The 43363-nt window shown below is 38.6% G+C and carries 40 protein-coding genes and 1 pseudogene; 16 read left to right on the top strand and 25 right to left on the bottom strand.

Features of this window, described 5'->3' with window-relative positions:
• Positions 1–296: 296 nt before the first annotated feature.
• Positions 297–699 (bottom strand): annotated as a pseudogene (locus tag H5084_RS19805) (IS4 family transposase); the annotation flags it as partial.
• 283 nt (positions 700–982) lie between these two features.
• Positions 983–3244 (bottom strand): nitric-oxide reductase large subunit, encoded by a 2262-nt coding sequence (locus H5084_RS15295; RefSeq protein WP_182691283.1) that lies wholly within the window; start codon positions 3242–3244, stop codon positions 983–985.
• Positions 3245–3505: 261 nt separating this feature from the next.
• Between H5084_RS15295 and H5084_RS15290 the strand changes: the two genes are divergently transcribed.
• The gene (locus tag H5084_RS15290; protein ID WP_025564194.1) at positions 3506–3955 is read left to right on the top strand and encodes an Rrf2 family transcriptional regulator; all 450 of its coding nucleotides are present in this window, start codon (positions 3506–3508) and stop codon (positions 3953–3955) included.
• A gap of 154 nt (positions 3956–4109) precedes the next feature.
• Here the strand turns inward: H5084_RS15290 and hemE are convergent, their stop codons facing one another.
• Together hemE and nudC are read right to left on the bottom strand one after the other, a co-directional pair.
• Positions 4110–5174, bottom strand: a complete 1065-nt coding sequence (gene hemE, locus H5084_RS15285; protein WP_166368154.1) for a uroporphyrinogen decarboxylase — start codon at positions 5172–5174, stop codon at positions 4110–4112.
• Positions 5175–5333: 159 nt separating this feature from the next.
• Entirely contained in the window at positions 5334–6140 is an 807-nt protein-coding gene (gene nudC / locus H5084_RS15280; RefSeq protein ID WP_182691281.1) for an NAD(+) diphosphatase, read from the bottom strand.
• A 462-nt stretch (positions 6141–6602) separates the two neighbouring features.
• Between nudC and H5084_RS15275 the strand changes: the two genes are divergently transcribed.
• On the top strand, positions 6603–7076 hold the full coding sequence (locus tag H5084_RS15275) for an Rsd/AlgQ family anti-sigma factor (protein ID WP_028868288.1): 474 nt from the start codon (positions 6603–6605) through the stop codon (positions 7074–7076).
• 204 nt (positions 7077–7280) lie between these two features.
• On the opposite strand, the gene H5084_RS15270 is transcribed toward H5084_RS15275, so the two are convergent.
• Together H5084_RS15270 and H5084_RS15265 are read right to left on the bottom strand one after the other, a co-directional pair.
• Positions 7281–7622 carry a DUF3802 family protein gene (locus H5084_RS15270; RefSeq protein WP_182691279.1) on the bottom strand — a complete coding sequence of 114 codons (342 nt, stop codon included), beginning with the start codon at positions 7620–7622 and terminating at the stop codon, positions 7281–7283.
• Positions 7623–7732: 110 nt separating this feature from the next.
• Positions 7733–9022 (bottom strand): peptidoglycan DD-metalloendopeptidase family protein, encoded by a 1290-nt coding sequence (locus H5084_RS15265; protein ID WP_310735764.1) that lies wholly within the window; start codon positions 9020–9022, stop codon positions 7733–7735.
• A 285-nt stretch (positions 9023–9307) separates the two neighbouring features.
• On the opposite strand from H5084_RS15265, the gene metK reads away from it, so the two are divergent.
• Together metK and H5084_RS15255 are read left to right on the top strand one after the other, a co-directional pair.
• Positions 9308–10456 (top strand): methionine adenosyltransferase, encoded by a 1149-nt coding sequence (metK, locus tag H5084_RS15260; protein ID WP_028868291.1) that lies wholly within the window; start codon positions 9308–9310, stop codon positions 10454–10456.
• 35 nt (positions 10457–10491) lie between these two features.
• Positions 10492–10986: a SprT family zinc-dependent metalloprotease gene (locus H5084_RS15255; protein WP_182691276.1), complete on the top strand. Its 495-nt coding sequence runs from the start codon at positions 10492–10494 to the stop codon at positions 10984–10986.
• 921 nt (positions 10987–11907) lie between these two features.
• On the opposite strand, the gene H5084_RS15250 is transcribed toward H5084_RS15255, so the two are convergent.
• The 3 genes from H5084_RS15250 to H5084_RS15240 form a co-directional block, all read right to left on the bottom strand.
• Entirely contained in the window at positions 11908–12651 is a 744-nt protein-coding gene (locus H5084_RS15250) for an RNA methyltransferase (RefSeq protein WP_182691274.1), read from the bottom strand.
• Positions 12652–12729: 78 nt separating this feature from the next.
• Positions 12730–13194: a ribosomal protein S18-alanine N-acetyltransferase gene (gene rimI / locus H5084_RS15245; protein WP_310735762.1), complete on the bottom strand. Its 465-nt coding sequence runs from the start codon at positions 13192–13194 to the stop codon at positions 12730–12732.
• Complete coding sequence (locus H5084_RS15240; RefSeq protein WP_182691272.1) at positions 13181–13573, bottom strand: DNA polymerase III subunit psi; 393 nt, start codon at positions 13571–13573, stop codon at positions 13181–13183. The genes rimI and H5084_RS15240 overlap by 14 nt, the downstream gene beginning before the upstream one ends.
• A gap of 410 nt (positions 13574–13983) precedes the next feature.
• Between H5084_RS15240 and H5084_RS15235 the strand changes: the two genes are divergently transcribed.
• The 4 genes from H5084_RS15235 to H5084_RS15220 all read left to right on the top strand — a co-directional run bounded on the left by H5084_RS15235 (position 13984) and on the right by H5084_RS15220 (position 19404).
• Positions 13984–15690, top strand: a complete 1707-nt coding sequence (locus H5084_RS15235) for an ABC transporter ATP-binding protein (protein WP_182691271.1) — start codon at positions 13984–13986, stop codon at positions 15688–15690.
• A gap of 60 nt (positions 15691–15750) precedes the next feature.
• The gene (locus H5084_RS15230) at positions 15751–17301 is read left to right on the top strand and encodes an ABC transporter substrate-binding protein (protein ID WP_028868297.1); all 1551 of its coding nucleotides are present in this window, start codon (positions 15751–15753) and stop codon (positions 17299–17301) included.
• 176 nt (positions 17302–17477) lie between these two features.
• Positions 17478–18455: an ABC transporter permease gene (locus H5084_RS15225; protein WP_028868298.1), complete on the top strand. Its 978-nt coding sequence runs from the start codon at positions 17478–17480 to the stop codon at positions 18453–18455.
• A 1-nt stretch (position 18456) separates the two neighbouring features.
• The gene (locus tag H5084_RS15220) at positions 18457–19404 is read left to right on the top strand and encodes an ABC transporter permease (RefSeq protein WP_182691269.1); all 948 of its coding nucleotides are present in this window, start codon (positions 18457–18459) and stop codon (positions 19402–19404) included.
• A gap of 100 nt (positions 19405–19504) precedes the next feature.
• On the opposite strand, the gene H5084_RS15215 is transcribed toward H5084_RS15220, so the two are convergent.
• On the bottom strand, positions 19505–19798 hold the full coding sequence (locus tag H5084_RS15215) for a Fis family transcriptional regulator (protein ID WP_182691267.1): 294 nt from the start codon (positions 19796–19798) through the stop codon (positions 19505–19507).
• Between the two features lie 206 nt (positions 19799–20004).
• Between H5084_RS15215 and H5084_RS15210 the strand changes: the two genes are divergently transcribed.
• Positions 20005–20163, top strand: coding sequence for a hypothetical protein (locus H5084_RS15210; RefSeq protein ID WP_156916092.1), 159 nt, complete (start codon positions 20005–20007; stop codon positions 20161–20163).
• A gap of 541 nt (positions 20164–20704) precedes the next feature.
• On the opposite strand, the gene H5084_RS15205 is transcribed toward H5084_RS15210, so the two are convergent.
• Positions 20705–21649, bottom strand: coding sequence for a YeiH family protein (locus H5084_RS15205; protein ID WP_182691266.1), 945 nt, complete (start codon positions 21647–21649; stop codon positions 20705–20707).
• Between the two features lie 234 nt (positions 21650–21883).
• Between H5084_RS15205 and H5084_RS15200 the strand changes: the two genes are divergently transcribed.
• Together H5084_RS15200 and H5084_RS15195 are read left to right on the top strand one after the other, a co-directional pair.
• Positions 21884–22324 carry a dCMP deaminase family protein gene (locus tag H5084_RS15200; protein ID WP_028868301.1) on the top strand — a complete coding sequence of 147 codons (441 nt, stop codon included), beginning with the start codon at positions 21884–21886 and terminating at the stop codon, positions 22322–22324.
• A 320-nt stretch (positions 22325–22644) separates the two neighbouring features.
• Positions 22645–23436 carry an ABC transporter permease gene (locus tag H5084_RS15195; protein ID WP_182691264.1) on the top strand — a complete coding sequence of 264 codons (792 nt, stop codon included), beginning with the start codon at positions 22645–22647 and terminating at the stop codon, positions 23434–23436.
• A gap of 1157 nt (positions 23437–24593) precedes the next feature.
• Here H5084_RS15195 and H5084_RS15190 read toward each other — a convergent pair.
• Positions 24594–24800: a cold-shock protein gene (locus H5084_RS15190; RefSeq protein ID WP_025566132.1), complete on the bottom strand. Its 207-nt coding sequence runs from the start codon at positions 24798–24800 to the stop codon at positions 24594–24596.
• A gap of 323 nt (positions 24801–25123) precedes the next feature.
• Between H5084_RS15190 and H5084_RS15185 the strand changes: the two genes are divergently transcribed.
• On the top strand, positions 25124–25492 hold the full coding sequence (locus tag H5084_RS15185; protein WP_028868303.1) for a PH domain-containing protein: 369 nt from the start codon (positions 25124–25126) through the stop codon (positions 25490–25492).
• An 80-nt stretch (positions 25493–25572) separates the two neighbouring features.
• Positions 25573–25974 carry a DUF2007 domain-containing protein gene (locus tag H5084_RS15180; RefSeq protein ID WP_182691262.1) on the top strand — a complete coding sequence of 134 codons (402 nt, stop codon included), beginning with the start codon at positions 25573–25575 and terminating at the stop codon, positions 25972–25974.
• A 129-nt stretch (positions 25975–26103) separates the two neighbouring features.
• Here H5084_RS15180 and H5084_RS15175 read toward each other — a convergent pair whose 3' ends face one another.
• From H5084_RS15175 to urtA, 13 genes are all read right to left on the bottom strand, one after another.
• Positions 26104–26298 (bottom strand): hypothetical protein, encoded by a 195-nt coding sequence (locus tag H5084_RS15175; RefSeq protein WP_182691260.1) that lies wholly within the window; start codon positions 26296–26298, stop codon positions 26104–26106.
• Positions 26299–26335: 37 nt separating this feature from the next.
• Positions 26336–26947 (bottom strand): urease accessory protein UreG, encoded by a 612-nt coding sequence (gene ureG, locus H5084_RS15170; protein WP_182691257.1) that lies wholly within the window; start codon positions 26945–26947, stop codon positions 26336–26338.
• Between the two features lie 56 nt (positions 26948–27003).
• Positions 27004–27732: an urease accessory protein UreF gene (locus tag H5084_RS15165; protein ID WP_259396840.1), complete on the bottom strand. Its 729-nt coding sequence runs from the start codon at positions 27730–27732 to the stop codon at positions 27004–27006.
• Positions 27689–28183 carry an urease accessory protein UreE gene (gene ureE, locus H5084_RS15160; protein WP_182691255.1) on the bottom strand — a complete coding sequence of 165 codons (495 nt, stop codon included), beginning with the start codon at positions 28181–28183 and terminating at the stop codon, positions 27689–27691. Before ureE ends, H5084_RS15165 begins: the two co-directional genes overlap by 44 nt.
• A gap of 14 nt (positions 28184–28197) precedes the next feature.
• On the bottom strand, positions 28198–29901 hold the full coding sequence (gene ureC, locus H5084_RS15155; RefSeq protein ID WP_182691252.1) for an urease subunit alpha: 1704 nt from the start codon (positions 29899–29901) through the stop codon (positions 28198–28200).
• Positions 29902–29903: 2 nt separating this feature from the next.
• On the bottom strand, positions 29904–30245 hold the full coding sequence (locus H5084_RS15150) for an urease subunit beta (protein ID WP_182691250.1): 342 nt from the start codon (positions 30243–30245) through the stop codon (positions 29904–29906).
• 11 nt (positions 30246–30256) lie between these two features.
• Positions 30257–30559 carry an urease subunit gamma gene (gene ureA / locus H5084_RS15145; RefSeq protein WP_025566126.1) on the bottom strand — a complete coding sequence of 101 codons (303 nt, stop codon included), beginning with the start codon at positions 30557–30559 and terminating at the stop codon, positions 30257–30259.
• 63 nt (positions 30560–30622) lie between these two features.
• On the bottom strand, positions 30623–31555 hold the full coding sequence (locus H5084_RS15140) for an urease accessory protein UreD (RefSeq protein ID WP_182691249.1): 933 nt from the start codon (positions 31553–31555) through the stop codon (positions 30623–30625).
• A 50-nt stretch (positions 31556–31605) separates the two neighbouring features.
• Positions 31606–32301, bottom strand: coding sequence for an urea ABC transporter ATP-binding subunit UrtE (urtE, locus tag H5084_RS15135; RefSeq protein ID WP_182691247.1), 696 nt, complete (start codon positions 32299–32301; stop codon positions 31606–31608).
• 2 nt (positions 32302–32303) lie between these two features.
• Positions 32304–33113, bottom strand: coding sequence for an urea ABC transporter ATP-binding protein UrtD (gene urtD, locus H5084_RS15130; RefSeq protein WP_182691244.1), 810 nt, complete (start codon positions 33111–33113; stop codon positions 32304–32306).
• Positions 33113–34291 carry an urea ABC transporter permease subunit UrtC gene (gene urtC / locus H5084_RS15125; protein ID WP_409077641.1) on the bottom strand — a complete coding sequence of 393 codons (1179 nt, stop codon included), beginning with the start codon at positions 34289–34291 and terminating at the stop codon, positions 33113–33115. Before urtC ends, urtD begins: the two co-directional genes overlap by 1 nt.
• An 11-nt stretch (positions 34292–34302) precedes the next feature.
• Entirely contained in the window at positions 34303–35934 is a 1632-nt protein-coding gene (urtB, locus tag H5084_RS15120) for an urea ABC transporter permease subunit UrtB (protein WP_182691239.1), read from the bottom strand.
• A gap of 125 nt (positions 35935–36059) precedes the next feature.
• On the bottom strand, positions 36060–37343 hold the full coding sequence (gene urtA / locus H5084_RS15115) for an urea ABC transporter substrate-binding protein (protein ID WP_182691237.1): 1284 nt from the start codon (positions 37341–37343) through the stop codon (positions 36060–36062).
• A gap of 259 nt (positions 37344–37602) precedes the next feature.
• On the opposite strand from urtA, the gene H5084_RS15110 reads away from it, so the two are divergent.
• The 3 genes from H5084_RS15110 (at position 37603) to H5084_RS15100 (ending at position 43206) form a co-directional block, all read left to right on the top strand.
• Complete coding sequence (locus tag H5084_RS15110; protein ID WP_182691235.1) at positions 37603–40968, top strand: ATP-binding protein; 3366 nt, start codon at positions 37603–37605, stop codon at positions 40966–40968.
• A complete protein-coding gene (locus H5084_RS15105; protein ID WP_182691233.1) occupies positions 40958–41845 on the top strand; it encodes a response regulator transcription factor in 888 nt (295 codons plus the stop codon). Before H5084_RS15110 ends, H5084_RS15105 begins: the two co-directional genes overlap by 11 nt.
• Positions 41846–42681: 836 nt before the next feature.
• Positions 42682–43206 (top strand): hypothetical protein, encoded by a 525-nt coding sequence (locus H5084_RS15100; RefSeq protein WP_182691231.1) that lies wholly within the window; start codon positions 42682–42684, stop codon positions 43204–43206.
• Positions 43207–43363 lie beyond the last annotated feature (157 nt).

Raw genomic sequence — 43363 nt, 5'->3', positions numbered from 1 at the left:
TAAATGCTCAGGGCTAAGCTATTTATGCTTAGTTCAAGGCGAAAAAGCGCAGTTTAGTGGTTTAAATGAGCATTTTTCAACGAAGAAATAGGCTTAAATAGCGACGGCCTGAGTAGTTACAAATATTTAATCTTATATGGTATTAGTTAGTTACAAGCGAATTAGAGGGGAGTCGAGGTAAAACATCAAAGGTGATAGGTAAAGGTTGAATTGAATCTATTTCAGCAAAGAAGCATAAATACAATATTTATTGATTTTATACTTGGCAAAATAAAAAAACATGCTGCAGCATAATGTCATTCACTTAAGGTGAAAGGCATATTTACTTTTAGCACCGGATATCGATTCTTAGAAGGCTTTAAACACCTAGGATAACTTCGTTTTCGCTTTGCCTTCCAGCTTAAACTGGGCGGCATTTATTGCTATATCTATCACTATCTTTGGGACTTTTTCTAGTGTATATATGGGCATCATGGTCGGAGTATGAATAATACGAGAAGACTCATCTCTGAAGCCCAATTGATTAGTAAAAGCACCTTTAAGTGATTTCGCCATCAGTATCATTTTGTAACGAATTACATTATAACCCCATCACTCTTGATCAATTAATTCAGGTAGATTACTACGTAATGTAAAACGTCTTTCAAGCATGTGCTGCTTCATTTCGCGATAACTTAATTCAACTCCCCAACTATGCGCTTAGGCAAGATTCGATAATGTCTTGCTCTAAGATATCTGACAAAGAAGAAAATTCGGTAAGATGATTAATCGAAGTGCGAGCGAGTGCTTCTGAAAACGCCATAAAAAATCCCATGACCTTTTGAGTCATAGGATTTTGATCTTCTTCAGCTAAAAATAAACTAACTTTTCTTAACTGTTCGGCATTACGCTAACAAGCATCATTTTTATTCATTATAACGTTAATTGGAATCATGACTTATAAGCAATACAAACGTCCCAACACCAATCAAAGAGGCTTAAGTTAACATTTCGATTTCACTATTTTTTCTGGCGAAAAAAAGACACCTTTAGTCACTTGCCAAGTGACTGCTAATGCACCAATCATAAACACGATGTCACCGATGGTACGTGCCCAACGCAATGTAACTAATGTATCACTTTGCATAACGGCTTCACTACGTGCATACCAAAGCCCCTCCGATGCACTCGCAATAAATTGAATAATGCCAATGGGTAATAAACTAGTAAATAACATCAGTGCTAAGCCTATATTCATCCACCAAAAAGAAACCTTCATTAAACGCTCATCAAATTTCAAATGAGGGCGAATGTATCTTAATACCAATAAGGTAAAACCGAGCGCTAAGAAACCGTACACACCAAATAATGCAGCATGCGCATGAGTTGCCGTCGTATTAAGACCTTGAATGTAATATAAAGAGATTGGCGGATTGATCATAAACCCTAATACGCCAGCGCCTAACATATTCCAAAAAGCAACAGCAACAAAGTACATAATAGGCCATTTCACACTGTCCATCCAAGGCGCACGATTTTGCAACTTGTAGTGCTCCCAAGCTTCATATCCAAGCACAATTAGTGGCACAACTTCGAGTGCACTAAAGGTCGCACCGACTGCCATAACAGGTGTTGTCGTACCAGAAAAATACAAATGATGGAAAGTACCCGGAATACCCCCTAACATGAATAAAGAGGCTGATGCTAATGAAGCCACTGTCGCCATACGTTGAGAAACTAATCCCATATTAAAGAAAATAAATGCCAACGCAGTAGTAGCAAAAACTTCAAAGAAACCTTCAACCCATAGATGTACAATCCACCAACGCCAATATTCCATCACAGAGAGATGTGTTCTTTCACCGTAGAAGAAACCCGCCCCATAAAATAAACCAATCGCGATACATGAGAACATAAATAAAACTAATAAGTTTTTATCACCTTTCTGTTTCAACGTCGGCGCAATACAACGCATCATCAACGTTAACCACAATACAAGCCCAATAAATTTACCAATTTGCCATAATCGCCCTAAATCAACATATTCATAACCTTGATGGCCTAACCAAAAATTTAAATTTGCTGGCATTATTTGCGCAATCGCTAAGTAATTACCTATAAATGAGCCAACAACGACTAGAACCAGTGCCCAAAAAAGCACATCAACACCAAGTTTTTGGAATCTAGGATCTTTACCTCCATTGATGACTGGTGCTAAAAATAATCCTGCCGCTAAAAAGCCACTGGCGATCCAAAATAAAGCAGATTGAATATGCCAAGTACGCACTAAACTATAAGGAAACCATTCTGAAGTTTGAATACCGTAAAAGCCTTGACCTTCAACGGTATAATGCGCGGTGAGAGCCCCCATAAAAATTTGAAAAGTAAACAAAGCCACGACCAGAAATAAATATTTACCTAATGCTTTTTGCGAAGCTGTTAACGCGAAAGATAAGATAGGATCATTGAGTGGCGCAACAGGTTCACTTTCATCTTCTTTCCGTAAAAATGCCCAAGCCCATACTAAAGTACCAATACCGGCAATCAATAATACAATACTCACAACAGACCATAAAATATTTTCAGTGGTGGGTTTATTATCGATTAATGGTTCATGCGGCCAATTATTTGTATAAGTTGCACTACCGTCGCTACGTTCAGTTGAGGCAGCCCAAGCGGTCCAAAAAAAGAATTCAGTTAAACGTTCCCTTCTCTCTGCACTTGGTAATGTCAGCTCTTTCATGGCGTAGTTTTCACGCGTTTTTTGTAATTCAGGTGCACCGCCAAAGAGCGCATTATAATACTCACCCGTTTGCTCAATCGCTTGCAGACGCCTTACAGATAACGTGACAGTATTTTTATCATGATCATAGGTATTTGTTCTGTAATCATTTTTAAGTTTATATTGTAATGTGTTTTGCTGCTCTCCGGTTAATCGCTCAAAAGGTTTAGCAAACTCGTCCATTGCCGCTAAATCCAACCAATTAACAAGTTCTCGATGTAACCAATCCGCTGTCCAATCGGGCGCTTGATAAGCACCATGACCCCATATTGATCCCAGTTGCATCCCACCGACTGATTGCCAAGCCGTTTGACCGTCTAATATTTTTTCTTCCGTTGTAAAAATATCACCACGTTCAGAAACGAATGATGCTGGTATCGGTGGTGCTGTACGATAAATTTCTGTTCCGTAGTAACCTAATAATGAAAAGGTAATGGCAAGCACCCCTAAGAGGGTCCACCACAATTTTTTATACTCTCCCATAACATGCTCCTTTTGATGAGTATTTAGCCTTTAATTAACAACCTTAAACTCAAAAACCTCTAAAATAAAAACCCTTTATTTAACTTACAAATAAAAGATGCATTTAAAATGAATCTTATTTGAGGCGATTTTACATACAAAATTAAAGATGTAAACTATATGTATCTTTTAAATCGAAGTATTTAAAATAATTCTTTAAGATATTAAGGCGATAAAGACAAAATAATGCCATTATTAAATATCATCACATAGGTGCTTTATATGAACATTTCTCGTTTTACCGATTACTCATTACGAGTATTAATTTACCTTGCGGCTGCAAAAGAAACTTCCCACATTATCACTATTAAAGAAGTCGCTGAGCGATATCAAATATCAAAAAATCATTTGATGAAAGTAGTGCAGGAACTGAGTGCCAACAATCATATCAATGCAACTCGGGGGAAAAATGGAGGAATAAAGCTTAATACAGCGCCTGAAAATATAAATATAGGCCAGTTGGTTCGCTCTATAGAACAAGGTTCAACATTGGTTGAATGCTTTGGCAAAGATAACCAATGTGTGATCACATCAAGTTGCCAGCTAAAAAGAATGTTTGCACAAGCAATGGAATCTTTCTTTGATTGTTTAGATCAATACACGTTAGCTGATTTAATCAAAGGAGAGAATAAAGCTGCACTCAGACAGGTACTTAAGATTCCAATAGAATAAACGGCTCTTTTCAAAAGAAAAAACTTAACCGACAATCAATTTTAAGATGCCAAGCATAACGATATGATGAATAAGCAGTGATGAATAAGCAGTGGCTAGAAACGAAAAAACATACCGAAGTATGTTTTTTTAGTGAATAAAATATTAACAGTTTTTATTTGTGGTAAGGCACACTCAATTCATGCACAGCATCAACAAACACTTTCGCATTTTCAGGTGGTACATCTAAATGAATACCATGCCCTAAATTAAACACATGACCATTGCCTGTACCAAAACCTTCTAAGATAGTCGCCACTTCTTGGCGAATACGTTCTGGTGACGCGTATAACATCGATGGATCCATATTACCTTGCAGTGCAACACGCGAACCAACACGCGCTTTCGCTTCTTTGATATCAATTGTCCAATCTAGACCAATTGCATCACAACCAGTATCAGCGATTTGTTCGATCCATTGACCGCCATTCTTTGTGAATAAAGTCACCGGAATTTTTTGACCATCGTAGTTACGGGTTAAACCATCCACTATTTTATGCATATATTGCAATGAAAAGTCTTTATAATCGCGTGGCGATAAAATCCCACCCCACGTATCAAATACCATCACAGATTGAGCACCTGCAGCAATTTGTGCATTTAAATAAGCAATCACAGAGTCTGCCAATTTATCCAATAACAGATGCAATGTTTGTGGCTCTGCAAATGCCATTTTTTTAATTTTAGTGAAGAATTTTGAGCCGCTGCCTTCAACCATATAAGTCGCTAACGTCCACGGGCTACCAGAGAAACCAATTAATGGTACTTCGCCTTTTAAATCACGACGAATGGTACGGACCGCATTCATTACATACTGAAGTTCACCTTCAGGATCTGGCATGATCAGGTTATCAACATCTTTTTTACAGCTAATAGGACGCTCAAATCGAGGGCCTTCGCCTTCTGAGAAATATAACCCTAAACCCATCGCATCAGGAATAGTTAAGATATCAGAAAAAAGAATCGCCGCATCTAGGTCAAATCGGCGTAACGGCTGTAATGTTACTTCACAAGCTAAATCTGCATTACGGCAAAGCGACATAAAGTCACCCGCTTGTGCTCGAGTCGCTTTATATTCAGGTAGGTAGCGGCCTGCTTGACGCATCATCCAGACAGGTGTTTTATCTACTTCTTGCTTTAACAAAGCACGAATATAACGATCGTTTTTTAATTCAGTCATTGGTAACCTTTTCTTTTCTGTCTATTGATGGCGCGCCGAGTTTATTTAGATGTCAGCTCAATTATTGGCGCACATACTAACATTTAAAATAAATGAACGCGCCCTAATCCTGTTTTGTAGCTCAAAATTGTTTAACTAGTCATATTGCTAGCGTTACAATTAGCGACATCTTTTAAGTGTCTTTTCAATTAATTTACGTGCAATTGTGCCATGCCTTGGTATCACAGGTAAATCATTTGCATGATACCAATTTGCTTCAATTAACTCATGCGGGTCAACTTTTATCTCACCTGAATCATAATCAGCAATAAAGCCCATCATTAATGAATGAGGGAAGGGCCAAGGCTGGCTACTTACATAGCGGATATTTTTAACTTTAATTCCCACCTCTTCAAAAACTTCACGTGCAACACAAGCCTCCAATGTTTCACCCGCTTCGGTAAAACCTGCTAACGTTGTATAAACAGGATAGTTTTCTTTTTGGTGACGGTTGTGCAACGCCAGTAATATCTGTTTATTTTTACGGATCGCAACAATAATACAAGGGGAGACACGCGGATATGTTCGATGTTGGCAATGATAGCACTTCATCGCCACTTCCCAATTAATGGGCTGCATTTTTTGTCCGCACTGACCACAAAATTGGTGAGTTTTATAAAACAATGCAATTTGAAATGCACGGCCAGCCATATCAAACAAAAGATCATCAATTCGCCCCAATAACGAACGTAATGTTACATACCCCCCCAAACCAACATCCAAACTACCTTCAACTTCTACTAGGTAACAGGGTTGATCTTTATATTGTCCTAGTAATCGTTTATTAGCGGTGGCCCCTTCAGGAAAAGGTAACTCATTAACATTTCCAAAGGGAATGAAGTCACCTTTATCCAACGCAACTAACTTGCCTTCTGATAAAATAAACCACCATGCGTTTTCATCTAACGCAGTTTGTAACTCTGCCATCTTAAATACTCGTTTTGGGGAGGAAGAAATAATGTATACCCGTTATCATTCAAAATACAAAAATCAGCTAGCCGTGAGGTAAACAAGCTATAGGCATAAAGGTGAAGATCTAACGGGGTATATCAAAACTTTTTCCCGTTTTATAACAGGAACGAAGATGATTACCTCACGACTTGCCCTATGGGTAGTTAGCTACTGAATAATGCATTTTGATTGGTAACGGGTATAGTGCAATATCAAACCACTATTGAACAAGTGTTAATTTTTCTTCTCGCTTTAGTTATCTATAAGAATGGTAACGATTAATATAAAATATTTGTATTTGAAGCGGTTACATTGAGTATAAGCTCACAGTAATTATGGTGATTGCTATATAAACTAAATTTATATTGACGAGCGCCTTAATTTCACTTAATTTTTAACCCGTTAGTTTTGTAGCTATTTCATTTAAAAGAGGTTTTTATGCTTAAAAAAATAAAACAAGCAAAAGAAGAATGGGGTGGTGAACTATCTGTTTTAGATAATTGGTTAGATGCACGTCAAAAACTCGTTGTCTTATACTGTGAATTAGCGGGTCTGCCACCTTACCAACAAGAAAAACGCTGCTTACCTAAACAAGAGGTGATCACAGAGTTTTGCCAACAGTTATTGGATTATGCTTCGACAGGGCATTTTGAAGTATATGAGCAAATCATTGAACAATCGAGACTTGATGGGGTAGAGAATTTAAAAATTGCACAGGAATTATATTCTCGCATTACCACCACTACCGATGTTGCATTGAATTTTAATGATACTTATGCAGAAAATGCATCGGATAAAACGTTATTAAATTTTGACCATGATATTTCTGAATTAGGTCAAGTGATGGAAAGTCGCTTTGAACGTGAAGATCAATTATTAGAAGTCGTGCACCTTCACCATACTATTCGTTAATCTGCTAATATTGGTCATGTACTCTGATGACCTGCATCATAATATTATCGGTGTATTTAACTATATAACGTATTGATGTATAAAATTTTGATGTCTTAATTCCGCATATAAAAAGTCTGAATATAAAAAACCAATCTAACGATTGGTTTTTTAGTTTTACCTTGCTAATAGCCGATAGCATGTCTAGCTACAGGCTAAGCAAAACTACAATTGAGGAACTTGTGAATCCAAGCTATTTTTTAATAATAAAAAATATTCTTCTATAAACATTTGCTGTTCATTGGTTGCTTTTTGCTCCCATATCTTGCCTAGTATCTGCTCAATATCTTCAACTAATTGATCGCCTTCAGCAACAACAATTAAGCGCGTCTCATTACTTAATTGAGGCTGTTGCGAACAAAAGTTAATCAACATATCCGACACTTGATCAAGAACGATATCAGAAATAGGTTGCCCTGTGCGTGAACCAGACTTTTCTTCAAATATTTCTAAATTATCAGCAAAATAATTTATGCATTGTTCATATGCATCACTTTTTAATAACATCCAACATCCTTTCTTCTTTACTGTATCGGCTTAACAATTAACAGCCAATGCATTAATAACCATTTTAATATCAATTTTAATAATAAAGATTAATCGCTATCAATCTTATACTATAATTCGCCCATTTCACGTAATGAAAGGTCGCGACGTTCATTGAAGGCTTTTTTATCTTTCTGTGGTACTTCTTGTGATAATGGCAAATCGACCTTCATCGCATCAACAGGTTTATTATAAACATGGAATTCGTAATGAAGATGAGGTCCTGTTGAGCGGCCAGTATTACCAGACTTACCGATCAGCTTACCCATCTCAATGCGTTGTCCTTTACGCACCAATATTTTACTTAAATGTAAGAACCGTGTGGTATATTTTCGACCATGCTTGATAACAATATAGTTACCTGCTGCGGGGTGATAACCAGCTCGTAGTACAACACCGTCACCTACAGCGTAAACATTGGTCCCCACTCCTACCGCGAAATCAGTCCCATTATGTGGACGAACGCGCTTAGTAACAGGGTGTAATCGACGGGGATTGAAGCGCGAGCTAATACGAGGGCGTCCGTTGACGGGGTAGCGACGATAAGCTTTACTTAGCCCTTTACCATTCTTGTCATAATAACGACCATCTTCATTTAGAAAAGCGGTGTAATTACGCGATCGCGTTTTAAGGATGACCGCTAAAACTTCACTATCAAAGCTGTAGGCACCTTCTATGTATTGTTTCGCAACTAACACATGGAAGGTATCTCCAACTCTTAACTGACGATTAAAATCAAACTGTTCCTGTAAAGCACCTGAAATCTGTTGAATTTGACTCGCCGATAATCCTGTTTTTTTTGCACTGACATAAAAACTGCCGGTCACACTACCTTGATAATAGCTATTACGCCATTCCCCCTCTTTCACTTCTAATTCTGAGACATAAATATCATCTTTTAAAACAAAACTTAATGTATTTGCGCGGTCAATAATCACTTTTAAGGATAATAATTGATTACTAGGACTCACCAAAAGTTGCACTTCTTGTCCAGGTAATAAATTAGCAAGGCGCAAATGTTCTCTATCAGCCTCCAATAACTCTTGCAAAACCGCAGCAGATAATGCTTGTTCAGAAAATATCTCACTTAACGTATCACCGGCTGAAATGGTGATATCTATTTCTCGATTAGCCGAAAAATCAGGAAGTAGTTTATCGTTTGCATCACGATTTACTGTTGATGGTTCGGCAACCGCATAGTCACCTTTTAATGACTCACTAGTAGGAAGAGTTAATTCACGTTTAATTGTTTTTCCATTAGGGTTAGAAGCAGGAATAAGGCTAATAATCAGTAAAAAAACAAATAAAGAGATGACCAACCAAAAGTGCAAGCGAGGTAAGTGATTTACCAAAGTAAGCACTTTTTTAAACATAATTTTAATTTGATGTAACAAAGGCATAGAGAGTCTCGATTAGACAGAAGAAACATAACCGTAAAATAAAATGCCTGCGAGTATAACCTATAGCACAGCATGTTTAAGAAAATTTACAGTAATTTTAACCACCTTTGACCAATAAAGTAAGCAAACAGTTCTATCTTATTTATAAATAATAGGGTGTTATCCATTACAAAAAAATGTATTATGGACGTCTAGATGTAAAAACATCCAAAATAATTTAACTAAATAGCCCGAATAGGAGTTTACATGTCACGTGACTTATTTACTTCAGAATCAGTTTCTGAAGGTCATCCAGATAAAATTGCAGATCAAATTTCTGATGCTGTACTTGATGCCATTTTAAAACAAGATACTAAAGCACGCGTTGCTTGTGAAACTTACGTAAAAACGGGCATGGTCATGGTAGGCGGTGAAATTACCACTGATGCCTGGGTTGATATTGAACAAATCACACGTGATACCGTGCGCGAAATTGGTTACACAAGTTCAGAAATGGGTTTTGATGCAGACTCTTGTGCCGTACTCAACGTAGTAGGTAAGCAGTCTCCTGATATTAACCAAGGTGTAGACCGTTCTGATCCACGCGAACAAGGTGCCGGTGACCAAGGTTTAATGTTTGGTTACGCGACCAATGAAACAGAAGTATTCATGCCTGCACCAATCACATACGCTCACCGCCTTGTTAAAAAACAAGCTGAGGTACGTAAAAGTGGCCAACTAGATTGGTTACGCCCAGATGCTAAAAGCCAAGTTACTTTTGCTTATGAGCAAGGCAAAATCGTAGGTATTGATGCAGTTGTACTTTCAACGCAACATCGTGAAGATATTAAACAATCAGATTTAGTTGAAGCGGTAATGGAAGAGATCATTAAGCCGGTTTTACCTGCTGAGTGGTTAACTGAACGCACTAAATTTCACATCAACCCAACAGGTCGCTTCGTGATCGGCGGGCCAGTAGGCGACTGTGGTTTAACAGGGCGTAAAATAATTGTAGATACTTACGGTGGCACAGCACGTCACGGTGGTGGTGCATTTTCAGGTAAAGATCCTTCAAAAGTAGACCGTAGTGCAGCTTATGCAGCACGTTATGTAGCAAAAAATATTGTTGCTGCAGGTTTAGCTGACCGCTGTGAAATCCAAGTATCATATGCAATTGGCGTTGCAGAGCCAACATCAATCAGCGTTGAGACATTTGGTACTGAAAAAGTAGCAAAAGATTTAATCGTTAGCTTAGTCAGTGAACATTTTGATTTGCGCCCTTACGGTTTAATCGAAATGTTAGATCTAATCAAACCTATTTATCAAGAGACAGCAGCTTATGGACACTTTGGTCGTGAGCAATTCCCTTGGGAAGCATTAGATAAAGTAGAAGCGCTTAAAGCAGCTGCATTTTAATTAAGCGTTTTATAAAAACGATTTAATATTGAATTATGCTAACGTTTGAAGATAAAAAAGCACTCGCAGTGAAAGGTGAAGATTGTTTCATTTTAGCCGAGTGCTTTTTTGATCGTGCTTTTCCTCGCCCCACTTACTTTTTTAATCAACGTGGTCGAAGCGCTGGTAGTGCACATCTACAAAAAAACCTGATTAAGTTTAATCCAATCTTATATCTACAAAATAAAGCTATTTTTATTGAACACGTAGTTGCCCATGAAATTGCACATTTAATTACTTATCAGCTGTACGGCAAAGTAAAGCCACATGGTAAAGAATGGCAACAGATCATGACCCAGGTTTTTCATCTACCTGCTAATACAACTCATCAATTAGATATTACAGATGTCCAAGGTAAATTATTTACTTACCGTTGCTCTTGCTCGCAGCATCAATTAACTATTCGTCGACATAATAATATTAAAAAAGGCACTCGTTATTTATGCCGAAAGTGTAAATCGACTTTAGTCTTTTCTGAACAAGAAAACTAAGCGTTAACAATCAATAGAAATGAAAAAATTAAGACAACGGGCTTGTTGAGAACTAAAAGTTGAGAATTAAAAGTTGAGAGCTGAGATTATTTATAGGGAAATCAATACTTATGACACTTCGAGGTGTAAAAGTAGCTAAGCTGAGAAATCAACTTGTATAGTGGGATTAATATTGCAGGCTACTCCAACCCCCCGCCTTTGTAGCTGCAATATTAATTTTACCGATTACCATTTAACTCATCACTATCTATCAACAGCTGGCATATCCTGCGAAAAATAGCATCAATCTAAATCGAACGCCTGTGTGCGCAAACCTTCAATCAAAATTTCATAATAAATAAATGTTATCTACTATCATGAGTCATGGTTTTTGGTGTTACCTAGCATGGAGACTCTCAGTAACAACCATCGACAAAATACTGAACTAACAACAATCAACATTAACTTCATGGCTTAAATGTTCAATGCTTAATTGCTGTTAGCTATAACGACAGTATTCTTGCCAACGCAAAAGATGATAATAGATATCATTACCATCTGTCAACCTTTTAACTACACTATTTTCAAAAATACGAGTGAGGTATTTTTTAAGGTATAAAATTAAACTGTCGTTAATGCTGTCGTTATTACTTCAATCAGGATAAAAATAAACGCTTATTAAGTTGTTTCGATACGGCTGAAAGTGATCCATTAACGTGGTTTAATGGGGCCTAACCTGAACTATCAACTTAAGATCTTAGTTTAAGGTATCGCTTTGATGTATGAGTTTAAGATGTGTGTTTTGAGGTGTCAGCTTCCAGTTTAAACAATGCCATAGGGCGATTAAAACTAAGCATATACGAAAAAATAAGGTGAATAATAGTGCGAGATTCGCTCACATGATCCGGTCTATCAGACCGGATTCGATCGAGGAATAAAAAATTAACGTTTAAAATTATCTAAAATAATTCCCGTGGCCATTGCGACATTCAATGACTCTGCTAAGCCAAAGTTAGGAATCGTTATTTTATCGCTAATATACTGACTAACTTCAGTAGAAATACCATGCGATTCACTGCCCATCACAATAAATGCAGAATTAGCGAGTTTACTACGATGAATATTCTTACCTTCTAAAAAAGCACCGTAAATCGGCTTAGTCTGTGCGGATAAATACTCACTCAGGTCAGTATGGCTGACTTGCACACGCGCAAAAGATCCCATTGTTGCTGCAATTACTTTAGGGTTATAAAAATCTGCACAGTCAGGGCTACAAATAATATGTTCAATACCATACCAATCTGCAACACGAATAATAGTACCTAAATTGCCCGGGTCTCCCACTTGATCCAACACTAAAATCAGTTCGTTTTCACCTATTTCAGGAACAGAATACTGTTTGCATTTAACCACTGCTATCACGCTATTATTGGTTTTTAAGGTCCCTGCTTTTTGTAATTCTTGTTGCGTACTCTCAATAGTCAAGGCGACTAACTTATTAGCACTTAATATATCTGCTTGGTGATTAATATACTCACTGGTCGCAAATAAATTAACTATCTCAAAAGTTGAGTTAAATAACTCACTGACATTTTTTTCACCCTGTACTAAAAACAATCCTAATTTCTTACGTTGCTTTTTCTGTTCTAAGGAGAGGATAAGTTTTAACTGGTTTTTAGAGATCATAAATTTCCAATGGTTTATAACAGTAAAGAGCTATTTTATGGCTTTTTATCGTTTTTTTGTAAGCAGATGCCAATAAGATTATAAGTAACAACACATGATAATAGCATCTTCACGGCCATTATCTGCGGGGTAATAAGCAGGTCGAATATCCACTTCTACAAAGTCTAATGCTTGATACAGTTTAATTGCAGGAATGTTAGAAGCTCTAACTTCTAGCCAAATTTCTTGTTGCGACAGCGAAAGTGAAAAGGTTTTTAAATAACTTAATAATGCCCGCCCTAAACCTGCGCCTTGATAAGCAGGAGAAATAGCAATATTCATTAGCGTCACTTCGCCTGCAACATAACTAGCAACAAAATAACCAACGACCTGATCATCAAGCATGATCACATGATTAATATAACGCTTACCGAAATTGCTCAGAAAGATTTTTTCAGACCAAGGGTGACTATGAGCCAGTGTCTCAATGGCTAATACTTCAGAGAGATCGGTAATCGCCATAGCAATAATAGATGCTACAGACTGTTTATTATTGATAGGCACAGAACTGCTTCCAAAGTACTTTTTTAGCCGCTGCGTTTGTCGCGAGCTCAGCTAGAGAAGGTGAATGTAATAATTGATGAGACGGTGAAGAAGCAATCTCTCCAAGTGTTGACCAAATTAATGTGGGTAAATTCCCCTGTTGGTTCTCAAATTGCGCTAAGGAGCAATAAACCACCTGATCAGATTTTATTTGAAAAGCATTAATAATAGCGTCCATCAACTCATGCTTTGCATCCTCTTCTGTACAGACGACTAACAGTTTGCATGCAGACAGATTTAACTGCTTAAGAGTTTGTTCCGTTTTAAATAGCGCCGGTTTTCTTACTTGCCAGTGAGTAATACCCATTTCTTGTAAAAAAACAGCCTGTTGATGTTTCATAACGAGCCTAAAATAAAAATATTGATGATTTCAATGTGCAAATATAACACTGATTAGTATTCAATCGAAACTTTACAGCGGTTATAAGATGAAACCGCTAAAAAGTACAACAATCAGGTAAATGTTTACCTAAAAACGGTATTTATGAAGCGATTAATACGATTAAAAACAATCAACTTAACCGTCTTAGGGTACTTAACATACAAATTTAATGCTGTTAATTTGAACTCATAGCCAAAATTAGTATGAAAGAATTGTCGATATCGACTCTCTAAATTAATGTGACCGATTGAAAATTTATTAGATTTAGTAATAAAAAGGATGCTATAAATGTGTTTTCAATCACAAAAACATATATATACAAGGTTTTATCAAACTAAAATTCTTAAAGCCTGCAGGGAATAATTAAAATGGCGTTATTAGAAGTTAAAAATCTTCGTATCGAATACCCGTCTCGTTTTGGTGTACATGCAGCAGTTAAATCACTTTCATTTTCCATTAATCGTGGTGAAATAGTTGGTGTTGTTGGAGAGTCAGGTGCAGGTAAATCTACCGTTGGTAATGCAATTATCGATTTATTAAGCCCTCCTGGTGTTATTGCTGCTGGTGAAGTTTTTTTAGATGGTGAAAAAATATCAGGTTTAACACTTGAACAGATGCGTAAAGTGCGCGGTAATAAAATTGGTTTTATTTTTCAAGATCCAATGACGTCGCTTAATCCTCTTTTCACTGTTGAGCAACAGTTGCTGGAAACCATTCATGCCAATTTAAATGTAACCCAGGATGAAGCCTTAAAACGTGCTATCAACTTAATGCAACAAGTGGGTATTCCAGAATCTGAAGTTAGAATTAAACAATACCCGCATCAATTTTCTGGCGGCATGCGACAACGAGTTGTTATTGCGATCGCATTATCTGGTGAACCTGATTTAATTATTGCCGATGAACCAACCACAGCACTTGATGTGTCTATCCAAGATCAAATCCTGACACTGATCCGTAATTTATGTATTGAAAAAAACGTCGGCTGCATGCTAGTAACGCACGATATGGGTGTAGTGTCTAACGTAACCGATAAAATAGCGGTAATGTATCGTGGCGATTTAGTTGAGTTTGGTGAAACAGCTAAAGTACTGGGCGATCCGGATCATGAATATACGCGCAGCTTAATTTCGGCCGTACCACGTTCCGATAGAAAACTAGACCGATTCCCACTGGTAAGCTACATCGAAGAAGCACATGAACTTCAAGCCTTGGATATTAAAAATCACTGGTTAGGACAAAGTGAAGAGCAGCGTGATTATGATGGCCCACTATTAAATGTTGAAAATGTCAGTTTACGTTTTGTCACTAAAGATTCATTCTTTGAAAGCAAACGCGAATACGTTCAAGCCAACAAAAATGTCAGCTTTAGTATTAATGAGGGTGAAACCTTTGGTTTAGTGGGAGAGTCCGGTTCAGGAAAATCAACGATTGCACGTGTTATTACCGGCTTATTCCCGCCTAACGAGGGCAAAATAACTTTTGAAGGTATTGACTTAACGGCGATTAAATCCGAACGAGAACGTCGCCCTTTCCGTCGTCAAATGCAGATGGTATTTCAAAACCCATATACGTCGATGAATCCGCGTATGAAAATTTACGATATTATCGCCGAGCCTATTCGCTTTCATAAACTAGCCGCTAATGAATCACAAATACAACAAATCGTATTCGATTTATTAGACCATGTGGGGCTAGGGAGAATGGCAGGTGTCAAATACCCTCATGAATTTTCCGGTGGCCAACGTCAACGTATCTCTATTGCGCGCGCTTTAGCAACAAGACCACGTTTATTAATTTGTGACGAACCAACCTCAGCATTAGATGTATCAGTACAAGCGCAAATTCTGAACCTACTTAAAGATTTACAAGATGAGCTAAATCTAACCATGTTATTTATTAGCCATGATTTACCCGTTATACGTCAAGTATGCGACCGCATCGGTGTGATGCAACAAGGAAAATTATTAGAAGTAAACGAGAGTGAGCAATTATTTACCCATCCTCAACACCCTTATAGTCAGCATTTAATTTCATTGATGCCAGAGTTTAAAGGATTACGGAGCAGTATCTAAACAAAATTTCACCATTATAAAGTTAATAATTAAACGTTTTTTTCATAAAAGGAGTTGTAAATGAAGTTTTTAAAAACAAAATTAGCCATCGCATTACTTGCTACGGGGTTAAATTTTTCAGCCACTGCTGCTGATATCACCATTGCCTATGATTCGGACCCAGTAACACTTGATCCACATGAGCAACTTTCTGGTGGTGTGTTACAAATGTCACACATGCTATTTGATCCACTAGTGCGCTTTACTAAAGAATTTGATTTTGAACCTCGTTTAGCTGAGAAGTGGGAACGTGTAGATGATAACACTTTCCGTTTTACACTTCGTAAAGGTGTAAAATTCCATTCAGGTAATACCATGACGGCTGATGACGTTGTTTGGACATTTAATCGTTTAAAAACGTCTCAAGACTTTAAAAACGTATTTTCACCATACGAAAAGCTAGTAAAAATAGATGATTACACTGTTGAGCTCGTTTCATTTGAACCGTACCCATTAGTGCTACAAACGGCCACTTACCTTTTCCCAATGGACAGCAAGTTCTATTCTGGTGAGATGGACGGTGTAGATAAATCAATTATCATTAAACATGGTGGTTCATTTGCATCAACACACGTATCGGGTACAGGTCCATTTACTATTGAATCTCGTGAGCAAGGCGTAAAAGTAGTATTTGACCGTTTTGACAATTACTGGGATACAAACTCACCAGGTAATGTTGATAAGCTAACCTTGGTACCAATTAAAGAGAATGCAACCCGTGTTGCTGCCTTATTGTCTGGAGATGTCGACTTAATTCACCCGGTTGCGCCTAACGACCAAAAACGTGTTATCGACACTAAAAACATCGAGCTAACTACGGTTGCTGGTACTCGTATCATTACACTACAAATGAACCAAAGTTCAAATGAAGCATTAAAAGATGTACGCGTGCGCCAAGCAATTGTGTATGCAATTAACAATGAAGCTATCGTGAAAAAAATCATGAAAGGTTTTGCAACAACAGCTGGACAACAAGGCCCTGCCGGTTATGCCGGTTACGATGCAAGTTTAACGCCTCGTTATGACTTGAAAAAAGCAAAACAATTGATGAAAGAAGCGGGTTATGAAAAAGGCTTTAAATTATCAATGATTGCACCTAATAACCGTTACGTAAACGATGCGCAAATTGCACAAGCAGCCTCATCAATGCTAGCAAAAATTGGTATTACTGTAGATTTAAAAACCATGCCTAAAGCACAATACTGGCCTGAGTTTGATAAATGTGCAGCAGATATGCTGATGATCGGTTGGCATTCAGATACTGAAGACTCTGCAAACTTTTCTGAATTCTTAACCATGACTCGAGATACAGAAACAGGCAGAGGAGCTTACAACTGTGGCCATTACTCAAACCCTAAAGTGGATAATTTAGTCAATACTGCTAATGCAGAAACTGATCCAGCAAAACGTGCTGCAATGTTACAAGAAGTTGAACAGATTCTATATAACGATGCTGCATTTGTTCCGCTACATTGGCAGAACCTTGCTTGGGGTGCAAAATCTACTCTAAATGTTTCACCTATTGTTAATGCGTTAAACTTTCCATACTTAGGCGATTTAGTTGTTAAATAAAGATAGCAATCAGGCTGAGATAATTTAAAGCCTGCTTAATTACAGGCTCTTGTTGTATGAAAAGAGCCTATTTTAGTTTGCTACCCAATAGGTACAAATAAACAACTTTAATTTTTTAACACCACAACAAAACGACCCAGCCTTTGGGTCGTTAATCATTTTATAGGAAACAACTGATGTTTACCTTTTTGGTCCAGCGACTTTTCCAAGCATTAATCGTAATGTTTGTGATCAGCCTAGTCGCATTTGCAATCCAAGATAACCTAGGCGATCCACTTCGAGAAATGGTAGGCCAATCCGTATCAGAAGCAGAACGACAAGTTTTACGTGATGAACTTGGATTAAATGACTCTTATGTTGTCAAGTACACTCGTTTTATTACTAGCGCAGTGCAAGGAGACTTAGGTAACTCTTATTTCTTTAAGCGCCCTGCCGTAGACGTTATTTTAGATAAATTACAAGCGACAATGGAGTTAGTATTGGGTGCAACGCTGATCATAATAGCGGTCTCCATTCCCCTTGGCGTTTATTCCGCGATTCATCCTAAAAGCTTATGGACAAAGATAATCATGGCCTTTAGTAGTATCGGGATCTCGATACCGGTATTTTTAACCGCTATCATCTTAATGTACATTTTTGCTATTGAACTGCAGTGGTTACCCTCCTATGGCCGTGGCGAAACCATCTCGGTACTCGGTTGGGAAACAGGCTATTTAACCAAAGATGGGTTATTGCATTTGGTCTTACCTTGTATCTCTCTCGCCTCTATTATGCTGCCTTTGTTTATTCGCTTGGTACGTTCAGAGATGCTGGAAGCATTAAGCTCTGAATATGTAAAATTTGCGACGGCTAAAGGCTTAGCAATGAATAAAATTTATTATCAACATGCCCTGAAAAACACCATGCTACCAGTACTTACCGTCGGCGGTGTTCAAATCGGGACGATGGTTGCTTATACCATTTTAACGGAAACTGTTTTCCAATGGCCTGGTACTGGCTTCTTATTTCTAGAAGCGATCAATCGTGTTGATACACCACTCATAACGGCCTATGTAATCTTTGTAGGGCTTATTTTTGTGGTCACTAATACTATCGTTGATTTGTTATACGGCGTAGTCAATCCAACCGTTAATATCACTGGAAAAGGAGCATAAAATGAATAGTGTTACTCAACAAAATACTGCTCCATCACGCTGGCAGAAACTAAAGGATTCTGACTTTCTTTACCACTTTAAACGCGATAAAGTGGCCATGTTTAGTTTTGTTTTATTCTTAACCTTTTTTCTTGCTGCACTATTTGCACCGGTTATTTCACCCACTAATCCCTATGACTTAATGTCCATCGACTTAATGGATTCTGAGCTTCCCCCTTCATGGTTAGAAGGCGGCGAGTCTCGCTTCTTGCTTGGGACAGATGACCAAGGGCGCGATATTTTATCCACCATTTTATATGGTTCAAGGTTGTCATTAACGATTGGCTTTTTGGCCGTCGCAGTGCAATTAGTATTGGGCATAGTGATAGGTTTGTCGGCGGGATATTTTGGTGGCCGTATAGACAGCTTTTTAATGCGTTTTGCCGATGTACAATTATCATTTTCAACGATGATGGTTGCGATCATTATCACTGCGATTTTTAAAGCTAGTTTTGGTGCAGAGTTTTTTGCTGATTATGCAGTGATTATGTTAGTGGTGATTATTGGCGTTGCAGAATGGCCTCAATACGCACGTACTATTCGCGCCTCTGTATTAGCAGAAAAGAAAAAAGAGTATGTAGAAGCCGCACAAGTGATGGGTTTTAGATCGATGCGGATCATGTTCCGTCATATTCTACCAAACTGTTTATCGCCGATCTTAGTGATTTCAACAGTACAAGTTGCCAATGCAATTATGTCAGAAGCAGCTTTATCATTTTTAGGCCTTGGTTTACCCGTTGACCAACCTTCATTAGGCGCCCTGATCAGTATTGGTTTTAAATACATATTCTCTGGAGCATGGTGGATAACTATCTTCCCTGGCATTGTATTAATCAGTTTGGTCTTAGTGATTAACTTATTAGGGGACTGGTTACGTGATGTATTTAATCCCAAAATATACAAAGGTTAATTGATTAACTCAGCACTGAATTACATTAACTCAGCGTGGAAAAATACGCTGAGTTAATGCTTTGCTTTAACAAACCTTCCAACAGCCAACTCCCCCATCATCAAGCAACCACAAACTTTACCTGTTTATTAACGTCCTTTAAATTTATCCCCACTACCATTAAATGTTTCACAATCAATTTCTTCAGCAAAATATCTTGCTGAGCAAGCTGTAACTGCTCAATAGCTTGTACCGAGACAAAACCACAACTTATTTGTAAAGAAGCCGGAAATGCGTCGTATTTCACGCTATGTGTTATCCATTGATAGCCTTGCACTGTATCCAATGCTATTTCACAGACTTCTGTTAATGCTGCTCGTAAGTTCTTATCAATTTTTTTATCTGTCTTTCTCATACAGCTTCTCTTTTAACATTTATAAATTTTTCATCCTCTACAGAATACTCGTCAGGATGGCTGACTAAACCGGAATGATATTAGTTAGAACAATTTTGTATTATCGCTTTTGTTTAAGCCTGTTGATAATAGGCCCTATTCAGCAGTATACGATAGCAACAGCATACGATAGCAACATTAAACAACAACTACTAATAGAAGGGCTTATGCTTAAAACACAATTCTTGATCACTCTCGTGTTCATAGCGATCATCATTGCTATTCTAAGCCATGGCATTATTGCTGCGGCGTTTTCATTACTAGCTTTTTCACTATTATTCTATTTTGTGAGTACGCAAAAAAACGATAAACCACCTCATCAATAAATGAGCTGAAACAGTGTTTACTGGTGAATAAATTACTGACTTTATTTTTACCGCAGTGGCACAATGTGAACGCCTCTAAAAGCTTCCACAAGGTAATAAAAAAATAAATCAAACCTATTCTATGCGTTGAAAAAGCGATTTTAGCAATACATCAAATAATAACGCTAATTAAAAAGGCAAGTCGATAATGATATTCAAGTAGGGTAAAACTTGCGAGGTGGAGACTGGTATTTGATAGCGATTGCTTAATGTCATTAATGACAAACATTAATGACAAACATTAATGACAAAAACACGAAGAGAATAACAAACAGATCTAATTTATTATTATTAACAACGTCCTTAGCATATTTCCTACTTTCTACTATCTACTATCTACTCCTATTTATGCCCCATCAATCGCATTAAAAAGAGTGCAGCGCTTGCTGCATTACGTTTATCTGTTAATTCCCTGGTTACACCGATTAATAATATTTCACGGTGTCAGTGATAGTTGGCGCAAGCATAAAGGTAACGAGGAGAGTGATAACTAACCCTAGACCTAAGCTATTTCAATATAAGCCAGTACTACTGTCGCAATGGTTACCCATAATAAAACGCCCAATAACATAGGTTTATAACCTGCATTTTTAATGGTGCGTAGTGTAATGCCACAGCCAATTAAAAATAAACACAACACTAATAAACGCTTACTAACAAAAAACACATGCTGATATAACGCATCAAACTGCGGTAAAAAATGTGCAACTGCAATCGCAATACAGTAATAAATAATAAACATCGGGACAGTGATTTTTTTACTATCACCTTTGAAGATAAAGGCACTGATAAAAGCGACAGGAATGATCCACAACGCCCGCGCTAATTTAACCGTGGTTGCAATTTGTAATGCTTCATCACCATAGGCAGAAGCAGCACCTACAACTGATGATGTATCGTGAATGGCAATCGCACTCCATAAACCAAAATTATATTGGCTCATCCCTAAAGCATGCCCGACTAGCGGGAAAACAAATAACGCAATACTATTTAAAATAAATACAGTAGCTAAGGCATGAGAGGTTTGTTCATTATTCGCTTGAATAGCTGGAGCAACTGCGGCAATAGCACTACCACCGCAAATAGCTGTACCAGAAGCCACTAAATGACCTGTTTTAGGATCAATCTTAAATACTTTAGTTAGCAGCATACCAATCAATAATGTACTAAAAATGGAACCTACAATTAAGCCTAGATTACCAGCACTCGCCTGAATCGCTTGATCAACATTAATACCAAATCCCAGCCCTATGATGGAAAGAGCTAATAATTTTTTAGTCAGCTTAGCAATATCAATTTGGGTAGGTACTAGGCCTAGCGTAGCCAGTGTAAAGCCGAGTACTAAAGCAATCGGAGAAGAGATAACAGGCGACAAACACAGCACACCTAATACAAGAAATAAAATCAGGTGCTTATTAGATTGTATTTTAGAAAGAGTGATTGTCATTGCTTATCCTCGAATGATTAAAAACATCATATACAAGGCTTCGCATTAAGCATATTCTAAAGTATTTAATCATGGGTTAAATTAAATTTAACGCAGTAAATTTTGATTACTAATTTATTGCCATAGTACAAAATAAAGTGTTAATTATCTGTTAATAGTTAAACACTAAAGCTTGTGTCGTGAGCGACTGTTCAGCACAATAGATAAACAACATGATAAAGGATTACAATAAATATGATTTCTAAATGGGCAGTACGATTCATCCAAATGGCAGAGCTCGTTGCATCATGGAGTAAGGATCCCTCAACACAGGTAGGTGCCGTTATTACCGAGCATAATCGCATTGTTTCATTGGGTTTTAATGGTTACCCGCAGGGGATTTCTGATAGTGCAGGTACCGATAATCGAGAGATTAAATTACTCAAAACCTTACACGCAGAAGAGAATGCAATACTCTATGCAAAACGTGATTTAAAAGGCTGTGAAATATGGGTGACTCACTTCCCTTGTCCAAACTGCGCAGCAAAGATAATCCAAACTGGCATTAAGGCAGTCCATTGCCCTGCGCAAAGTGAAGATTTCCTATCTCGCTGGGGTGATAAAATTAGACTCAGTGAAGAAATGTTTAACCAATCAGGCGTAGCCGTTGATTGGCTAGCGGTAGATGAGCAATAACTCAAACTGTATTATATGACGACAACTTTTATCAATATTTTCAAGCCAGAGATTAATCGTAGCCTTCATGTTTAGTCTTTATGCTTGATATTGATGACTGTATTGATAACTGAATAGATAGCTGTATTGGCAGCTTTATGACTAACAGCGGTTAAACACCGAGCTTATCCAATAAATTAGCTCATGAGCACAGCATGTTTTTTTAACGGTTATTTTTACAGAGCGTGTTTTCATAAAAGTAACACACTATTTTAATCACTAAAGTGGTCATAAATTTAAACCCTATCAGCAGACCAACAAGCAGGAGTTCATCAAGCGATATGCAAGCAAGTATTGATATTAGCTGGTTACAACTCGGATTATTTGCATCACTGCTATTGATCCCGCTAACGATTAACGCTCACTTCAAGCTAGGGATCAATAAAAGCACCGTTATTTCATTATTGCGTATGCTAGTGCAGTTATTCCTGCTGGGTTTATATCTCGAATATATCTTCGTATTGGATAGTGTCTGGTTAAATATTGCCTGGGTGATAATAATGATCACGATGGGCAGTTACAGTGTCATTAATAAAAGTGATTTATCCAGCCGTAAATTATTATTAGCCAATGCATTCGCACTCAGCTGTGCTTTATTACCTTTATTGTCAATCATGTCATTGCTCGTCATTCAACCGACACCCGTCTACAGCGCGCAATACATGATCCCTTTAGCTGGCATGTTATTAGGCAATAGTTTAAGTGGGAATATTGTCGCCTTACAAACACTCTTTGATGCATTCAAACAGCGCCAAGATGAATATGAAGCAGCTATCGCTTTAGGGGCTAGTGCTTATCAAGCGGCCTTTCCTTTTTTACAACATGCCATGAAAAAAGCGCAGGCTCCTATTCTAGCCTCCATTGCGACCACTGGTATTGTGACCTTACCTGGCATGATGACAGGACAAATCTTAGGCGGTGTTGCACCGATGGTGGCCATCAAATATCAGTTACTTATCTTAATCGCTATTTTTGTCATGCTCACAGTGTCATTAAGTATTACGTTATTAATGAGCTTAAAGTATGCCTTAGCTAAAAATGGCCTTATTAAAATAAAATTTAAGGCGGATTAGTAACTTATAACTGACTAAAGTCTAAAATAAATGCAAATAATACTTTCTTTTATGCTTTTTATTAGTTAGTATTCAGTTCGCTCTGGAAAATCAGAGTTATTAATGTCATATAAAGTCCAAGTTATCCTCAGTTACATCGTTATCGTTGTCCTTAGAATTACCTTTAGCTTCTCAAATCATTGAATAATTCCGATCCCAGTTTTACGCAATTTTGCGTTACTAATACTCGCTTAAGATGTTTTTACTAATACGTCATTTGATAAAAATATAAATTATCTCAGCGGAAAAACAATTAAATTTCATAAGGAAATATATGGCTCGCTCTACAGGCAGAAAAAGATTTTGGTTCCAACAGAACAAAGACGAACAACAAATTATTGAACAAAAAGAAACAACAAAAGATAACTAGAAAATACTGTCGCACTATTAACAAGAGCAGATTAGCCCCGCTCGGTTAAGCAATCAGTCTGAATAGATAATATCAGCACTGAATAGAATAGATTTTTTTAAAATTAGCAATTGAATAAGGTGCCTCTAACCTTATCGCTTTTCTCAGTAACACTTCTTACGCTTCAATATGTTATAAAACTCGTGCCTCCATAAGGGACGAGATTAAATGTGCTGCTTTATAAGCGGCACGATTAACTTCCTAAATATCCAAACACCTCAGCATGATCTCTAACGATTTACGTCGTATTAATACCAATCTAAGTAATTATCTAGTCATTTATGCTTGTTAAAATGAATCCTAGCTTCGTTGTTGATTTGATTCAGAAATCCCTGCTTTTCACCACCTTGGGCCAGCTAAAACTGTTCAAAATTATTCCATACTATTTTGTGTAATGAGAATATGCCGTTACTGCAATCAACGCCTTGCTATCATCCATTTTACCTAACGCCCAAATAAACCATTTATCTATCTAGATTGGTATAATTATCCCAACGTCATTAAGTATATGTGTAAATATTACGCAGGAAAAATGAGTAAATTGAAGGTAGAAATTGCGTCAATTAGTTGATCCCATTGTAAAATGCCTAACGGAATCAAGGGTGCAGCTATTTTTCATTTTTCTTAAAGCAAAAAAAATGGCAAATCTTTTCAGATTTACCATTCTCTTTAGAATAATTAGTGCGTTAAAGCACTAATATATCACAGCTTATAGAGCTACGATATTTTCTGCTTGCGGGCCTTTAGGACCTTGGCTTACAGTGAATTCTACTTTTTGGCCTTCAGCTAAAGTTTTGAAACCTTCGCTTGCAATTGCACTGAAGTGTGCAAATACGTCTGGACCAGATGCTTGCTCGATGAAACCAAAACCTTTAGACTCGTTGAACCACTTAACTGTACCTTGAACTTTAGACATAATAATATCCTGTAAAATTTAATAAAAATTGCCTTCAATAGGCTTGAATAGCGTAAAAATTAGACTGGAACTTAAAGACTTCAGACGAGGTATTATTAATAAAACAACGTAATGGAGAATGTAAACAATAGGCTTTATTTCTGCTGAGTTGAATAGTATAGATCTCCCCAGATAAGTCAACAATTGATTACGATTAAAGTGCAGATATTATCCGTTTTTATACTCACATTGCCGTTACACATTTTCATTGAAAAAATTAAGCGATATATAGCAGCAAGAAATGTTACATAATGAATTACTCAAATGAAATTAAGGGATATTCGATGATAGATTTTAATAATAAAGGTTTTTTCAAGCTTAAACAGAACACTGATTTTGCAGATAAAGTGAAAGACTTACTGCTTGATGATGAACAGATTATTGATTCATATAAGACCATGCGTGACGGTGTTGTGTTTACAGATAAAAGAATCATTGCTGTTAATGTTCAAGGCATTACGGGAAGCAAAAAAGACTTCACGTCACTTCCGTATAAAAATATTGTTGCTTACTCTATTGAAACGTCAGGTACCTTTGATCTTGATTCAGAGTTGGAAATCTATTTTTCAGCTGTCGGGAAGGTTAGATTTGAGTTTACTGGTCAATCTTCAATGTTAGAGATTTCAAAAATCATTTCTCAACATTTACTCTAAAAAGCATTGCTATCAGTAGGCTTATCTCCTACTTTAAACGAAGCTAGCGAGATCATTACAAATGATATTGATGGAGATTTATGAGCAAGTTTATTGTTGTATCAAAATATTCATTTCCTTTGGATGCACATATCGCTAAAGCGAGTTTAGAAAGTGAAGGTATTCCTGCGCATATAGCTGATGAGCACACGGTTAATATGCAGTGGCTTTATTCAGATGCAATAGGTGGAGTTAGGTTATACGTGCCAGAGGAATTTGAAATTGAAGCAAAAGCTATCTTGGCATTAAACTTTTCAGCGGATGTTGATTCAGTGTTTGAAGCAACGCCAGAACACTGCCCTAAATGTAACGGCCTTGACTTAATCAATTATACCAAAGGCAAAAAGCCCGCTTTTATTGTATTTATATTATTAGGATTCCCGCTATTTTTTTATCAACACGGTAGAAAATGCAAAGACTGTGGTTGGTTTAAAGAAATGTAATAAACGCAGACGAGCCAATACTAACAGCCCATAAAATGAACAATAAAAAATGACTCACTGGAAAATAAATGAGGCAATATCAAGAATGACTACATTGCCTCGTCAATAAAAGACTAATTAAACAATTTTTTATTGCTTAGACTTTTTCTTATTTTTAAAATAAAGCACACCTTTTACTGCAACAACAGCAAATAGTCCCCAAAAAATGGCATGGTAAAGCAAATGTAATGAACCTTCGCCTAAGGCATGATCAGTGTGAGCAGATGCTTGTGTGCTTAGTAACAAAGTAAAAACTAAACTAAAAATTAAAGTAAAAAATTTCATAGTAATCCCTTTCAAAATAATAATACGTAAATAATGCTTATTTAAGCATACCTTGCGTTTCAATAAATTCAATAATCTCAGCCAAACCTTGTTTGGTTTTCATATTACTGAAGATAAATGGTTTATCACCGCGCATCTTCTTTGCATCTCTATCCATCACTTCTAATGATGCGCCCACTAAATCAGCCACATCAATCTTATTAATGATTAGCAAATCAGACTTAGTAATACCAGGGCCACCCTTACGTGGGATTTTATCGCCAGCTGAGACATCGATAACGTATAATGTTAAGTCTGATAATTCAGGGCTGAATGTTGCACTTAAGTTATCCCCTCCACTCTCCACTAATACAAAATCTAAATCGGGATGGCGTTCATGCAACTCATCAATGGCCGCTAGGTTCATTGATGCATCCTCACGAATAGCCGTATGCGGACAACCACCCGTTTCAACACCAATAATACGATCAGCCGTTAACGCATCATTACGTGTTAAAAATTGTGCATCTTCATGTGTGTAGATATCGTTCGTGACCACAGCCATTTCATATTTGTCGCGCAGTGCTAAACACAATTGACTTAATAAAGCGGTTTTACCTGAACCAACTGGACCACCCACACCGATACGTAATAATTGTTTTTTTCTCATTATCTTTCTCTCATATTTCTAAAATAATTTGTCTGTACTTAAAACGAATCTGCTTTTTAAGATCTGAACAAACGAGTGTATTGCGTTTCATGCCAAGCACTTGCCATCGCTAATCGCGGTAAGCTTGCACCGATGTCATCATCTTCAATATGATTGGCAATATTGATCGCCCCTGCCACTTTATCGCTTAGTTCAAACAGTAAGTTTTGTGCTTGAGTTTGGCCTAATGGCACTAATTTAGTGGCAGCGGCGACTTGGTTATCAAGGTAAGTCCAACAATAACCACTTTGCGCTGAGATTAAATCTAACTGGAAAAGATAAGCAGCAATCGCAAATACACTGACAAAACTGCTTTGAGCCTGCTTGAATAATTCCCTATAAGGTTCGCTATCTACTGTATCTAATTGCTTTAATAAACGAATTAACGCTTTACCCATTGCGACATCAGCAAGACGTAATTCGCTACTCTCACGACAAGCAATTAAATGTTGGTTATGCTCTTTAAAGCTTTCAAAATCATTATTTTCTAAGGCGAGATACAATCGTTTTAATAAGGCTAAATCAGTACGTGCAATGGATTCATTAAGGTTTAATTCAATCCATTCAAAGGTGCTTTTTTGATTATTTACCCAGCCCATTTCTGTTGCGTACTCTAGCCCTTGCGAAAATGAAAAGCCGCCAACCGGTAGATTGGCACTACATAATTGCAATAATCGATTAAGCTTAACTGGACTCGCCATATTAATGTTCATGGTGATGATCTGAATGCGAGTCTGAATGTTCATGAGAGTGGCTATGTGCATGCCCACTACGTTTACCATAAGCGCCATTTTCTGGTGCAAATACCGCCGGCGTTTTATCGATTGTTAAACCATAGTTTTCAGCAAGCTCTTCTAATACATGATCCGGTTTAAAACGCACCCATAACTCACCGACTTGTAACGTCGTATGGCGATTTCCTAAGTGATAGCAGACTTTACTGAAGGTTAACCAATCTGTGCCAAGCGCAGTTGAAACGTCTTCCGCTTGCCCTTTTACTTCAATCAATAAACCACATTCTGTTTTTAATATTTCACCGACTAGCAAAGGATGCCCACGCTCAACAAAAATGCCAATATCCACACCTTTGTCAGTGACCCCTTTAATGCGTGATTTTTTACGCGTGTCATGATCCAATGTAATCGAATCATTAATTTCATCATGCGTATGATCCAACCTTTCAAATACTTGTAACATTGTTTTTTCCTAACTTAAAACAAACAATAACGTTGTGCTAACGGTAGTTCAGTAGCTGGCTCACAGGTCAATAACTCACCGTTTGCACGCACTTCATAGGTTTGAGAGTCCACTTCGATATTTGGCATCCAGTCATTGTGGATCATGTCTTTTTTACCAATATTACGGGTGTTTTTACACACTCCAACTAAACGCGTCATCCCTGCTATTTCAGGTACATTTTTATCAATTGCTGCTTGCGATAAAAAGGTCATTGACGTTTGTGCTGCTGCGCTACCAAATGAACCGAACATAGGACGATAATAAACAGGCTGTGGCGTTGGGATTGATGCATTAGCATCGCCCATTGGTGCAGCGGCAATAAAGCCTGATTTTAAAATCATCGACGGTTTAATACCGAAGAATGCTGGTTTCCATAACACTAAATCCGCCATTTTTCCTATTTCAATCGACCCTACTTCATGGCTAATACCATGACTGATTGCTGGGTTGATTGTGTATTTAGCAATGTAACGCTTAGCACGGAAATTATCATTACGCTCTGTATCAGGCGTTAACGGGCCACGTTGTTGTTTCATCTTATGGGCTGTTTGCCAAGTCCGCGTGATCATTTCACCAACACGTCCCATCGCTTGGGAGTCAGACGAAATCATACTGATCGCACCTAAGTCATGCATGATGTCTTCAGCAGCGATACTTTCTTTACGAATACGCGAATCAGCAAAGGCAACATCTTCAGGAATTGAAGGGTTTAGGTGATGACATACCATCAACATATCTAAATGCTCATCAATGGTATTAATTGTATACGGGCGCGTTGGGTTAGTTGATGAAGGCAATACATTGGGCTCACCACAAGCACGGATAATATCCGGTGAATGACCGCCACCAGCACCTTCAGTGTGGTAAGTATGAATAGTACGACCTTTGAAGGCACCTAGCGTATCTTCTAAAAATCCTGATTCGTTTAACGTATCAGTATGGATCGCAACTTGTACATCATAGCGCTCAGCCACTGACAAACAGTTATCGATAGCAGCTGGTGTTGTACCCCAATCTTCATGCAGTTTTAAACCACATACACCCGCTTCAATCTGCTCTTCAATCGCTTTTGGTAAACTCACGTTCCCCTTGCCTAGAAAGCCAAAGTTCATTGCAAAGTCGTTAGTAGCTTGCAACATTTTATGGATATTCCAAGGACCCGGTGTACAGGTAGTAGCTTTAGTGCCGGTCGCTGGACCAGTACCACCGCCAATCATAGTGGTCACACCTGACATTTGTGCTTCTTCGATTTGCTGTGGGCAAATAAAATGAATATGTGCGTCTATGCCACCAGCAGTCAATATTTGGCCTTCGCCTGCAATCACTTCTGTGCCCGCACCGATTTCGATATCAATATTGTCTTGAATGTCTGGGTTACCGGCTTTACCGATAATGGCAATACGGCCATCTTTAATACCGACATCGGCTTTTACAATACCCCAATGATCTAGGATCAATGCATTAGTGATCACAAGATCAACCGTCTCAGCACAAGCCGCTTGGCTTTGCCCCATACCATCACGAATAACTTTGCCGCCACCAAAAGTGACCTCTTCACCATATTCCGTGAAATCTTTTTCTACTTCGATCCATAAGTCGGTATCAGCTAAACGAACGCGATCGCCCACTGTTGGCCCAAACATATGTGCGTAAGAATGTTTATCAATGCTAGCCATGATTATTGTTCTCCCTCAATGCTACTTTTAGTCTCGACTTGAAGGTCGCCTTGAATATCACCACGGAAACCAAATACACGGCGCTTGCCGCGGTAAGGAATAAGCGTAACGTCTCGTTTTTGGCCCGGCTCAAAACGAACCGCAGTACTTGAGGTAATATCTAAACGATAACCTTTGGTGATTTCACGATCAAAAACCAACGCGCTATTCACTTCATAAAAATGATAATGAGAGCCAACTTGAATCGGTCTATCACCTGAATTTGCGACGGTGACTTTTAACTGCTTACGGCCAACATTGAGTTCTCGATTACCGCTATCCGTTTTTATTTCGCCGGGGATCATAAGCTACTCCATTAAATAATTGGGTTATGGATAGTGACCAACTTCGTCCCATCAGGGAAGGTTGCTTCAACTTGTACTTCAGGAAGCAACTCAGCAATGCCATCCATCACTTGGTCACGAGTTAATAACGTACGCCCATAATCCATCATTTCAGCGACCGTTTTACCGTCACGCGCCCCTTCCATGATCTCCATTGAGATGTAAGCCATCGCTTCAGGATAATTTAGTTTTACACCACGTTTTAAACGACGCTCTGCTAATAATGCCGCAGTAAAAAGCAGTAATTTGTCTTTTTCTCTTGGTAATAAATCCATATCATTTTCTCTTTTTATTTAGGCTCGCTATTAATAAGATCTCTTCTCTATACAAAAGTCTTTTTAGGTATGCCAGATTCTCGGTTGTATCGCAGTTTTATCGACTAATAAAGGCCGTAATACTTCCCATAAACTAATAAATAATTGTTTGCATTGTTGTGCATGAGCACCCAGGTAGCGGATCACTAATAAACCATCAATATCACTAATGCTGATCAACGACTGTGCGTTTTGCTCCGTCACTGTGTCACGTAATAACGCCACTAACTGCGCGCGTTGCTGTGGTTGTTTTAATACCTGCGGCGCATAAGCTAAAAAAGTCGCAAAGACGCTGTTGTTTGCTAACCCAGCGGGATGCGTTAAGAGTTGGTTAGCGGGAGATAACGCAATGCGGTCATGGTAAATCAAGATGTCATCGCAATATAAGCGATTCAATTGGCAGTATTTACCCTCCACAAAGGGTTCATCTGAATCGGGCAATCCAAGGCAAGTAATATCCCAACCAAGGTAAACACTGCTGCTAGTGAGCTTAATATCAACAGTATTAAAACCATCGGCTCCTTCGTAAACAATGGTTTCCTGTGGGAAGTTTTCGCACTTAGCATTAGCCTCTAAGGTTAATTGAGTAATTTGTGCTTGTTTTGTATCGCCGATATCAAGGTTGGTTCGGGCACGATAAAAACGCCCTGCTCCAGGTGTAGTAAACAGTAGATGAGCATCTTCATTCACTGCCACACTAATACGTAATTCATCACCAGATACAATGCCAGCAGGCGGATGTAACAGGTAAATATGCGCACAATCTCGTCCTTCTGGGTAAAAGGCTTTTTGAACGGAAAGCGGCCCTTTACGTTGTGTACGAGTTAATTGTGTGCCGACGGGAGTGTTGCTGAATTCTAAGAGCAAATGAGCAAGCCAGTGATTTTTCACTGGCTTGCTAGCGTTGATATTCGTCGCAGCAGTAGCGGCTGAAGAGAGTGGCGCGGTTGTGATCATTGTTCCCTTATTTTAACTTATATTGATATTAGCGATTCAGCTTCACCATTTTAAACGGCGAGATACTTACTGACTAACTCATCATCAAGTTCATCCATTGGACCCGATGCTATTACTTGGCCTTTTTCCATTAAGTGGAAGTTTTCTCCCACTGCGCGAGCAAAAGGTAACTTCTGCTCTACTAGAATAATGGTCATGCCTTGTTCTTTATTTAACTTTAATAACACATCTCGAATTAATTGCACAATATTAGGTTGAATACCTTCGTTGGGCTCATCTAATATTAGAATATCCGGATTCAGTACCAAAGCACGTCCAATCGCTAACTGCTGTTGTTGGCCACCAGAAAGGTCACCACCACGGCGATGTAACATCTCTTCCAGTACAGGGAAAAGCTTAAATATATGATTTGGAATCGTTTTACTTTTTTGTCTTGAGCAATTTAAACTGATTTTTAGGTTTTCTTCAACCGTCAATTGCGGAAAGATGTGACGCCCCTGTGGCACATAACCAACACCAATTTCAGGACGTTGCTCAACACTGCTTTTACTCATATCTTGGTCATTAATCACTAGATCACCTGAGCTAATAGGCAACAACCCCATAATAGTTTTTAATAGTGTAGTTTTGCCCACACCGTTACGCCCCATGATACAAGTACGAGAACCTTTCTTAATCTTAAGGTCAAGATCCCATAGGATCTGTGTGCCACCATACTTTTGATTTACTGCGGTTAATTCAATCATGATTAAGCTTGCTCCTCACCTAAATACACTTCACGTACGTCTTTATTTGCTTGGATTTCATCCATCGACCCTTCCGCCAATACCGACCCTTGATGCAATACAGTTACCTTACGCGCAATGGATCTTACAAAGGCCATATCATGCTCAACCACCACCACTGAATGTTTGCCTGCGAGTGACGTTAACAATTCAGCCGTACGTTCTGTCTCTTGTGTCGTCATCCCAGCAACAGGCTCATCAACTAACAGTAAACGCGGCTCAGCGGCTAATAACATACCAATCTCTAACCATTGTTTTTGGCCATGAGATAAACGTCCTGCTGGGTAATGCTGCTCGGCAGTTAAACCAATGGTTTGTAATACTTCATCAATTTTATCTTGTTGTTCGCCACTCAATTTATGAAATAACGAGCTCCAAATACCTTTATCGCCAGACAAACTTAACTCGATATTTTCAAACACACTGAGAGCTTCAAATACCGTTGGTTTCTGAAACTTACGGCCAATACCCGCACGCGCAATTTCAGATTCATCAAGTTCTAATAAATCAATTTGTTGACCAAAACTCACCTTGCCTTTGTCAGGGCGAGTCTTACCTGTGATCACATCCATTAACGTTGTTTTACCTGCGCCGTTTGCACCGATTAAACAACGTAACTCACCATCACCAATATAAAGATTAAGGTCGTTTAACGCTTTAAAACCATCAAAACTCACACTGACATCTTCCACGTATAAAATCATACCGTGGCGTGTATCTGGCTTTAAATTATCAACTGATGACAGCGGTGAACCGTGTTTATCTACAATCATTATTTATTCTCCGCTGCTAGTGTTGCATCTTCTGACTTACTCTTATCAGAGCCACTTGGTTTCTTTTCTGTTGCCGGTGGATCTATTTTATTCATTAAGTTTGTTACTAACCCTGCAAGGCCTTTTGGTAGTAACAACGTAACCAAGACAAACAAACCACCTAATCCAAATAACCATGCTTCAGGCATAATTGCAGTAAAACGTGTCTTGGCATAACTGACCACAATCGCGCCCACTAATGCGCCGTATAATGTGCCACGCCCACCAATCGCTACCCAAATAACAATCTCAATGGAGTTTAATGGAGAGAACTCGCCCGGGTTAATAATGCCCACTTGCGGTACATAAAGCGCACCTGCTACACCCGCTAACATTGCCGATACAACGAAAATCCACACTTTATAATGTTGCGGTTTATAACCAACAAAACGCACACGGTCTTCTGAATCACGGATCGCAGTGACCACTCGGCCCATTTTTGAATTAACAATAAAGTGACTGATCGCATAACCAATGGCTAACATCACTGCCGTTGCCACAAATAAAGCCAGCTTAGTATTCGGTGACTGTAATGAGAATCCAAAGATCTCTTTAAAGTCAGTCAAACCATTGTTACCACCAAATCCCATTTCATTACGGAAGAAAGACAGTAACAGAGCATATGTCATCGCTTGCGTCATGATAGATAAGTACACGCCACTTACACGTGAACGGAACGCTAACGTACCAAAGATGTAAGCTAATAAACCAGGGCCAGCAAAGACTAATAAAATCATCACTAAGGCGTTATCAGAACCCGCCCAATACCAAGGTAATTCAGTCCAGTTCAAGAACACCATAAAATCGGGTAATTCTGGGTTACCGTAAACACCACGGTCACCAATTTGGCGCATCAGGTACATCCCCATCGCGTAACCACCTAAGGCAAAGAATGCACCGTGACCCAAGCTTAAAATACCGCAGTATCCCCATACCAAATCAACCGCTAAAGCGAGTAAGGCATAACAAAGGTATTTACCCAATAAGCTCACCGTATAATCACTTACATGTAATAGTGAACCTTCGGCAAACATTAAGTTACATACGCTGACGTACAGTGTTGAAACAAATAAGATCGCAATAACAAAATGCAAACTACTCATTTTTTCAGTCATCTTTTTCACGCTAGGTGAATTCAGTAAAGTATTCATTATTCTGCAGATCTCCCTTTTTGCGGAAACAGTCCTTTAGGTCGTTTTTGAATGAACAACACTAAGCTGACTAAAACAATAATATTGGCAAGTACTGGCCCCATTGATGGCTCTAATATTTTGTTAAATGTTCCCATGGTCATCGCTGCAACTAGCGTGCCCCATAAGTTACCCACACCACCGAATACCACCACTAAGAATGAATCGATGATATAAGCCTGTCCTAAGTTCGGTCCAACGTTAGTCAACTGACTTAATGCCACACCTGCCACACCCGCAATACCAGAACCTAAACCAAAGGTAATCGCATCCACCCACGAGCTTTTAACACTCAAAGCTCTTGCCATATCTCGGTTTTGAGAAACAGCACGAACGTGTAAACCTAATGAAGAATTTTTCAAAATCATTAACAGTGAGAAGAACACCATTAACGCAAATAAGATAATGTATAAACGGTTATAGGTTAACGACAAGATAGGGTTAATTTCTAACGAACCACTCATCCATTGTGGCGCTTCAACTTGGCGGTTAAGTGGAGAGAAAACACTACGGACAAGTTGTTGTAAAATTAAGCTGATACCAAAAGTAGCCAGTAAGGTTTCTAATGGGCGCCCCTTTAAAAAACGAATCACACCACGTTCAATTAACACACCAACAAAACCAGACACAAGGAATGCTGCAGGTACGGCCATTAACAACGAGTATTCAATTAAATTAGGAAAGGTTTGTTGAATAACATAAGTGGTGTAAGCACCTAACATCATCATTTCACCATGCGCCATATTGATCACGCCCATCACACCAAAGGTGATAGCAAGACCAATCGCCGCCAGTAATAAGACTGAGCCAAGACTTAATCCGAAGAACAGGTTTTCCGCTAAGCTAAACACACTTGCTTGCTGTTCAATACTGTCTATCGCGTTGCTTAAAACTGATTTTAACTCTTTTGTTTCTGGATCTGCTTGTGCATTGCTTGCTAACGAATCTAATTGCTTAACCAACGCATTTTTAACGGTAGGTTCTAAACGGTTAGAAAGTTGTTTAGCCGCTGATAATTTCTCTGCAGTTGACCCCGCCTCTAGTTGCTCGATTAATAAAATAACCGACATCAACTCACGAGCGTCATCGTCTTTCTCGCTTTTAATTAATTTATTAACCGCAGTCAAACCTGTTTGATTAGGGTTATCTAATAATTGTTTCAAAGCAGCAATACGAATTTCAGTATCGGCGCTTGTTAAATCGAGGTTGGCTAATAAATCACGGATTTGGCCACGTAAACGGTTATTGGTTCTGACTTTTTTAATCGCTGACTTTTTAACAGCAGGTAAGGCTTCAGCCGTTAACACATCCGTTAATTGATATTGTTTTTGTTCATTTTTATAAACAGAGACAACACGTTTGCTGGACTTTAGGTAATACAAATCACCGTCCATCAAAGGTTGTAAAATAGCACGTACTTGGGGTGTTGATGTCGCCGCAATTTGTTCAATCAACGGCGCCATTTTATTTAATTTAGTAGTTGGTAGTTGCTCTACTAATACAGGAAGAGCTGATTGTTGTGTTTCACTAACAGCGGCTGAGGCGTTGAATGACATAACAAAGAAAAGTAAAAGGGGAAATAGACGCAACATGAGCTGTTCCTTAATATTGATGTCTTTAGTTCATAAAAATGGGAGGGCTAAGCCTCCCATTGATTAGTTCTTACATTTATTACCTGAATGACATGCAATAAACTTAATGAGTTAGAACGCTATGACTAAAACTTTTGACCAGAACATTTTGCAGTTGTGACATCAAAGTTGCCGCATTTGATTGGTGCAGTCCAATCTGATACTAGGTTCTTAGAGCTTGGTAGAAAGTCTGACCATGCATCACCAATCACTGTATCAGGCGTTTCCCAAACGACTTCAAACTGACCATCTTCTTGGATTTCGCCAATCAGTACAGGCTTAGATAAATGGTGGTTAGGGTTCATCACTGCAATACCGCCGGTTAAGTTAGGTACAGCAATACCGATCATCGCTTGTTCAACAGCATCAACATCAGTAGTACCAGCTTTCTCAACAGCCTTAACCCACATTTTGAAACCAATGTAAGTTGCTTCCATTGGGTCATTGGTTACACGCTTGTCATCACCGATGTATTTTTTCCATTGTGCGATAAACGCTTCATTCTCTTCTGTCTCAACACTTTGGAAGTAATTCCAAGCGGCTAAGTGACCTACTAACGGTTTTGCATCAAAACCAGATAACTCTTCTTCACCAACAGAGAATGCAATAACAGGGATATCTTCAGCAGAAATACCTTGGTTACCTAACTCTTTGTAGAATGGGATATTTGCGTCACCGTTTACTGTAGAAATAACTGCGGTTTGCTTGCCTTCAGAACCAAAACGTTTCACATCAGCTACAATATTTTGCCAATCTGAATGACCAAATGGCGTGTAGTTAATCATGATATCTTCAGACTTAACGCCCTGTGCCATTAGGTATGCTTCTAAGATTTTATTGGTTGTACGTGGATAAACGTAGTCAGTACCTAACAATACAAAACGCTTTGCGCCAATATCATTAATCAGATAATCAACCGCTGGGATAGCTTGTTGGTTTGGCGCAGCACCGGTATAGAATACGTTTTTAGAGGACTCTTCACCTTCGTACTGAACAGGGTAGAACATCAGGCCGTTAAGCTCTTCAAGCACAGGCAATACTGATTTACGAGAAACTGAAGTCCAGCTACCAAAAATAACGTCTACTTTATCTTTTGCTAATAACTCTCGACCTTTCTCTGCAAATAATGGCCAGTTTGACGCAGGGTCAACAACCACAGGCTCAAGTTTTTTACCTAATAAACCGCCCTTTGCATTTTGATCTTCAATCATCATCAATACCGTGTCTTTTAGTGTTGTTTCACTAATCGCCATAGTGCCTGATAAAGAATGCAAAACACCAACCTTGATGCTGTCAGCAGCATAAGCAAAGTTAGTCATTAAGCCCGTTGCAACAATCGAACTTGCAACAATTAGTTTTTTCAATTTCATAGATAGTCCCTTTCCCTTTAGTATCCAATGATTAATCTTATTAGAGGAATAAAAATCTCAATCCCAACCTATTTCAAGTGGGATTAGTATCCAGTAATTAGTGCAAGCATTAAATGCGCAAAAGCACGCAATGGACTACGCAATTATGCGCATATAAAAACAAGTGCTATTGAAGTAAGCTACGCGCGCGAGATATGCTAAGAGCTGAGTAGCTATTAGTAAGGGTACGGATAGCCAATAAATAGCGAATGAAGCGAGCATGCAATCAAACCAAAAAATAATTAAAGCACGCAGAACCTATAACAAGCTTGTTGCAAACGAGATGATGGAAGACTTTGCGTTACGTTTTACTGCTAAACGTGCACGCAAGTGGTCGCTTAATAGAATATCAATGACCGCACTTGGCATTGTGTCATTCCTGGTTTTAGAAGCAATTGGCGGCGCGATCACCCTTCAATATGGTTTTGAAAATGCCGCATGGGCAATTTTAGCGGTCACCTTAATTGTATTTTTAACCGGTTTGCCAATCAGCTATTATGCCGCCAAATATGGGGTCGATATCGACTTGCTCAGCCGAGGGGCGGGGTTTGGGTATATAGGCTCTAGCATTGCCTCGCTTATCTATGCCTCCTTTACCTTTATCTTTTTTGCCCTTGAAGCCGCGATTATGGCGATGGCCTTAAAAATATTATTTGGCTTGCCCTTACCCGCTGGGTATATCGTCAGTACCTTATTAATTATCCCCTTAGTGACCCACGGCATTACCTATATCAGTCGCTTTCAAGTATGGACGTCACCGATTTGGGTAGCGCTACAACTGTTGCCGCTGTTCTTTGTGTTTACCCACAACGATACGCAATTCAGTGATTGGATCAGCTTTACCGGTGAAGCAGGCGAATCAGGTAGCTCATTTAATCTATTATTATTTGGTGGCGCTTCTGCCGTATTATTAGCATTAGTCGCGCAAATAGGTGAGCAAGTCGACTTCCTGAGATTCTTACCTGAAAAGCCCAAAAAAGGCGCTTGGCGATGGTGGTTAGCACTGATTGCGGGTGGTCCTGGTTGGATGTTATTTGGCGCGCTTAAACTATTTTTAGGATCTTTCTTAGCCTACTTTGCATTAAAACAAGGTGTCGCACCGCACCTTGCTAGCGACCCTGCCCACATGTATCAGCTTGCTTATAGCTATGTGTTTGATAATCCGTCGATTAGTGTTTTTGTCGCTTGTACGTTTGTGGTGTTATCACAGCTAAAAATAAACGTCGCCAATGCTTATGCGGGTTCATTGGCATGGTCTAACTTCTTTTCACGTGTGACTCATAATCACCCAGGCCGCGTTGTGTGGATGGTGTTTAATGTTGCCATTGCCCTATTGCTAATGGAACTGGGTATTTACCAAACTATCGCCAGTATGCTGTCTGTTTATTCGGTGATTGTATTAGCTTGGTTAAGCTCAGTGGTTGCCGATTTAATCATCAACAAACCGCTAGGGATCAGCCCGCGCCATATCGAATTTAAACGTTCGCACCTTTATGATATTAACCCCGTGGGTGTGGGTTCCATGTTACTCGCGTCATTGGCTGGCTTTACCGCACACATGGGCATTTATGGTGAAACCGTTGAGGCTTTAGCCTCTTTCATTGCGTGTTTTTTACCTTTTATCACCGTGCCTCTAATTGGCTGGTTAACCAAGGGGAAATATTACCTTGCAGCTAACCAACAGCCCGTTATTAAAAAATTTACTGAATGCCATATTTGTGAAAACAGCTTTGACCACCAAGATATGACTTTTTGCCCTGCTTACGGCAAAGCCATTTGCTCACTGTGTTGTAGTTTAGATGTGCGCTGTTCGGATCAATGCCGCCCGAATGCGACATTGTCACAACAAGCACATGATTTTTTCACACGCTTTTTAAGTGCCAAAGTGCTTAAAGTATTAACCACACCATTGATGCAATTTATCGTGCTAACACTCGGTTTAAGCTTTATCGGTGCCGCAATATTAGTGTTGGTGTATCTACAGGTACCGCTGGATGAAGTCGCCGTAAAACAAGTGTTTGCCAGCACCCTGATCAAGATATTCTTCCTGTTGATGATCATTATTGGCATCGTTAGTTGGTTATTTATCCTCGCACGTAACGGCAACCAAAATGCATTAAAAGAGTTACGCTCACAAACTAAAGCATTAGCCAAAGAAGTTGATGCCCATGAACAAACCTCAGAAGCCTTACAAAGTGCAAAAGAAGTCGCAGAATCAGCCAACGAAGCCAAAAGTCGTTACCTCGCGGCATTAAGCCATGAGTTACGCACACCACTTAATGTACTGCTAGGTTATGCACAATTGCTAATGCGTGACAAAGTATTACCACCTAAGCAACGCGAAAGTATTGCCATTGTGAGGCGTAATGGCGAGCATCTCGCCGATTTAATTGAAAGCTTATTAGAGGTCTCTAAGATTGAAGCGGGACGTGTCACCTTGCAACGAGACGAATTTAATCTGAAAGCCATTTTGCAGCAGCTAGTGGACATGTTCCAAATGCAAGCCAGTAAAAAAGGCATCAAATTTCACTATATTGCCAGTGCCAACTTACCCGATTATGTAGCCACGGATAAACAACGTTTTAGGCAAATTCTGATCAATTTAATCTCTAACGCCATTAAATATACTGAAAAAGGATCGGTGACCTTTAAAGTAACTTATCGCAGTGAAGTCGCTAATTTTAGTATTATCGATACGGGTGCGGGCATTGCAAAAAGTAATCAAGAACTGATATTTAAACCCTTTGAACAAATTCGTAATACCCATACACAATCGATTGGTGGAACAGGGTTAGGCTTAACTATTTCACGCTCATTAGCAGAATTGATGGGCGGTGAGATAAGTTTAAGCAGCATTGTTGGCCAAGGTTCAACCTTTAACTTCAAGCTAATGCTATTTAAGCTACACAAAGATCCTAAAGAACCAGAGCTGAATAAATCCGAAGCCATAGGTTATAACGGCGACAAACAAACCGTATTAGTGGTCGATGATAATAAAAACCAACGCGAGTTGATGTTCAACTTATTAGAGCCGATTGGTTTTGAAGTATTATTAGCGGAGCATGCACAACAAGGTTTTGAATTATTGCAGGAAAACGATATAGACCTGATTCTAATGGACGTGCAAATGCCTGACATTAACGGCTGGCAAATGGTAAAAAATCTACGTGAACAGCATTATCAAATGCCGGTATTAATGGTCTCAGCCAATGCACGTGATGCCGAATACAACCTGCAAGCCGAAGGTTACCATAATGGTTATATTGCTAAACCTCTCAATTTAGACGCCCTATTAGGTAAAATTGCACAACTATTAAACTTACAATGGCAATATAAAAATACTGACAACTTAGCGCCTAGTAAAACCATCAACCCTAATAAACCAGCCGTCACCAGTGAGCAGTATCAAGCATTAATCGCCCTTGCTGAGATTGGTTATTTATCTGGTTTTAAAGATAAGTTTGCAGAAATAGAAGCGCAATATCACTACCCAGAAGATAGCGCATCGCAGATACTTGAGTATGTTGAAGTCTGTAACTTCCCTAAAATTATTGAATACTTAAATGAGTTAAACCATGGATCATAAAAGCAGTGATGTTGTATTGGTTGTCGATGATTCTCCCGAATCATTAGGCATGCTCAATGTAGCACTGAACAGTCAAGGTTATACCGCATTAGTGGCTTTAAGCGGACAACAAGCACTCGCGATTGCAGAAAAAGTGCCTCCAGATGTAGTGTTATTAGATGCCATGATGCCAGAGATGGATGGCTTTGAAACCTGCCGACGTTTAAAAGAACTACTACCTAACACTCCTATTATTTTCATGACTGGATTAACCGACGTTGAAGATATTGTGAAAGGCATTGAAGCGGGTGGTGTGGATTATGTGACCAAACCAATTTCTCCGGATGAAGTGATTGTACGTATCAAACGCCACGTGGAAACCGCCAAACTCGCATTAAGTGCACAGGATGCCTTAGACCACGCAGGTAAAACGGTATTTTGTGTTAGCCAATTAGGCCGATTATCTTGGGCGACACCACATGTACATGAATTGGTCGATGATATTTCCAAAGGTGACGCCAGTCCATGGGCAACCTTAGCCACGTTAATTGAAAGTTGGTTACTGGGTGACACCAGCAAAGAATTAAAAGTGAACTGTTTTTCCGAGAAAATGAGCATTGCTTACGAGCGTCAACAACAGCAAATGCATTTATTACGCATCGTACAAACTAAAACACAAAAATCACCACAGGATTTGAAGGATAATCTCCCGATCACCAAACGTGAATCAGAGGTGTTGTATTGGGTGTCTTACGGTAAAACCAGTTGGGAAATTTCACAGATTTTGGAAATGAGCCCACGTACAGTAAATAAACATTTAGAGCAAATTTATAAGAAGTTAGGGGTGGATAATAGGACGTCGGCAGCGGCTATTTCGATTAGGATCCTAGAGGGGTGAGGCAGCAAGGGATGCTGGGTGATCCTTTTTTTGTGCTTTAGGGTTCGTCTACGCTCGTTGAGACTATTTGACTTTTGTTAGCAAGTTTTTCGTCTTTGCTCGTTGTGGCTTTATTAATAATTGTAACTTGGTGTTTCGCCCTTTCGGCGACTTTACTTTCTCTCTGCCAGCAGAGAAAGTAAGCAAAGAGACTGGCACCGGATCGCTTTCTGATCCAAGTAATCCACTCATTTTTATCGTACCGTTTCGAACGTGCATCCATGCACTAGCCTCAACTAATCCAAACATCCTGTTTGGCTTTACTAAAAATGAATGAATTACTTGGGAAAGCTCAACGGTAGGGAGTTGTAGCCACATTGAGTAATGTTTTAAGTTTAGCTTTTTTAAATAGAGCTTTACTTATCTTTTTAAACAGAGCTTTAATAGATAGCAAAACATCATAGTTAAACATGGAGAAGTTAATGGGTATATTTTTTGGAATACTAGCTTGTGTGATGTTCTCAATCTTAACTCAAAATGCACTTATTGGATTAGCGCTAGGGATGCTGGTTGGATATGGTGTAAATAAGTTAAGAATAAAGAATAAACGAAATACCAAGAGTAAAAATATAAACCAATAAACCTCGTTCTGCCTTTCCGCTATTAATGCGGAATAATCCCACCTATCTACATGATTAATATTTGATTTTAAGCCTATAGACAACCTTAATTGTTTGATTTGCTGTTGCAGTAGAGTATTGTTAAAAAAATTACCAAATTAATGTATTCCGTATTTCCACCTGAAATACGGAATTATTATACTTAATCACGCTGTTAGGCATTTTCGGAGAACTCAATTGAACCCTAATGAACAATATTTCAATATGGCTATGTGTTATATAGAAATAGGAAAAATAACATCAAAAAGAAATTGGATATGGGACCGTCTTCCAAAGTGGTTCCCAATTGGTAAAGTTACACCATTCTCTGACGTTGGAGATTATCAGAATGCCAATGCTTATCAGTTATTCCATGCAATTGAACTTTATTTGAAATACGCAATTTTGAATAAGGAAGATAAATGCTGGGGGCATGATGTTACGAATCTTTATGATAAGTATACAGAACTATATCCGTCGGAAGACTTTCACTTTGAACATCCTTTTGATTTTTCTAATTATGAAGTAATTCCTGAAAACATTGGGGAAAAAGAACTAGCGGAAGCCCATATGGCTCAGTTCAAAATATCAATAATGGATCAGCATTTAAGATACCCAAGTGACAATAAAACAGGTGGTTATAGCTTCAGTTTATCAAGTTGCTACTTTAAGGAAATAGAACAAAAGTTCATGGAGCTGCATTCAAAAATCAACAATGCCTAACAAGAACTTAAAATCGGAACAAAACAGCGGGCTATGTTTCGTTCCTCAACAAATTTTAGCCCACAATTTTTGTCCGCTTAAGTGGGCGTTGGTTTTCTCAATATTCGAGTATGAGTATATGAGTATATGAGTATATGAGTATATGAGTATATGAGTA

The organism is Psychromonas sp. SR45-3 (genome assembly GCF_014163575.1).
In the GTDB taxonomy this organism is placed as follows: domain Bacteria; phylum Pseudomonadota; class Gammaproteobacteria; order Enterobacterales; family Psychromonadaceae; genus Psychromonas; species Psychromonas arctica.
Note: the sequence above shows the minus strand (reverse complement) of the source record. Positions and strands in the feature narration are given on the sequence as shown.

What these genes read in the sequence shown, in the direction of transcription:
- H5084_RS15295 (WP_182691283.1), bottom strand. Translation starts at nt 3,244, where the DNA reads ATGGGAGAGTATAAAAAATTGTGGTGGACCCTCTTAGGGGTGCTTGCC.
- H5084_RS15290 (WP_025564194.1), top strand. Translation starts at nt 3,506, where the DNA reads ATGAACATTTCTCGTTTTACCGATTACTCATTACGAGTATTAATTTAC.
- hemE (WP_166368154.1), bottom strand. Translation starts at nt 5,174, where the DNA reads ATGACTGAATTAAAAAACGATCGTTATATTCGTGCTTTGTTAAAGCAA.
- nudC (WP_182691281.1), bottom strand. Translation starts at nt 6,140, where the DNA reads ATGGCAGAGTTACAAACTGCGTTAGATGAAAACGCATGGTGGTTTATT.
- H5084_RS15275 (WP_028868288.1), top strand. Translation starts at nt 6,603, where the DNA reads ATGCTTAAAAAAATAAAACAAGCAAAAGAAGAATGGGGTGGTGAACTA.
- H5084_RS15270 (WP_182691279.1), bottom strand. Translation starts at nt 7,622, where the DNA reads ATGTTATTAAAAAGTGATGCATATGAACAATGCATAAATTATTTTGCT.
- metK (WP_028868291.1), top strand. Translation starts at nt 9,308, where the DNA reads ATGTCACGTGACTTATTTACTTCAGAATCAGTTTCTGAAGGTCATCCA.
- H5084_RS15255 (WP_182691276.1), top strand. Translation starts at nt 10,492, where the DNA reads ATGCTAACGTTTGAAGATAAAAAAGCACTCGCAGTGAAAGGTGAAGAT.
- H5084_RS15250 (WP_182691274.1), bottom strand. Translation starts at nt 12,651, where the DNA reads ATGATCTCTAAAAACCAGTTAAAACTTATCCTCTCCTTAGAACAGAAA.
- H5084_RS15240 (WP_182691272.1), bottom strand. Translation starts at nt 13,573, where the DNA reads ATGAAACATCAACAGGCTGTTTTTTTACAAGAAATGGGTATTACTCAC.
- H5084_RS15235 (WP_182691271.1), top strand. Translation starts at nt 13,984, where the DNA reads ATGGCGTTATTAGAAGTTAAAAATCTTCGTATCGAATACCCGTCTCGT.
- H5084_RS15230 (WP_028868297.1), top strand. Translation starts at nt 15,751, where the DNA reads ATGAAGTTTTTAAAAACAAAATTAGCCATCGCATTACTTGCTACGGGG.
- H5084_RS15225 (WP_028868298.1), top strand. Translation starts at nt 17,478, where the DNA reads ATGTTTACCTTTTTGGTCCAGCGACTTTTCCAAGCATTAATCGTAATG.
- H5084_RS15220 (WP_182691269.1), top strand. Translation starts at nt 18,457, where the DNA reads ATGAATAGTGTTACTCAACAAAATACTGCTCCATCACGCTGGCAGAAA.
- H5084_RS15215 (WP_182691267.1), bottom strand. Translation starts at nt 19,798, where the DNA reads ATGAGAAAGACAGATAAAAAAATTGATAAGAACTTACGAGCAGCATTA.
- H5084_RS15210 (WP_156916092.1), top strand. Translation starts at nt 20,005, where the DNA reads ATGCTTAAAACACAATTCTTGATCACTCTCGTGTTCATAGCGATCATC.
- H5084_RS15205 (WP_182691266.1), bottom strand. Translation starts at nt 21,649, where the DNA reads ATGACAATCACTCTTTCTAAAATACAATCTAATAAGCACCTGATTTTA.
- H5084_RS15200 (WP_028868301.1), top strand. Translation starts at nt 21,884, where the DNA reads ATGATTTCTAAATGGGCAGTACGATTCATCCAAATGGCAGAGCTCGTT.
- H5084_RS15195 (WP_182691264.1), top strand. Translation starts at nt 22,645, where the DNA reads ATGCAAGCAAGTATTGATATTAGCTGGTTACAACTCGGATTATTTGCA.
- H5084_RS15190 (WP_025566132.1), bottom strand. Translation starts at nt 24,800, where the DNA reads ATGTCTAAAGTTCAAGGTACAGTTAAGTGGTTCAACGAGTCTAAAGGT.
- H5084_RS15185 (WP_028868303.1), top strand. Translation starts at nt 25,124, where the DNA reads ATGATAGATTTTAATAATAAAGGTTTTTTCAAGCTTAAACAGAACACT.
- H5084_RS15180 (WP_182691262.1), top strand. Translation starts at nt 25,573, where the DNA reads ATGAGCAAGTTTATTGTTGTATCAAAATATTCATTTCCTTTGGATGCA.
- H5084_RS15175 (WP_182691260.1), bottom strand. Translation starts at nt 26,298, where the DNA reads ATGAAATTTTTTACTTTAATTTTTAGTTTAGTTTTTACTTTGTTACTA.
- ureG (WP_182691257.1), bottom strand. Translation starts at nt 26,947, where the DNA reads ATGAGAAAAAAACAATTATTACGTATCGGTGTGGGTGGTCCAGTTGGT.
- H5084_RS15165 (WP_259396840.1), bottom strand. Translation starts at nt 27,732, where the DNA reads ATGAACATTCAGACTCGCATTCAGATCATCACCATGAACATTAATATG.
- ureE (WP_182691255.1), bottom strand. Translation starts at nt 28,183, where the DNA reads ATGTTACAAGTATTTGAAAGGTTGGATCATACGCATGATGAAATTAAT.
- ureC (WP_182691252.1), bottom strand. Translation starts at nt 29,901, where the DNA reads ATGGCTAGCATTGATAAACATTCTTACGCACATATGTTTGGGCCAACA.
- H5084_RS15150 (WP_182691250.1), bottom strand. Translation starts at nt 30,245, where the DNA reads ATGATCCCCGGCGAAATAAAAACGGATAGCGGTAATCGAGAACTCAAT.
- ureA (WP_025566126.1), bottom strand. Translation starts at nt 30,559, where the DNA reads ATGGATTTATTACCAAGAGAAAAAGACAAATTACTGCTTTTTACTGCG.
- H5084_RS15140 (WP_182691249.1), bottom strand. Translation starts at nt 31,555, where the DNA reads ATGATCACAACCGCGCCACTCTCTTCAGCCGCTACTGCTGCGACGAAT.
- urtE (WP_182691247.1), bottom strand. Translation starts at nt 32,301, where the DNA reads ATGATTGAATTAACCGCAGTAAATCAAAAGTATGGTGGCACACAGATC.
- urtD (WP_182691244.1), bottom strand. Translation starts at nt 33,113, where the DNA reads ATGATTGTAGATAAACACGGTTCACCGCTGTCATCAGTTGATAATTTA.
- urtB (WP_182691239.1), bottom strand. Translation starts at nt 35,934, where the DNA reads ATGTTGCGTCTATTTCCCCTTTTACTTTTCTTTGTTATGTCATTCAAC.
- urtA (WP_182691237.1), bottom strand. Translation starts at nt 37,343, where the DNA reads ATGAAATTGAAAAAACTAATTGTTGCAAGTTCGATTGTTGCAACGGGC.
- H5084_RS15110 (WP_182691235.1), top strand. Translation starts at nt 37,603, where the DNA reads ATGCAATCAAACCAAAAAATAATTAAAGCACGCAGAACCTATAACAAG.
- H5084_RS15105 (WP_182691233.1), top strand. Translation starts at nt 40,958, where the DNA reads ATGGATCATAAAAGCAGTGATGTTGTATTGGTTGTCGATGATTCTCCC.